The sequence below is a fragment of the Butyrivibrio sp. AD3002 genome (assembly GCF_000420905.1).
Lineage (GTDB): Bacteria > Bacillota > Clostridia > Lachnospirales > Lachnospiraceae > Butyrivibrio.
This window is the reverse complement of sequence record NZ_ATVV01000011.1, coordinates 1-57671: the sequence shown is the minus strand read 5'-3', so window position 1 is coordinate 57671 and position 57671 is coordinate 1. Positions and strand designations below refer to the sequence as shown.

Below are 57671 nucleotides of genomic sequence, written 5' to 3'. Positions count from 1 at the left end.
ATGAGTGATAATATCGAAAAGTTAAAGACAATTTCACTTGACGAACATGCGGATCAGTTGTTCGACAAAATCATAAATACTACCCAGGACTGTATCTTCTGGAAGGATACCCAGCGCAGATTTGTCGGAGTAAACCAGGCATTTCTCAATTTTTATGGTTTTAAATCAGCTGATGAAGTTATCGGTAAAACCGACGAGGATATGGGCTGGCATCCGGATCCTGAACCTTTCATGCAGGATGAGCTCCGGGTCCTTCACGGTGAGAGTACTCACAATGTTCATGGCCTGTGTATTGTTAAAGGCGAAGTAAGAGAGATCATTGCTACCAAAACACCCATCTATGATGAAGGTGTTATTATCGGATTTGTAGGCTCCTTTATGGACGTCACCGAGGAGCAGGAACGCATCAGGAAAATCGAACAGCTTAATAAATTAAACGACAAGCTTCTCGATAATGAAAAGCGTGCCAACAGACGCATGTCGGAATTCTTATCCCGCATGAGTAATGAAATCAAGAATCCCATGAACGCCATCTCCGCTCTGTCCTATCTTGGAATGAATCAGGAGGATGTCGACGTCCTTCGAAGTGATATGAGAAAAATCTACACTTCCAGTCACTATCTCTCCAGACTTATGAGCGATATTCTCGATATTGATAAAATCGACGGCGGTAACTTAAACCTCGACCCGAAAAGAGCATCCCTTGATGATATCGTGGACGGCGTTGAGAATATCACCAAAGCCTTCGCAAAAGAAAAAAATGTGACAGTTATCGTACACAGAGAATACAGAGCAAACCCGCAGGTCATCTGCGACCTCGGACGAACTCAGCAGATGGTGATAAACTTAACCAATAACGCCGTAAAGTTCAGCGAGCGGGGAGACACTGTCGAGATATATGTTTCTTCCAAAAAGCACGGTGATTTTTACAGAATAAAATTTGTAGTAAAAGATGAGGGTTGCGGCATCGGCAGTGCCTTTATGCCAAGCCTTTTCAGAACCTTCTCACAGGAAAAGAGGAATCCCAGCAAGTATGGCACAGGTACAGGCCTTGGACTTTCCGTCGCAAAGCGCCTTGCATGTCTCATGAAGGGTGATATTATCGCAGAAAGCGAAGAAGGAATCGGAAGTACCTTCACAGCCACAATAGAGCTCGACGCAGTACCACCGGAAAGCTGACAGCGGGTTAACTTAAATCCCACAATGTAAATCACGAAAAACAACGGATAGCAAGCTCTTTGCTATCCGTTTTATTATCCACATATGTTAAATTAAGATCCGGACTGAACACTTGAAAGGAACTGTCTTGTACGCTCCTCCTTCGGGTTATTGATCACTTCCTTCGCAGGTCCCTTCTCCAGGATCACTCCGCCGTCCATGAAAATAACCTCGTCCGCTACGTCTCTTGCAAATGCCATCTCATGAGTAACTATGATCATAGTGGTATTCTTGTTTGCAAGCTCTCTTATTACTCTCAAAACCTCACCGGTAAGCTCAGGATCAAGCGCCGAAGTGGGCTCATCAAAGCAGAGGATATCAGGTTTCAATGCAAGAGCACGGGCTATGGCAACTCTCTGCTGCTGCCCGCCGGAAAGCTGATGCGGGTAGTTATCCATTCTGTCAGAAAGTCCCATCTGATCCAAAAGCTCTTTACCTCTTTTTATGATCGCATCACTATCCTGACCTCCGCTCAAAAGTCCCGGTGCAAGTGTAACATTCTCAAGCGCCGTGTACTGCGGGAAGAGATTGAATTGCTGGAAAACCATACCGAAATGGAGTCTCTTTTCACGAAGAGCATCCGCGCTTTCCATGGGAAGCGATGCATCAAAAAGCTTCTCTCCTCTTACGGTTATAGTTCCTTCGTCAGCTCTCTCCAGGAAATTCAGGCAGCGAAGCAGCGTTGTCTTTCCGCTTCCCGAGGATCCGATAATGGATATCGCCTGTCCCTCTTCCATGTCGAATGAGATTCCCTTAAGAATCTCGCTATTATCAAATTTTTTCTTTATATCTTTAACTTCAAGTATTGGCATTTTCCGTGTACCTTCTCGTCCTTACCTAAAATAGCTCAGCTTCTTCTCGATGTATCTGAACAGCAGTGTCAAAAGTCCGCTAAAGAGCAGATAAAATGCGCCTGTGTAGAACAATGGCCAGATGATTCCGCTGCTCTTAATGAAGGCCTGTCCGTTCCAGATGATCTCATAAACCGCAATAACTCTCGCAAGAGAAGTATCCTTAACAAGGGTTATAACTTCGTTTGAAATCGGCGGAACGATTCGTTTGATGAGCTGCAGGAGAATGACTTTTTTGAAGGTCTGCCATCTCGTCATGCCGAGAACCTGCGCAGCCTCGTACTGTCCTACCGGAATTGACTGGATTCCGCCTCTGTATATCTCAGAAAAATAGCAGGCGTAGTTAATCACAAATGCTATAAGTGCTGCCATAAATCTTCCGGAGGTTGAAGTTCCCCACACGTTTAATCTAAGAAAAATTCCGGGTCCGTAGTATATGATAAGGAGCTGCAGCATCAGCGGTGTTCCACGTACAACCCAGATCAAAAACCTTATAGGTACCCTTATCAGAGGTAGCTTATTCATTGAGCCAAAGCAAATGAGAAGCCCCAGGGGCAGTGAAAAAACAAGTGTTAAAGCAAATAATTTAATTGTTGCCAGGAACCCCTCAAGCAGTGATAAGGTAACGGTCCAAAACATATATAGATTCCTCTTTCCGTAGTTTCAAATGCCCCGCCATTAAGCGGGGCATAGATTTCGCTATTTTTTAAAATCAGGATTATCTTGCAATTACGGCGTCCTGAACACCGTACTGCTTTGCAATCTCCATCATGCTTCCGTCAGCATACATAACCCCAAGCTGATCATCGATGTAAGCAGCAAGATCGGATCCCTTGCGGCATCCAATACCATACTCTTCTGTTGTAAGTTCTACTGTGTGTGAAAGATCGGGATAGCTTGTACCCTCACCAATCATAGCGCCTGCCATGAGAAGGTCGATAATACATGCGCCAGAAGTACCTGCCTGAACTTCCATTACAGCATCAGCCTGAGATGTAACGGATACAAAATCATAGCCGTTATCGGTAGCTGCCTGCTCACCTGCTGAACCTGCCTCAACCGCAAAGCTGTAGGAAGCAGCATCCTCTGCACTTTTCACCTCATCCGCAATATCTGACGGAACAACCACAACCTGTGCATTGTTAAGATAAGGCTTGGTGCACTCCATTGCGTTTGTAACTTCGTTTGTAAGTGTCATTCCGTTCCATACTACATCAATTGACTTGTTATCAAGCTCAAGAATCTTGTTATCCCAGTCGATCTCTACAAACTCAGCTTCAACTCCGAGGGACTCGGCAACCTTCTTTGCAAGGTCAGCATCAAAGCCGATCCAGTTGCCGCTGTCATCCTTGTAATCCATAGGAGCAAAGTCTGTGATTCCTACGATAAGCTTTCCTTTTCCTTTTATATAGTCAACATCGGAGCCCTCATCCTTTGCCTCTGTTGTCTCTTCTGTTGTATCAGTCGCTGCTGTGCCTTCGGCGCTGTCTGTCTTTGCTCCGCCGCATGCTGTAAGCGAAAATGTCATTGCTGTTATAAGTAATCCTGCTATTATCTTCTTTTTCATAAAACAATGCCCTCCTCTAAATTTTTCATTCTTTACCACTTTATCATACTAAATTGGATTATGCAAACAAGTTTAGATTTAATTGCTTGTTTAATAAAACTTTAATACCAACAGAGTTCAAAATACCTTATAGTATTTTTATAGGGATATATTCGATAAATAACTTACGAAAAAGAGGAACCTACATGGAGAACAAAGCCTCACGCGTACTTATAGTGGATGATATGCCCATAAACAGAATGATTCTCTCTTCCCTTCTGGCTTCCAACGGAGTTCAGTCAGATCAGGTTGAGAGCGGTCAGGAATGCCTTGATATGTGCAGGGAAAAAAATTACGATCTCATCCTGATGGATCATCGCATGCCTGATATGGATGGCGTCGACACCTTCCTGGCATTACAGGATATCTTTGCCAAAAAGAAGATAAAGGTTCCCGTTATCTGCCACACAACGGAAGATGCAAGATCAAACATAAATCTGTATAAGGCAGCCGGTTTTGCGGATGTCCTTATAAAGCCTGTCGACCCGAGGCAGTTGTATGAGGTCCTTATGACTTATCTGCCTGAGGAAGACAGCTTCGCCATCGAGGAAAAAGAGCGCTATGTCAATACCATGATAGACCATATTGATAGCAGCAATGTCTCCGACGATGCTGTGAAGGAAGAGCTCGACAAGCTTCCGGTATGGCTTAAATCCGTTCCCCGTATCGATCTTATTGCAGGCATATCAAACTGTGAGACCGCAGAAGATTATATTGATGCTCTCTACATTTTTTATTCCTCAATCAATTCAAAGTCTCACGAAATTCAAACCCATTTTGTATGTGAGGACTGGACCATGTTCAAACTCAGCGTCCATTCCTTAAAAAGCATGGCACGGCTGATAGGTGCCAGGTCTCTGTGCGAGGAAGCCGTAGCGCTTGAAGAGGCTGCCGAAAACGGGAATTATCGGATGATAAGAAACGACGCGCCCGCCTTTTTATCTTCATACAAAGCCTATGGAAAACTCCTTTCAAGGATTACGGAGGATGAGGATATAAAGCATCTGTCACAGGCAGCTTCGGAACAAAAGAGCCTCCGCGAAGAAGCCGAGCCACCGGAAGACTGCACCAGATCAGTTCTTTTCGTTCAAACAAACAGCGGAATTGTTCCCACCAGCCTGGAAAAGAGTCTGACCGCGGCCCGCTTTAAGGTCACTGTGATTCCGGACGAACCCGATAAGATCATCACTTACCGCTCAAAAGTAGATATTATAATTTACTATCCGGGAACCAATGATAAATCCCATATAAAACTGACCATGAACCTTCTGGCTGAGATGTGCCAGGATGATTCGAAGCTTTTATGCATTGCCGGAGATCCCCAGGACATCGATATTGCCATGTCATCAGGTGGTGCCTTCCGCGTTTCGAGAACCTACATAAGGCCTATCGATATTGATTCCTTTGTTAAGGATTTTGAATATTTCTCGAGACTTTTAGCTGAGTATCACAGGACGAAAACCCTTTTCATAGTAGATGATGACAAGGATTATCTGACCGTGGCAGATCACTGGCTTTCATCTTCCTATCATGTTTCATGCTTTGATAACGGCCAAGATCTGCTTCAGGGTCTGGCAACCACCATACCTGATCTCATAATCCTCGACTACGAGATGCCGGAGATGGATGGATACGAGCTCATGAAAATGATAAGAAACAATCCCGATACACACAGAATCCCCATCATTTTCCTCACAGGAAAAAATGACAGGGATCACGTATTTCGTATTCTCGAATATAAACCCGATGGGTATCTTCTTAAGTCATCTCAGAAGGAGACACTCCTCGATGCTCTGCAAAGATTCTTTGAGGAGGATTTGTTTAACAAATCTCAGCAATAGCAGCCAGAAGGGCAGGTTTTCCTTCCGCTTTGGATATCACGCCCGCAGGGTTGCATTTTTCCATAATCTCCTGCGAAGACAAATCATCCTTCCCGGTTCTGAAAAGGACCGGGATATTTTTATCTGGCACCGTCTCTCTTATAGCAGCAAGGGTTGCCGGTCCGTCCATATCGGGCATGCTGTAGTCAAGGAGAACGAGATCCGGTGTTCTCTCGGAAACAGCTGCGACCGCAGCCTTCCCTGAAGTAACTGAAGATACTTCATAGCCTGCTTTCTCAAGCCACCTTGCAACAATTTTCATCATATCCTCATCGTCGTCCACAAGTAATATATACTTCATAGGAACCTCCTTGTCTGTAATCAGTCAGTTATCAGTTTTTCAAGTGTCCCGAAAAGAGCATCCGGTTCGATAGGCTTGGACAGATGCGCATTCATCCCCGCATCCAGAGACAGCTGTACATCTTCGTCAAAAGCATTGGCTGTAAGTGCAATGATCGGTATTTTCGCCGCATCCTCCCTGCCCAGGGCTCTTATCGCCTTCGTTGCTTCAAGTCCGTTCATTACAGGCATCCTGATGTCCATAAGAATGGCATCATAGTGGGACACATCACTTCCTTCAAAAAGCTTTACCGCCTCTTCTCCGTTGGTTGCAACATCAGCGCTTATTTCCTTCATTTTCAGAATCTGCTTCATGATCTGGGCATTGATATTCATGTCCTCGGCAAGCAGTATCTTTCTTCCGGTAAGCGAAGCCTTGTGTGCATTCCCCCTGCTCTTTTCTCTGCTTCCCTCCACGATCTTTTTAAGTTCCTGCTGAATGCTTCCTGCAAAGAGCGGCTTGGCCATAAATGCATCGACTCCGGCATCCAGAGCTTCTTCCATGATGTCGTCCCAGTTGTAGGTCGTTAATATAACAGTAATGTCCTCATCGCCATAGCGCTTTCTGATCGCCCTCGTGAGTTCGACACCGTCCATTTGCGGCATCCTCCAATCCAACAGTACAAGTTTGTAAGGTGACTTGAGGGATTCCTTCTTTTCCATGGCAGTCAAGGCTTCCTTGCCCGACAGGACGTAGTCTGCCTCAATGCCAATCCTTGCAAGCACCATCTTTGCATGTTCACAGGCAGTAGCGTCATCATCAACTATAAGTGTGGTCAAAGTAGTCGGATCAAAGCCTGCCTCTCCTATCTCTTTTTTGCTTATTCCGAGAGGTATGGTTATGGTAAATTCAGAGCCTTTCCCCTTTTCAGACTGCACTTCGATCTGACCACACATCATATCAACTATATTCTTGGTGATGGCCATTCCCAGCCCGGTACTGCCGTACTGGTTGCTTGTTCCCTCTTTTTCCTGTGAGAAGGGCTCAAAGATCTTCGGAATATAATCAGCATCCATTCCAACGCCGGTATCCTTTATGACAAATCTGACAACAGCTCTATCATCCGTGCGCTCTGTCTCTTCAACAGTGAAAGTCACCTTTCCCGGAGCCGGTGTGTATTTCACGGCATTACCGAGGACATTTATGACCACCTGCTTCATCTTCATCTCATCGCCGACGTAAAAGTCGTCCATGTGGCCTTTTACCAGACAATCAAACACAAGACCTTTATCCTTACACTGGGACTCAGTCATGGTATTTATCTGCTCAAGCATATTTCCGAATGAAAATTCCTCATTCTTAAGTTTGGCTTTCCCCGACTCAACTCTGCTTATATCAAGGATGTCATTTATAAGTGATAGCAGGTGCTTTGCGCTGGCACCAATCTTCACCAGTATATCTCTTGTCTCGCTGTCGATATCAGGATTTTTGAGCGCGATGTTATCAAGTCCGATAATGGCATTCATAGGCGTTCTTATCTCATGACTCATATTGGATAAAAAGGCCGTCTTCGCCATATTGGCATGCTCCGCTTCCTCCAGAGCTTTAGCCAGCATTTGACTTCTTGCTTCTTCAACAACATCCAGAGGCTTTGCTGCAGTCTCATCATTTGCCTCATAATTCTGTATGATCCTGTGAATGATAGCCTTTAGCTCTTTGTATTCTTTTATAAGGAACGGAGTGTCCCTCTGAATTGTTGCAAAATCCTTATCCTTTCCAGCCATTTCCAACGCCTTCGCTTTTTCAAACATGCTCACGGCACCTATGGCAGAGGAAGTACTCTTAAGTGAATGCACATTTAGAACATATGCATCCATATCATCATCTTTCAGGCTGTTTTCTATCTGCTCCGCCTTGGCATCAACAGACATCTCATAGGTTTCAAGAGCATAGATGTAATCCTCTGCATCGCCGCAATACTCGATACCTTTCGCAGGATCAAGCTCCGGATAGTCAAAAGCGATTTTCGGAAGCTTCGACGTTTCATCATTTACCTCATCACCTATCATGAAGACAGAATCGTCAGGCAGATATTTGCACATCATGCGCTCCATCTCGTCGATGTTTACCGGCTTTGTCAGGTAATCGGTAAAACCGGCGGAGAGCATTTTTTCCTTGTCCCCCGAAACCGCGCTGGCGGTGAGAGAGATTATAGGTGTCTTCTCAAACTTCTCGGGGTATTTGTTCTTTATCTCTGTGAGGGTCTCTATCCCGTTCATATGCGGCATACGATAGTCCAAAAAGACCATGTCGTAGTGCTCGGCCCCGAATTTTTCTATGCATTCTGCGCCGCTGCTTGCCACATCTATATGCATTCTTGTGCGCTTCAAAAGCCCCGCAATAACCTGGAGATTCATCGGCGTATCATCCACGACAAGAAGCCTCATGCCCGGAGCAATAAACGAAGTCTGTCCATGCGCTTGTCCGGAGTTATCGTGAAGCAGGAATTCCTCCGTTATATCACCTATAGGTGTGTCATTTCCAATCTTCTGAGTCAGGGTGAAATAAAACTTTGAACCCTTTTCATAAGTGCTCTCCACCTTGAGTTCACTGTCCATAAGCGAAAGGAGCTGCCTGGTGATTGAAAGTCCAAGTCCTGAGCCTTCAATACTTCTCGTCTTTTTGGGTTCAAGTCTGTCAAAGGGCTCAAAGAGCTTGTCAATATCCTCTTTTTTGATTCCGATTCCCGTATCGGTTACGGATATCTCCATGGTGACGCAGTCAGAACTCTTCTCCTTCAGTTTCATTGCAAAATTGACGCTTCCCTCCTCCGTATACTTCACGGCATTAGTGAGAATGTTCGTTATTATCTGCTTTATGCGGATTTCGTCTCCTATAAGTTCTTTGGGAATTTCTGAATCGATTTCAAAATGCAGAGTCAGTCCCTTGGCCTCCGCTCTGAATCTGATAAGATTGTAAAGATCTCTGATAAGCGCATCCGGAGCATACTTTTCGCATTGCAATTCCATTTTGCCGGTCTCTATCTTGGAAAAGTCCAGAATATCACTGATGATTCCAAGAAGACTAACCCCGGCTTTCCTGATGTTTTCGGAATAATCCAGTATGGCTGAATCCTCCGCCTCTCTTTGTATCATCTCGTTCAAGCCGAGAATGGCCGTAATGGGAGTGCGGATCTCATGACTCATATTTGATAAAAATGCGCTCTTTGCTACATTCGCCTGTTCAGCTTCTTCAAGAGCAATTGCAAGGGTATTGGCTCTCTCTGTTTCTTCTTTGGCGAGCTTGGTCTCTGTGATATCACCTATGAAAACATAATAAACATCACCATAGCCCGGGAGAGTCGCAAAGTGACCGTAATCATCAACCCAGCGTATGGTTCCGTCTTTTCTGATTATTCTGTATACCACATAGTCCATGTGTCTTGAGTTTGAGTTCATGGCTATCTGGTTATCTATAGATGACTGAATGCTGTCATAGTCATCAGGGTGAACCATTCCCTTGAAGGTATTGCCGGTATATTCCCTGAATTCATCCACACTGCTGCATCCGAAGATATCACAGACCGAACTGTTTACATATAAAAGCTCAGTGGAATCATCTGCGCGGTATATGAAAAATCCTCCGGGCATCTGCTCTGCAAGCCATTCCATTGCAGACATCTTTTCCTCAGAAGGTATTATTGCAGTAAGATCATCGGTGAACAACTTGTTTTTTTGCATGAAAACCCCCTTCAATCAGCGGTTTGCAGTATTCTCCTTTTATATCTTAACTGTTTTTTATGAAAAAATATATTAAACCAAAATAAAAAAACACTAAAAGTAATGCTTTTTCGCACTACTCTTAGCGTTTTTAAGGTAGGAGTGATTTCTAATATTGGCTTAAATCGCTTATATGTTTTTTAATTACTGTCCATCAATGAATGAAGAGATAACCGCGCCCTTATAGGTCTCGTCGATGTATGCCTTAACCTCGTCGGACTGAAGTGCTTTTACAAGAGCCTGAATCTTGGCAGAATCCTCGTTGCCCTGCTTAACTACAAGGAAGTTGGTTCTCTTTACAGTTGTCTCATCGTCAAACTCCTCGATATCAAGAGCGGGATGTGAATCCGGAAGACCTGCCTCAAGAGCATAGTTTCCGTTGATCGCTGCAGCGTCAAGATCGGGAAGTGAAAGCGGAAGTGATGCTGCCTCAAGAGGTGTGATCACATAGCCGTGCGGGTTTGCCTCAGCATCCTTTGTAAGTGCATCCTCTGTGTAGTTGTCGTCTGTACCAAAGCCGCCCTTTGATGTAAGAAGGCCCTTCTGAACAAGAAGATCGATAGCACGCTCACCGTTGTCGGGATCGTTCGGGATACCGATTGAACCGCCGTCCGGAATATCAGCAAGAGCTGTGTACTTCTCGGAGTAGATACCCATGGGCTCGATGTGAACGCCTGCTACTGCTGCAAGGTGAAGACCTGCATCCTCGTTCTGCTGATTCATGTAGCCAAGTGTCTGGAAGTAGTTGGCATCAAGCTCACCCTCTTCAAGTGAAGTATTGGGAAGTACGTAGTCGTTAAATACAACTGTCTCGAGTTCCCAACCATCCTTTGCAAGAACATCCTTAAGAATGTTGTCAAGGATCTCTGCGTGAGGAACGGGTGTAGCACCAACTACAATCTTATTGTCGCCGTCTGCGGGAGCTGCTGTGGCATCAGCACTCTCTTCTGTGCTCTCTGCCTCTGTAGCCTCTTCTGTGCTCTCTGCCTCTGTAGCCTCTTCTGTGCTCTCTGCCTCTGTGGCGGTTTCTGTACTTTCTGCAGTTCCTGCTGCGTCACCGGCAGATGAGCCTGCGCAACCTGTAAGAGCGCCAAATGTAAGCACTGTAGAAAGTAAAATACTTGTCAAAAACTTCTTTTTCATAACTTTTGTCCTCCTCTTAAATCCGCCCCTATAATTAAAGCGGGTTTTTATATGTCAGATATGATTATTAACTTTAATCCCTGACCGTTATAAAATCAACCCATTTTCCGATAAGAAATAGTAATCGGAAGCTATAAAAAGGTCGGACTCCGTATAAGAAGTCCGACCCAATTTTTTTACAGTGTTCTCTCGTAATGTCCCTTTTTCTCCACGAAACCGGTTTTCCTGAGGTATGCTTTATGATGCTCATCCGAGCCGTTGTAGACCAGTTTATCAATGCCCTCGTGTATGAGATTGGACATCAAAAATTCGCCGATAGAGAAGTCGCGGTATTCCGGAATGGAATAGTCAAGCTTTATATCAAGTATGTGATCCTTGAGGTTACCCAGCAGAATTCCGGCAGGAGTTCCTTTGTGGCAAACCACAAAACCGCAGTTTACATCCTTGAAATCCATGGAAATCCCGGGGAAGCACTTCGCTATATCTTCCTTATATAGATCTATCATGTACTTTGTAAGGCCTTCATCGCCCGATACCCTGACAAGATCATAGTTTTTATCAGTGCTTCTCATCTTGGTAAGATAGTAGATATTGATTGCGACAAGCGCCAGATTCATGACAACCGTAGGATATGCATGAATCAAAAGTCCATAAATCACACATACAAGACTTCCCATCATGTTTACAATCCTAAGCTTGTAGACAGATACCATCATGAATGAAAGCAGCACCAGAGCTGATCCCACATAACCGATGATTTCAAATATTAGTGACACACTCATAAGAAAAAAAGCTCCTTTCGAAATAAGAAAAGGTAATTTTTAAATCTATAAATAGATGATATCACAGATTAGATTTTGAATGAAGATTCCAAAATCTAAAGTGTTTGCCATAACTCTCTTATAAGTTCATCCGCTATCATGTCACACACAACAAGCTTATATGCATTTCTTGTTGCTTCAGGATCAAGAGTCCTGCTAAATGACTCCGGTCCTTTTTCGCTTGCAATTGCAAAATAAACTTCTCCCGGAACACTGTCGTTGTTCTCCGGATCGGCATTTCCCATAGTACCGGTCACACCTATCCCGAAGTCAGCTCCGTAGGCTTTTCTGCATGCTGCCGCCATAGCCCTCGCTGTTTCTTCGGAGTACACTCCGTACTTTTCAATTATTTCTGCCGGCACTCCCTGCATTATCTTGGCTTCATTGCTGTAGGTGATAAACGCCCCTCTCAGCACCGCCGACGAGCCTTCTGTATCTGTTAAAAGCGACGCCACCATCCCCGCCGTACAGCTCTCCATGGTAGTAATTGTCAGGTGCTTCTCTATTAGCGTCTTTGTTATTTTTTCATATTTTTGTCTGATCTGGTTTTCTTTGGTCTGCATAATTAGTTCTTTCATCCCCGAAGCCTACAAAATTGCTATTTCAATTATAAAATGAAACACTTCCATCATCAAACAGCTTATTGTAAAATACAGTAGTGTGTTCCAACACAATAATGATTAATTAAGGATGTTTTTCAAATGATAAAAATCGAAGATGTAAAAAAGTCCTTTAAAAACACTGAAGTTCTTAAAGGAATATCAATGGAGATCGAGGATCACGAGATTTTCGGTATCATCGGTCAGAGCGGCGCTGGCAAATCGACGCTTCTTCGCTGTATCAACGGGCTCGAGTCCTATGATTCGGGTATCATAACCGTGGACGGACAGGAAGTTAATATTAGAGATAAAAAGTCTCTGCGCCTTCTTCAGAAGAGAATGGGCATGATTTTCCAGAGCTTCAATCTTCTCGAGAGACTTGATGTATATCAGAACGTGGCGCTTCCCATGAAGTTCTGGGGCATGAGCACTAATACTCCCGAGGCGAAGGAAAAGATTTTGAAGCTCATAAATCTTGTAGGACTTGAGGAGAAGGTTCATGCAAAGCCGCGTGAACTCTCTGGTGGTCAGAAGCAGCGCGTAGCTATCGCAAGAGCTCTGGTGCTTGATCCTGAATTCCTTCTCTGCGATGAGGCCACAAGTGCGCTCGATCCCGAGATCACAAAGGGCATACTTGCTCTTCTTCAGAAGATCAACCAGGAGATGGGCATCACAATTATAGTGGTAACTCACCAGATGGAAGTAGTTAAACAGATTTGTAAAAAGGTTGCATTTTTAAGTAACGGTCAGGTGCTCTCAGTAGGACAGCCCGAGAAACTCTTCGTTTGGCCAAAAGAGCGTGAGATCAGAGATTTCCTTCGTGAAGAGAGCGACAAGCTTCCTACAACGGGTCTCAACATTAAGCTCTTTTTCTATGGAGAAGGCAATCAGCGTCCCATCGTTACAATGATGTCACAGGAGCTTCACCGCGATTTCAATATCTGCTGGGCTAAGCTCGAGGATTTCAGAGAGGATGTTTACGGAAGTCTCGTCCTCAATATTCAGGAAGAAGATCTGGACGATGTCTGTGCTTTTCTTGATAAAAAAGATGTTACATGGGAGGTAATCAAATAATGTCCGGAATTTTATCAAACAGCGGAATGACCGGTATCATTTTAAATGCATTCAAGCAGACGCTTTACATGGTGTTCTGGTCAACGCTTTTTTCAGTAATAATCGGGTTCATCCCCGCAATCATCTTAACGCTTACAGCGCCGGACGGCCTTAAGCCCAACAAGATTGTTTATGAGGTTTTGAGTTTTATCGTAAATGTATTCAGAAGTTTTCCGTTCATCATTCTTCTGGTTATTCTCATTCCTTTCACCAGAATGTGTGTGGGAAAATCGATCGGAACCACAGCTTCCATCGTGCCTCTTACGGTATCCGCGATTCCTTACATTGCAAGGGTATTTGAGACAAGTCTTCGCGAAACAAATCCCGGAGTCATCGAGGCTGCAAGGTCATTCGGAGCTTCTAACTTCCAGATTCTGATGAGGGTTTATGTAAAGGAATCAATTCCGAGAATGCTCAACGGTGTGGTTCTTCTGGTAATCTCACTTATCGGTTATTCCGCAATGGCCGGCACAGTCGGCGGCGGCGGTATCGGTGACATCGCAATCCGTTACGGTTACCAGCAGTACAAGACCGACTACCTGATCGTCTGCTCGATTATTCTTATCGCATTCGTGCAGGCAATCCAGATGCTCGGCAACTACATGTATAAAAAAATGTCATAATAGGACGGCCCGTGGGATTCCCCACGGGCCTGTTTTTTACCAGTCGGTGTAGCCGTAGTCGTAGCCGCCATAGTCATCACCGCCATAGTAGTCTTCGCTGTAGTCACTGTAGCCACCATAGTCGCTATCGTAATCATCATAGCTGGAGCTGTTCCATTCGGTATACGCATCGTAGTCATCATAGTAATAAGTGGGCTCCTCATAAGCGTCATTCGATTCATAGTAGGAACCGTCATCGTCTACATAGCCGTCTGAGCCATAGCTTATAAACTGATTCTCATAGCCGTTCCAGTACCAGACATCGCCATCGGAATCGGTCCAATAATATGCGGTGCCGTAATCTCCGGGATCGCTTCCACCTGAATTTTTTGAGCTCTTACCGGAGCTCTTCTTACTACTCTTACTCGAACTCTTCTTAGTGCTTTTTGCTTTTGCCGGCTGCGGAGGGACTGCCTTGGGAGAAGTAGTCCAGTCGTTCTTATAGGTACAGCTATCAAGCATTTTCTCTGCTATCTGCGCATAATTCTCAACACGTTTCTCTGTTGCGATTGCTATGGAAGCAAGCGCATATCCTGTAGGGCCAAAATAGCGAAGTTCGATAACGCCGCGCACCGGATAGTCAAGTTCCTGCTTAAAGACAGTACCGTCAAGCCAAAGGTATCCTTTTATGCTGTAGTAATTACCGCAGTCCTTGAAATCCGAGCCTATGTATTTTACAAGCTTTTTCTCATAGTAAAGCTTGATGAAATCTTCCAGCATGTAGCCCATGACCTTTTTTCCAATGGCTGAGCCGTACTTGAGATCCCGGTCGAATTCCTCGGTAAGAGGCTGGAACATAACAACTATGCTGCTGTAATAATCCACCGTGCCTTTCCCATGTTCAGGATAAAAATTCAAGGCGTGAGATATGTCTTTTCTTGGTGATGTAAGCATGTGTTCAGGATAGTAGATATCAACGCTGTCGAATTTATCAGGGAAGCTGGTCATCTGCGTCAGCTTATCCTCGGGCGCCGGGAGCAGCACCATCTCATCTACTTTAGTGAGCTCCGATCCGCCTACATCGACAAGCTTCCCACTCTTATTAAGCGTATAGCTGTCTTTTGCTCCGTCTGAATCAAAAGTGAGGGTGATTTTGTCTCCATCAATCTCGTAGGTTCCGCCATCAACTTTCATGCGGTAGACGTTAGTTGCACTCCAGGTCTTATCTTTTTCAATGGTGATATAGACCGAAACATCGTCATACTTCCAAATGCCTATAAAATCTTCATCGGAAGCAGCCTTTGATGCTGTTGACGTTTTAGTCAGCACCGGTCTGCTCACCGTCGTCTGCTTCGGAGTCGCAGCTGCAGCACTGTCCTGCATCATGAACGACAGAAACAATACCGGTAAAAAAATCACCGTGAAGTACTTCTTTAGCTTAAACATAATCCCCCTCCTTTCGGAAAACCTACCCTTTTGGGCAATTCATCTTTTCAGACCATTCATCCTTTCACATACTTATTAAAACGTTCGTCCTTAATTACACCGCTCCAGTTAAGACCGAAGCCGAAGTCATACACATTCCCAATAGAATCCTTGTAAGGCTCATAGTCAAAAGGCTTGTCCTCACAGTGCTTCTCCACTGTCTCCATGTCCTTCGGAATCTGCACGGGAAGCATGGCTGTAGGCTCGTAGCCACCGCCGATAACAGTAAGTGCAGCCTTAGTCTCCACTCCGAAGTTTACAAGAATCGCATCAGCATACTCCTCAAACTCGGAAACCATGCAGGGATTGTTCATGCGGATGACCACGATTACGGGCTTATCACCCATCTTCTTTTTGGTTTCGATTACCGCATCAAGATCGCTCTCGTTGGCTGCCTTATTTGATTTTCCAAGGTATGAGCGATTCGGATTCTCTTTTTCCCTGAAGTCACCCTGACCGATGCTCTCTGCTCTGGAAGCAGTTGCAGTATACTCCCTGTACTGCAGTGTCACAGGTCTGTAGCCTGTCTCCTTTGTGTAGCCGTCACTGATGGGGCTCTCAATGAAGCAGATTGCAAAGTCGGCCTCTGCCGCATCCTTCGTTACTTCATAAAAAGGCTCCACATCTTCCTGCTTTGCTCCGGGGATATCAAGCGCTTTTTCCATAAAACGCATAAAGCCCTTGTGCTCGTCGATATGGCGATCCGGTATGTAAACCTTCTTCCTGGTAACACCTGCCTGAGCAGAGTCGGAAGCGGCGCCACTTTCTATAGGAAGTACCCCGTTATTTTTCACCATAACAATGCTCTGAAGCTGCGCCTTGAAGCCCTCTTCCACATACTCGTCGCAGCCGAGGATTTCCTTGCTCTTATTCGCATCAAGATAAGGATTCTCAAATAGTCCGCACCTGAAGCTGTTAACAAGAAGTCTCTGCGCACTCTCCTCAAAGCGCTTTCTCATAGCCTCCTCGCCGTGGCGCTCGCAGCCTATGCGATATGCCTCAAGGATCGGGACTATGTTGTTATTGCCGCCGAACTGATCGACGCCATTTTCAATTATCTGAAGATGTCTCTCGGCTTCGCTAAGGTCCTCTGTTCCGTAACATCTTGAACCGAAGGAATCCATCTCCGGATCGGGATCTGCGGTGATTCCCCAGTCTGTGCAGACAATTCCCTTATAGCCGTATTTATCTCGAAGGAGATCTCCGATTATATATTTGCTGTAGCTGTTTCCGACATTCTTGCCGGAGGGATCCACTCCATAGCTAACTGTGTAATAGGGCATCACGGAAGAAGCTTCCTTGGTGCCGCCGTCAAGCTTGAAGGCACCCTCAAGGAACGGTTTTAAGTGCTCCTCAAAATTGTTACCCGGATATACTGCGAATTTTCCAAAGCCATAATGGGCATCTCTTCCGGACTCGCAGGGACCACCACCCGGCCAATGCTTAACCATGGCTGCTACGCTCTTGCTGCCCCAGCCGCCTTTGGTCTTACCATCACCGCTTACAGCGTCGGGATCGGTCTGGAGTCCCTCGCAATATGCCTTCGCATAATCCGTGGCAAGCTTAGAACAAGGTCCCCAGGTATCGGGAACTCTCATCCATCTGGGCTCTGTTCCAAGATCTATCTGCGGTCCGAGTTCCGTTGTAATTCCCAGAGCGCGATACTCGTTGGCTGCGACTCTCGCAAACCTTTTTACAAGCTCCGGTGAAAAGGTTGCGGCAAGTCCAAGCCCCAACGGCCATTTGCTGGTGTCCTTCGCTTCGGTTTTAAATTCTGCGGAGGCACTTCCGGCACCGTGTCTTGGATCCGTACTTATATTAACCGGAATTGCATGTGGCATCTCCTCGCAGAGCGCCTGCATCTCGTTGTTCCAGTTAGCTGCAATCTCGCCGTTTTTCAGCATCATCGCAAGAACATATCTCACGTGATCCTCTGTCAAAAACTTCCTCTGCTGGTCTGTCAGATCAGAAGGCGCTGCGCCGCTCTCTTCAAAGGCTTTTCCGCCGTTATAGGTAGCTCCGAACCACCCTCCTGCCTCTGCAGGCACTATCTGGTGCGCGCTGTACATCATAAGGCCCGCTATCTCTTCAACTGAAAGCCTTGATGCCAGATCCTTCGCCCTCTCCTCAGGTGACAGTCTCCAATCCTCATAGGGAAGGAGCTCACCGGTGCCTTCCGAATCCTTGAAAAAAAGACCATTCTTCTCGATTACGCCGGCCTTGACGTATCCGATAGTTGGTCCGTTTTGGTTTTCCTTAATATTGTAATTAATCATATTCGCTCCCCTTTTTTGCTGTTTTCCACCTTTCTAATTATAACAACGCAGGTTTCAACATATAAAAGAATTCGCTAAAAAATATATGAATTCTACATAAAATGATTATAAAAAATCTTCTAAAGTACTCGTCGTAACCTCAGATATATCCTAATAAATTTGTAACTTAAATTTCTTTTAGGTTTGATTTAGGTTAGCGGAATATAATTGCGAAAGTGATTAAAACAGAAGGGAGAGGCACCGTGAAGTACAGACATGAATTAAAACATGAAATCACCACCGCGGATATGATCACGATTCGTCAAAGACTCCGGGCAGTCGCCAGAGCGGACGAACATGCTATAGACGGAAAGTATCTTATAAGAAGCTTGTATTTTGACACCCCGAATGACAAAGCACTGCTTGAAAAGCAGGCGGGCGTCAGCAGAAGGCAGAAATTCCGAATAAGATACTACAACGGCAACAAGTCAGTGATCCACCTTGAAAAAAAGTGCAAGGTAGGCGGTCTTGGAACAAAGATTTCCGCAAACCTCACAGAGGATCAGGCAAAATCTATTGTAAACGGCGACATCGGATGGATGGAGAAGTCGGAAGATGCCTTGATAAAAGAGCTTTACTCAAAAATGGTTTCCGAAAGACTTCAACCCAAAACAATCGTTGATTACACAAGAGAGCCCTTTATCTACGGTCCCGGAAATGTCAGGGTTACACTTGATTACGATATCCGGACAGGATTAAGGAACACCGATTTTCTTGATACCGATTGCATCACGATTCCCGCAGCAAAGGGCATCTGCATCATGGAAGTAAAATGGGACGAATTTTTACCAGAAATAATAAGGGACGTAGTCCAGCTTCCACACGCAAGAGGCGGAGCGTTCTCAAAATATGAGGCCTGCAGAATACCCATGATAGAACATGGATATGGTGAGTATTAAACAACAATCATTAAACAGTTTTTCAAAAATAAGAAAACAGACATAAAAAAGGAGAATTAAAAAAATGACTTTCAATGACATCTTTAAATCAAGCTTTCTGGAAAATGTAAGCAGCATCAGCATCCTGGATATGGCACTTGCCATGGTGCTCGCTTTTGCAATAGGACTTTTCATTTTTCTGATTTACAAAAAGACTTATCAGGGAGTAATGTACTCCTCCAGTTTTGGCGTAACACTTGTAGCACTTACGATGACCACCACACTCGTTATCCTGGCAGTGACCAGTAACGTAGTTCTTTCACTTGGTATGGTCGGTGCCCTTTCCATCGTTCGTTTCAGAGCAGCGATCAAAGAGCCCCTGGACATCGCATTCCTGTTCTGGTCAATTGCAGTAGGTATCGTCCTTGCAGCAGGTTTTATCCCGCTCGCAGTTTTCGGAAGTGTGATCATCGGTCTCATCCTTCTCGTATTCGCAAACAAAAAATCACATCTTATGCCCTACATAATCGTGCTTAACTGCACAGGTCATGAGGCAGAGCAGAGAGCCTGCGATTTTATCAAGGGAACTGTAAATCGTATGGTTGTTAAGAGTAAGAGCGCACAGAAGGGTAGCCTTGAGCTGAACCTCGAAGTAAGACTTAATGAAGATAACACAGATTTCATCAATGCACTTGCAGATTTGGAAGGCATCAACAGCGCAGTACTTGTAAGCTACAACGGCGAGTACATGGGATAAAAAGGAGCCAGCAATGTCAACACACAAGAATATAGACAGAGTCTGTATCTTTATCACTATCCTAGCGATTCTTGTGACAGTAATTTTTATGAACGGTACCTCCATCGGAATTGCCGCAGATGATTCGATTACGATGGAATATACCGACAAAATCTTTGATGACAGCTATGTTCATACAATAGATATTCAGATAGATGAAGACGACTGGGAAAGTCTGATTGCTAATGCAGCATCTGAGGAGTACTCGGCGGCCGACGTTGTGATTGACGGAGAGACCATGAAAAATGTCGGTATCAGATGTAAGGGAAATACTTCTCTTTCAACTGTTTCCCAGTTAAATAGTGAAAGATACAGTTTTAAAATAGAATTTGATGCTTATGAATCAAGCAATAACTACTACGGTCTTGATAAGCTTTGCCTGAATAATCTGATCCAGGATTACACCATGATGAAGGATTATCTGGCCTACAAACTCATGGGAGAATTCGGCGTTGATGCTCCTCTTGTAAGCTACACCTACATCACGGTAAACGGTGAAGACTGGGGACTGTACCTTGCGGTAGAGGCTGTTGAAGATTCTTTCCTTGAGAGATATAACGGTACAAGCTATGGCGAGCTTTACAAGCCCGATACCATGACCATGGGCGGCGGCCGAGGAAACGGCGGCGACTTCGATATGAAGAACATGGACTTTGACAAGATGGGAATTCCGAATCCGTTTGAGAATAAGGATTCCGATGAGTCTGGAGGTTCAAGTGAATCCGGTGAATCCTCTGATGGAGATCACAGTTTTGGTCACGGTGGTTCAGGTGGCCGCGGAGGATTTGGCGGTTTTGGCGGCTCCGGAATGGGAAGCTCTGATGCAAAGCTCCAGTACATAGACGATGATACTGACAGCTATTCCACCATTTTCAATAGTACCAAGACTACTATTAAGAAGTCCGATAAGAAGAGACTTATTAATTCACTTAAGTCTCTGAATGAAGGAATCGAGAATCAGGATGCTGAAGAAATCGCTGAAGCTGTAGATATAGACAAGGTTTTAAGATACATGGTAGTTCATAACTTTGTGGTTAACGGCGACAGCTACACAGGTTCAATGATCCACAACTACTACCTCTACGAGGAAGACGGAATTTTGTCAATGATTCCCTGGGATTATAACCTTGCCTACGGAACCTTCCAGGCTTCCGATTCAAGTGCAGCAGTGAATGATCCCATTGATACACCTCTCTCCATTACCGAAGGAAGTAATGACAGACCTATGTTCACATGGATAACCTCCTGTGATGAATATCTTGAGATGTATCATGAATACTTTGCTGATTTCATCGCGCAATTCTATACCAGCGGTTACATGACAGATCTTATTGATACAACCTATGAGATGATTCGCGACTATGTTGATAAGGATCCTACCAAGTTCTGCACTACAGAGGAATTTGACAAAGGTGTTGAAACTTTAAGAAGCTTTGTAGAGCTTCGCAGCCAGAGCATCCAGGAACAGCTTGACGGAACTATAGGTTCCACAGATTCCGAGCAGGAATCCAACCCTGATGCACTGATAGACGCATCCTCCATCACACTCTCCGACCTGGGTTCCATGGGCGGAGGCATGGGAGGCGGCCCCGGCGGTGGACCTCCGAGCGGATTTCCGGGCAGTGATAGTTCTTCTGAGTCAGAAGAACAGAACTCAACTGAAGTTTCTGATGCTCAGAGTACTGACATTACAAGCCTAAGCTCAGAAGATGCCAGCCAGAATACTGAAAATGCTGATCAGAGCTCAGATAGCAGTGACAGCAAGCAATCCTTCGGTCCTCCAAGCGGTGGTTTCTCAGGCGGGGATGACTCTTCAGGATTCCCCGGTGGAGACTCTAATGGTGGTCCCCCTGACTTCTCAGGAATGTCAGCAGCAACCATCTCACCCACTAATCTGATATATCTCGCAGCATGCGGTGTATCATTACTTGTTGCAATATTTATAGCTCTGAAATATAGGGCCAGAAGATAAATATAAAGAGTTCCAGCTGAGATTTTTATGCAGTTGGGGCTCTTTTTTATCCTCTGAATTTCTGTTTAGCCTCTTAATTTTCTTGTTTAGTCGCTTATCTGACCTTTGCGTAAATCCATTTAATATTTTTCCTCCGGTGGATTTACCTTTTTTCTTTTATTAGCTTCCATGCGTAAATCCTTCCAACAATTTCTTCGCGTTTGGATTTATCTCCAGCTCTTACAAAACTCCCACGCATAAATCCAATTGGCATTTTTCCTGTGGTGGATTTATCTTCGCTTTTTACAAATCTCACGCGCGTAAATCCTATTGGCAATTTCCTTCTGCTGGATTTACCTTCTCCTTTTTACTTGCTTCCTTCCGTAAATCCCAATAACAATTCTTCGCGTTTGGATTTATCTTAGCTCTTTACAAAGCTCCCATACATAAATCCTATTGGTGTTTTCCTTCCATTGGATTTACCTTCTCCTTTTTACTTACTTCCTTCCGTAAATCCCAATGACAATTCTTCATGTTTTGATTTATCATCAACCTATCTATGTTCCATGTCTTTGCCTTTTACTTGCTTATACGCTCTCTTATTAGTCTGAAGTAGGTTTTTCTGCTCGATTGACTTGCAACAAGCCTTAAACCTACTCCCACGAGCAAGTCAGAAGCCCATATTTGGGCTAATAGACTTATCGCGCGCCACAATCATACGTTATGCAAATTTAATACTCTTTTTATCCCCGTTTAACCCTCCCTCACTGGCAATACGATAAACTAATTGTGTATGTAGGAATTTATAATCTACCAAATTATGCCTAAATGCTATTCCGCATAGAATATTTGGTTTTCTAATGAGGGATATGAATGAAGAGAGTTAATAAGCAAAAATCACGCATTTCTACAAGAGTGGCACTGGCGATATGCATGGCCGGAGCCTTACTAACAGTGTCTTCATATTCATTATCCATTGCTGCTAAAGGCACAAACTTATTAGAAGCAGCTAAAGGCACAAATATGCTGGTTGCTTCTGCAGAAAGCGCCACCCAGTCTTCCTCCGACAGCAATACAGAAGCGCCAAAGACATCTTTGCCAAACTTCTCCTCAGACTACGCGGCAATCGGCTACGATACGGAGGATGGTCTTGAATCCGCTGAGATCAATGCCGTTGCCCAGACAAGTGACGGCTATATCTGGGCCGGTACCTATTCCGGTATGTACAGATATGATGGCTACAGATTTGAGAAAATCCAGCTTGATGAGCGCATCAACAATGTAATGCAGATGTTTGTCGACAGTAAGAATCATCTCTGGATTGGTACGAACGATAGCGGAATTGCCTGTTATGAGCCGGAAAGCGGCAATATCACCTTCTATACAACTGCTGAAGGTCTTCCTTCCAATGCAATCCGTGCCATCTGCGAAGACAAGTCGGGAAACATCTATGTCGGCACCACCAGTCAGCTCTGCATTATTTCACCTGACGGAAAAATCAAAGAATTCCTTGGTGACCAGATATACAGCGTGCGTACTCTCAGCGTTTCAGGCGATATCATCGTAGGTGTCACCAACGGCGGTGAGCTGTTTTTCATCAAAAACGGAAAGCTTCTCGCCATGAGATCCATGGAGAATGAAAATAACGTTTACTATGCTGCTGCAGCCATGAACGATAAGGGCATAGTGCTCGTGGGAACAAGTTCTGACTACGCACTGAAGTTCCTTCTCAGTGAAAATGGTTCCCTTAAAACCTTAAAGCAAATCCACACAAACGGAATTTCTTACTTTAACAAGCTTCTTTATTCCCCGGAAAATGACGGGTATTTCTTCTGCTGCGAAAATGGTCTCGGATTTATCGGCAACAACGATAAGATTACCGATATGTCTGCTGATGGTTTCAACAGCTCAGTCAGTGATGTTTTCATAGATTATCAGGACAATATGTGGTTCGCCTCCAACAAGCAGGGCGTAGAGCGCTATTCCCTTAATCCCTTTGTGAATATCTTCGCACGGGCGAAGGTTGATGAAAGCGTTGTTAACAGCCTTCTCATCAAGAATAACTTCCTCTATGTCGGCATGGATAATGGCCTTATCGCAATTGACCTTGACACCGATGAGCAGATTTCCTACATGAACGAGAGGAAATTTGAAGGAGTCAGGGTTCGTCACCTGATGCTTGATAGTGCGGGCAATATCTGGGCAAGCACCTATGGTCAGGATGGTCTCATGGTGCTTGGAAAAGACGGAAGCTTCAAAGCATATAACGAGAACACCGAAAATACAGTCGGCAGCCGCTTCCGCTCCACCCTTGAACTTGCAGACGGACAGATTCTTGCAGCCAGCAGTACAGGCCTTAACTACATTGATAATGGAAAAGTTGTGAAAACCATCTCCGAAGGCGATGGTCTCGGAACTCAGATCCTCTCCATGGTTCAGGCTGATGATGGAAAAATCATCGCGGGCTCTGACGGAAATGGTGTGTATATTATTGAAGATGGAAAAATAATCGATACCATAGACGAAGATGACGGCCTTGGCTCCCTTGTCGTTCTGAAGGTCGTTCCCTGCAAGGGCGGATACATCCTCGTAACAAGTAATTCTCTCTACTACTATACCGGAAGAGCTGTCACCAAGTTGAACGCTTTTCCTTACAGCAACAACTACGATGTATATATCTCAAAATCAGGTGAGGCATGGGTAACCTCCAGTGCCGGTATTTTCGTAGTAGATGAGGATGCGCTTCTGAAGAACGAAAACTACAGTTATACACTGCTCAACAGAAGTCGCGGTTTCTACACAACGCTTACAGCCAATGCAAAAAATGCGGTCAAAGGTGATGACCTCTACCTTTGCTGTACCGATGGCGTAAGAAAAATATCCCTGACTGACTACAATTCCTTTGATAATGATTACGAAATCCGCGTATCAAGAGTTCTCGCGGACGATGAAATTATACATGAAGAAAACGGAACCTACAGAATCCCGGCTATCCAGGGACGTATTGAATTTGATGTGGCTGTCCTCAACTTCACACTTTCCAACCCTCTTCTGAAGATCTTCTTGGAGGGTGCCAAGGATGAAGGTATTACCTGTCTGCAGAATGAGATGAGCAGTCTTGTTTACACCAACCTGCCTTACGGAAATTATAAGCTCCACGTGCAGGTTCTGGATTCAGGTGACCGAAGCATCATAAGAGATGAAGTATATGATGTAGTAAAAGATTCCCAGCTCTACGAAAGAACCTACTTTAAGGTAATCCTTTTCATTCTGGGAGTTCTGCTTGTTGCGTTTATCGGATGGGTTATCCGCAGAATTATCCAGGCTATCAAAAATGCCAGAACCTGGAAGCTTGAAGCCACAACCGATCCCATGACCGGGCTCCTCAACAAAGCAGCTTCCAAGCGAGAGCTCACCGAACTGTGTAAAACCAAACAGGGAATTCTCATGATGATCGACCTTGACAGCTTTAAGCTGGTAAATGATCTTTACGGTCATGATATGGGTGATAAGATTCTGATCAGGTTTGCAGACATCATTCGCTCCTGCATCCGAGAAACCGATATTGCAGGCAGAATGGGCGGTGATGAATTCATTGCTTATATCATGGGAACCAACGACGAGAGTGTTGTCGCATCTAAAGCTGAGCACATCAACGAAGAGATAGTAAAATCCGCCAAGGAATTCATGGGCGAAGACATGACAATTCCTCTCGGAGCCTCTATCGGTGCGGTTTGTGCCCCCGATGAAGGTACCGATTTCGAGGAGCTCTTCGGACTTGCAGACAAAGCTCTATACAATGTGAAACAAAACGGCAAACACGGCTATGCGATGTATCGCAAGTCCAATCCCAAGCTCACCACCGAGGAAGACAGCATCGCCAAGGGCATCGCCGGAACCAGGAAAATTCTGGGCGAAAGAAATGAAGGCAAGGGTGCTTTCAAGGTTGATTTCAACAAGCTACAGGCAATCTATCGCATCTTCGACCGCCTGTCCCGCCGTACGGACGCTAAGGTAACGATTGTGCAGTTCACGTTAAATGCTGAAGAAGGAAAAGAATTGTCCGATGAGATAATGGATCAGTTTTTCAGTATTCTGTCAGGGACACTTCGTTCTAACGACGTAGTTGCTCCCACAGGTAAAAACCAGGCAGTCGCCCTTTTAACAAACATCGAGGGTGAAGACCAGCTCGTTCCGATTGATCGTGTAGTCAAGACCTGGGGTGACGCACCGGGCCACGAAGGCTTCTCCGTCAGCTACGAATTAGAGGCGATGTAAAAAACATCGCCTACTATTTTACTTTAAGTCTGTATGTATGCAGATTTGAAGAACCTCCTCTGTTGGATGTCCAGTAGATATAATTGCCGCAAGTCTTGGGCGTCTCGCAGGGGTTGAGGTAGGCAGTTGCCGAAAAGAGCTTAGCCTTCTTTGCCACTTTTCCATCATTATTTATGACCATGTAATATACGCCTTTGTAACTTCCGCCAACATATTTTTCAAACAGGATCACAAAGCGTCCCTTGGCATCAGCTGTTACCTGCGGGTTACTTACGGTAAATGATCCGTTCGTAAGCCACTTAACGCCATAATCAGTTACGTCCTGTGTCCCGGCTATACCTGATTTTCCGGACCTTGTGGTCTTCATCGTAAAAGCATTTTCTGACTTAAGGCTCTGAGTAGGATCAAATATCTGTATGAAAAGACATTCTTTCTGCTTTGCCGCCTTCTTATCCAGGTTTTTCACCGAAGTTCCGACGAGTGCGACATGATTGTTATCAGCTACGGCTACGCCTCCCATATGGGCATAATTGTTGTTGACAACATACATGTTGTAAGCAGAATTCTTTTTTATCCAGAAATGGAATATATCGTAATTTCTCACACTGGAATATCCCGATGTAGTATATTCACGGGCTGCTTTATCTGCGTCCTTATAAGCGGGAGCATATGCATCATAATTTGACCAGGCACTTTCTTCTGCCGCTTTTTCATCAGGAGGAAGCACTGTCTCAGAGGGTGTTGTGAATCCAACCGAAAATGATCTGTTGTAGGCATCTCCCTCGCTTGCAAGGATAAAGCCATCCTGATACGGAATCGCCCTTTGCGCAAAAGAATGCGAATTATAGTACCTGTCAAGCTGCACCAGCTGCATGGTATTTCTGTTGATTATCAGCGCGGTGTTACTCTGATGTCCGTTATACATTCCTCTTCCGTAATTGACCGCAAGATAATTTCCGTTTATCGCCACATCACAGTTTCCGGCTTCAAACGGGATCTTCGTATTGGAATCTGTATCTCTGGTGGAACTACTATAGCCATACCTTTCAGAGTATTTCTGAAAACAGCCGCTACCATTATCACCGACAGCTGCAAGGAACTGCCCGTTTTTAGAATACTTTGTGATGAAAACCGTATTCTTTGTCTGATCGGATGAGTTATTCTTCCTGCCGCTGACAACGTAGAGATTCCCTTCCTGATCGCAGGAAACAGCACCGAAAATCGGGTACTGCATCTTAATTTTTTTCTTCGATTTTACTTTTCCGTTTTTATTCCTTACTACAGTTACGGTCTTCCCTTTACAATATGCGAAGCAGTAATCCCCGTTTTCATCCGTAAATTCTGATACGTTGGATACCCCTTCCCAGTTGATGTAGCTACCGCTCGCATACACCTTATGGTTTATGTTTGTGTTGAACTCTTTTGCATTTTTTGCAGCATATACCCCGGAAGGTGACGACAGCATGAGACATCCGGCCATTACCGCTGCAACTATTCTGGTAATCTTCTTCATAAGCTTATTCCCCCTCGACTATTTTTTCAGATTACATGATTTTATTTTAGCAGTTATTTTTCTCATACGCATATTTTATAAGCCGGTTATCCGGACTATCAATTTCGATAAAGCAAATGCAAAGATAAATATCGCTTCAATTCATCCCAGTAAATGAGAGCGCGTTTTAAGCATTTTGGTACCCATTTAGGGCGAATTTTTAGCTATTATGGAAGGCATTTGTAAATGAGAGGGCATTTTCTTAACTTTAGTACCCATGATTTGAATAATAATGGATACCAAATTGCTGAAAACAGCTTCTCATTTACAAATGCTTGCCGAAAGTCACTGAAAAGTGCCAAAAGGTATACCAAAATGCCAAAAAGCCGCAATTATTTACTTTTTGCCGGCCTCCACCTACAAAAAGGTCTTGGAGCGTAGCTCTCAAGACCTTTCAATTTACAATCCATATATTTAGACAAGTGTCCACTTCACGCCTTCGCGTGTATCCTTAATCTCAACGCCCTTGGCAAGGAGTTCGTCGCGTATAGCATCAGCTGTTGCGAAGTCCTTAGCCTTCTTGGCTGCTGCTCTGCGCTCAATTGCATCCTTGATGTAAGCTTCAAGCTCGGGATCGATGTCTGCAGAATCATCTGCAAGTGCATGTCCGATAAGATCAAGTGAGAGAACCTTATCGAAGCTGTCGATGATAGCAAGCTTGGTTGCTGCATTGGTATCAGCCTTAAACACATCATAGAGAAGTGTTACTGCCATGGAAGTGTTGAGATCGTTTGAAATCGCATCAGCAAACTTGTCCTCAAATTCCTTAAGTACAGCCTTATCAACGTCAGCACTGTTTCTTACAGTATTAAGGAAGCTCTCCAAATTCTTATCTGCTGCCTTAAGAGCATCATCTGAAGCAATCAGTGCCTCAACCTTTTTAACCAGGTTGTTATAAGCTGTCACTGTGTTATCAAGAACATCAAATGAAAACTCAAGGGGCTTTCTGTAGTGTGACTGCAGGCAGAAGAATCTGTAAACAAGCGGATCGTAACCCTTCTCCTGAAGTACGGAAACGGTGAGAACCGCGCCCTTTGACTTACTCATTTTTCCTGCTCTGTCATTAAGGTGATTGGAGTGGAACCAGTATTTGCACCACTCATGTCCAAGATAACTCTCAGACTGCGCAATCTCATTAGTGTGGTGAGGGAAAATGTTATCAACACCGCCGCAGTGGATGTCGATATACTCACCGAGGTGCTTCATGGAAATGCATGAGCACTCGATGTGCCAGCCGGGATAACCAACGCCCCACGGGCTGTCCCACTTAAGTGCCTGATCCTCAAACTTGGACTTTGTGAACCAAAGCACGAAATCTGTCTTATTCTTCTTAGCGGTATCCTCTTCAACATCGTCGCGGACACCGACCTGAAGCTCCTCTTTCTCTATAGCAGATGAGAACACGTAGTAGTCCTCAAGCTTGCTGGTATCAAAATATACATTACCGCCTGCGACATAGGCATAGCCCTTCTCGAGAAGAGTCTCAACCATGTGTATGAACTCAGGAATGCAGTTTGTAGCCGGCTCGATCACGTCAGGTCTCTTGTTGCCCACAGCATCGAAATCCTTGAAGAAAGCCTTGGTATAAAAATCAGCGATTTCCATAACTGTCTTGTGCTCGCGCTTTGCGCCTGCAAGCATCTTATCCTCACCTGTATCGGCATCTGATGAAAGGTGGCCGACGTCAGTGATATTCATTACTCTTTTCACATCGTAGCCGCAATATTCAAGCGCCTTGATGAGCGCATCCTGCATTATATATGTACGGATATTTCCGATATGTGCGAAATGGTAAACGGTGGGGCCGCAGGTATACATTGAAACCTTGCCCTCTTCCCTCGGCACAAAATCATCGATTTTTCTTGAAAGCGTATTGTAAAAACTAAAACTGTGTGGCATTTTTCTTACTCCTCAAATTGCTCTTTTCACTACTCTTCCCATATATTTGGAAAAAACTACTTACGATTTTAGCACAATTAGGGCTCTAATTAAACAATTATAAAACAGAGCTCCTTTATAAAATTTTAATATCATTTTCCCATCTGCAAAATCTTTATTCACCCACTTGAATGGTATAATTATTAAGTAAACATCAACCTTCGGGCAGGCGTAAATTACTATGTTTAAGAAAATTCTATCAGCTTTTCTTACAACTTCATTAGTAGCGCTATCTCTTGCCGGATGCGTCCCGACCAAGGCGGTTTCAGGTGACATCGCACAAGAGGAGACGGAACCTGAAATCATCGACACCCACTCGGATGACGGACGCACGGTAGTTGGTATTTCTATGCCCGATAATCTCCTTGAGAGATGGAATCGCGACGGACTTTTCCTGAAAAAGGAGTTTGAGAAAACCGGCTGCAAGGTTGAACTAAAATATGCGAACAACCTCATTGACACTCAGATAAATGACATCAGAGGGATGATTGACGATGGCGCAGACCTTCTCGTCATCACTGCGGTTGACGGCGCAGCACTTACTTCAATTCTTGATGAAGCACAGAAGGCGAATGTCAAAATAATCGCCTACGACAGACTTCTTATGGACACGGATTCGGTTGATTACTATGTATCCTTTGATAATTATAAAGTCGGGGTACTTCAAGCCGATTTCCTTATAGACAAGCTTGCTCTTGATAAGGAAGGCACTGAGAAAAATATTGAGTTCGTAACGGGTGATCCCGTAGATAATAATGCCCGATTTTTCTATCAGGGAGCAATGGATAACCTTAAGCCCTACATCGATTCCGGGAAGCTTAAGGTGCTGTCCACCCAGACCGGTTTCTATGAGACCTCCACGGCTCAGTGGTCTACGGATATAGCACAGCAGCGACTCCAGATCATTCTAAACTCCTACTACCCGAAAGGAACCAGACTTGACGCCGTTCTTTGTGCCAACGACTCCACAGCCCTCGGCGCGGTTCGAGCTCTCGAATCCGACTATACCGGCAAAAATACTGTCCTCGTGACAGGGCAGGATGGCGATATAGCAAATATTTACAATATTTTTGAGGGTACACAGAGCATGACAGTATACAAGGCACTTCAGCAGGAATCAATTGTGGCCGTATCGCTCGGATCAGCCCTTCTATCCGGTGAAACTCCGGCCTACGATCTTATAGATAATTCCTCATGGGATTTTGAATGTGCCTATAATACAAAGGACTACAACAATGGCATAAAGGTAGTAAATTCCTATCTCCTTCAGCCATTCACAATAACAATTGATAATATAGAAAAAGAACTCTTTGACAGCGGCTACTATAAGCGCAACTCAGCCGGACTTATCTATGCTGTCAAATAGAGTATAACCGTTTCGCCCATTTTCCTTGGTCACATAAAGTGCGCTGTCTGCGCTTTCCATGACCTTGTTTGGATCTTCAACATCAAGAGGGTACATCGCGCATCCGATACTGACGGTGAGCTTTAGCTCCCCAGCAGAAGTCTTGAACGGAGCTTTTGTACTCTTTATTATGCTCTCGCATATCTTCTTTGCCTTCTCATTTGAAGGTGATGTGAAAAGTCCGGAAAATTCGTCGCCTCCGAGCCTTGCAAACTGCAGCTGATTTTTCGAAAGCTTTTTCAGCCTCTCACCTACCCCGGCAATAATCTCATCCCCGACCTTATGCCCGTAGGTATCATTTATGTTCTTAAAATGGTCGACGTCAAGCATAATAAGACCATAGGGCATCTGCAGTAAAATCGTCTGGTTCATATCTTCGATGAGCTTCATTCTGTTTGGCATCTGTGTAAGGAAATCCGTGCGCATCAGCCTTTTTCTCTTGGCATTGGTTATATTCAGAATGAAAATGATGGCGATCATCAACAGAACAATGACTATAACAAGGTTACTGAGCATCGTATTTTCTCGGTAAAACTTCGCAAGATTTTTGTGTTCATTCAAAACCTGCGAACCATCGGGCAGCATTGAATACTTTATTCCAAAATGGTCCATGCTTCCCTGTTCAAAGAAAGGGATGGTAACCGTGGAGGTCATCAGCGGCATATCATCCGCATTTTCACCGAGAATGATTCTCTTTGCGGCATCTCCCGCAATCCTTCCTGCATCAAAGAACGAATAAGAAATACCTCCTAAAACGCCATGTTCTATGTCAGAAGAAGCAAGCCTCATTATGGGCACATCCGGCGCATAGGTAGACATAAAGTCAGACGCATTCGCAAGTGAGTATGAATTTCCGTCTCCGTCCCTTGCAAAATCAAGAAATAAGATGATGTCGTCGCTGCCAAGATCTCCAAAAAGCTCTTTTAATCCTTCAGCCGTATAATACGAGGTGTTAATTACCGTACTTTTTATATCCGGATTGGCATCCTTGAACTTCATGTACTCGACATAATCGCCCTGCCCCGCTATTGTCGCATCCACCACAACATTAAGGTGATTCCTATCAGGAAACAGTTCCTTCATAAGGGCATAGTTCCCCTCAAAATCCGGAATTTCCGTGATGCCCGTCGCATTTTTCATCGCAGCTGCGGTCATAGCTTCCGTCTTATTGCTCACTCCCATGAAAACAAGCGGAGTATCCGGAAACAACTCGTTTCTGTTGTTGATAACATATCTCAGTGCGGAATCATCCGAAGCCACAATCAGATCATAGGACCTCACCGAATAAATCTTATATTTCAGGTATTTATCGAAGTTCTGGATATCCATTCCGCCGTAATATTTATCGGCATCCATGAATTCGTAGCAGATATCCACATTTATCCCGTCTATCCCGGTTTCAAACCCTCTCATCTGCTCGGGAACAGTTGCATTGGAAAAGCCGTAGGATGAAATAAAAAGAACACGATATTGGCGCTCTAAACTATCCTTCGCACTGACCTTTTGTGCGAAAGAAAAGAGCGCCATAAAAATACAATATGCTATTAATAAGCATGATCTTATCCGTTTCATGCTTTAATTTTACCGCTATACAAAACGGTCAACAATTTCTCAATCCTTAAATTTTTATAACGTATTTCGGAAGCGATAAATACGCACCTCATAAGGCCTGTACATGCCATGGTGAACCGCGTAAGTGCTGAGCTCTTTTCGCATCATATCACCTACTACATCCGGATCCCCGGCTGATTCCTTCAGATTCCTGAACTCTTCTTTCAGTTTCTCTCCCATGCTTTCACTGCCCAGGTACTGCTTTCTGTCAGGGTAATTGCAGAGCATCAGTTGTCCCTTCTTGCCTATGAATTTTTCAGGAATGCTGACCTTCACAGGTAGTCTTGAAAAAGAGCAGATTATCAGATAACTCACTGACCCGAGGCTTCGCTCATACATATAGATGTTGCCATCCTTCGGATAATATTCCTTATAATCGCCGTAGAGAAGCGCCTTGGAACTCTTTCTGAGAGACAGGCATTTTCTGTAAAAATTCAGAATGCTGAATTCATCCTTCTCCTGCGCTTTCACGTTGATCTTTTTGTAATTCGGATTCACATAAAACCACGGTTTTGCGCTAGAAAAGCCTGCGTACTTTGAGTCATCCCACTGTACGGGAGTTCTCGCGGAATCCCTGCTGGAGATGTGAATCCTTCGCATGCGCTTTTTCTCATCATCCTTGGTGTGGTAGGTGTGATAGTTGGTCTTGCTGGAGATGTCCACATACTGGTCGATCGAGTGAAGGCGTATGTTGGTCATTCCAATCTCCTGCCCCTGATAGATAAAAGGCGTCCCTTGCAAAAACAGGTAGCATGCGGCAAGCATCGTCCCGCTCTCCCTGTGATAGTGTTCACTTCCGTAGCGACTGACAATCCTTGGGTGATCGTGATTTTCGAGGTACAGGCTGTTCCAGGCTTTTCCCGCAAGCGCCGTCTGCCACTTGGTAAATGCTTTCTTTAGTTTTACCAGTGAAAACGGTCTGTGGATGTACTCCGTATAGACGCAGTCTGCCATCATATGATCAAAGGATATCATCATGTCGAGGGATTTGTTCTCCCCCGTCAGATATTTAAGGGCAGAATTTACCGTAGTCATAGGCCCTTCGCCTATCTGGAAGCAGTCATACTCCTGGCATACCTTGCGAAATTCTCCAAGATATTCATGGATATGCGGTCCGTCCTTGTAGTAGGGCATTCCGTTTACAGCCGGCAAAAACGGCAATCCGTTCGGAAGTCCCTCCTTCTTGGAGATGAAATTGATGACATCCTCCCTGAAGCCGTCTACGCCCATATCAAGCCAGAAGCGCATGATGGACTTCACTTCTTCCCTTACCTTGGGGTTATCCATGTTTAGGTCGGGCTGCTTCTTTGCAAAAATGTGTAGATAGTACTGGCCTCTTTCTTCGTCGTACTCCCACGCTTTTCCCTCAAATAGAGAGTCCCAGTTGTTTGGCTTATCACGCCAGATATAATAGTCGCTGTAGGGGTTGTCCTTTCCCTTTCTGCTCTCCTTGAACCAGGGATGCTCGTCGGAAGTGTGATTGACCACAAGGTCCATGATTATCTTAAGTCCCAGTTTGTGAGCCTTATCCAGCACTTTCTTGAACTGTTCCAGCGTTCCGTAATCAGGATGAATGTCCTTATAATCCGAGATATCGTAGCCAAAGTCCGCATTAGGAGATGGATACAGCGGTGAAAACCAGATACCATCTACTCCCAGCGACTTTACATATTCGAGCTTATCATAGACGCCGTAGAGATCGCCTATTCCGTCTCCGTTTCCGTCCGCAAAGCTCCTAACCCATATCTGGTAAAACGCCATCCGCTTGTACCAGTCTTTTTCTCTTGTATTTGTGTCTGACATAATGCACCTCGGTGAATTTTTAACAGGTTTTTCCACAGTAACACCTTTTCATTTATTAGTGCCATAATCCTATAAATATAGTATATTCCCTTGGAAGTTCCCATTCAATTGGAGCTGAATCAAATTGAGAATTGCTGTCTATTATTCGCCATTATTACTTCTGAACAATAAATGCAGCTTCAAAATCAGTTTTTGTTGTAATCCAAATACTTCTATACAATAAATACAGCGCTAAAATAAGATTTTGTTGTAACCCCAAAAAGGCAAAACAACAAATTTTCATATCGAGCCATTTTTGTTGTAATATGAGGGTCCTATGTACAACAATTTTGTGATATAAACTGAATTTGTTGTTTCCAAGCAAAAGCCATACAACAAATCTTCTGTCAGCTCATTATTTTGTTGCATCTTAGCTGATACCTATACAACAAATGACATGATAATAGAGTTATTTGTTGCAACAAGAAAAATCTCCAACAAATCTAAAATCTCCAATACAAATCTCCAATAAAATAGAGTATTTATCAGTCTTACCTGGATTCACCAACATCTGTCTCCTTACAAGTTTATGAAAAAATAATAATTCTCTGGTTTCACGAAGATTCTAACTTGCTATAATATACGTGTCACAACATTTCGTTATATTTTGTTTCTTATGTGTTTCTTATCGGAAGGGGGATTATATGAAGAATAAATCCGTAAAAAGACGCATCTTTAGTCGATTTTTGTCAATTGCTCTTGTCTTTGCGATGAGCGTATGTCTGCTGCTTCCCATCAATGTTAAGGCTGCAAAGAAAATTACTCTTACTCAAAATCTATTTTCCGATCAGTTAGAGGATATTGAGCCTACCGTGTCTACTATAACTAAGACTGGCAAGTACAGCATCATTACCACTAAAAATGAAGCCGGAAACTTTTGTGGCTTTCTCAAGTTCGTTGCTCCAAAGACCAAGACCTATACAATAACTGCAGGTCCTATTAAGGGCAAGAAGAAAGACTTCATTTTCGGGTCGGTTGAATTCTTTGTACCGGGAGATGCCACCAGACTTGCCGGAACGACAGTGAAGCTAAAAAAGAGTACCAAGAACCATTTTATGATGATAGCAACCAAGAAATATTCCAACAGCGAAAAGAAGCGTGTCGGCACAATTAAGCTTAGAAAGGGAACTCAGCTTTATATGTATTTCCAGTTCCACCAAGGCAATAAGAGCAGCGCCTGCACTACAACGCTCAAAATAAAGTAACAGCAAAACCTCTGAAGTGCCTTAAACAAGCATTTCAGAGGTTTTTCTTATTCTAATCATTCCCCAACTTAATTTGTTTTCCTTATTCTTCTCATATTCTAACTTAATTTATCGAAAAAATGTACACAAACACTTGCAATGCTATATATGTCATTGCTAGAATATCAGATTAGAGGGGAACTATTATTTGGGATGAAAATTTAAAAAGGGGAAATCAAAAATGAAAAGTAGGTTGGGGAATCTATTATTTGCCATCACAGCTTTGCTGTGTTTTTTTGTGTTGTCAGGACATTCGTCCATTATTTCCAAAGCAGCTGACAATAAACAAACCAAGGTAACAGGAACACTGTTAAACGGATCGTATTTTTGTAGTGCTATAAAAAGCCTCGCTAATGGTGATCCAAAGATGGACTACGAAAAGTATGATGAGAAAATCAAAAAGATTGTATTTCTACCAAAGGCTAAAGCAAAAGAGCCCAAGAAGCAGAAAAGTGTGTCCGTAGGTGAAGGTGTTACTGCATACTATGACGGGAAGGGAACCATCTCAATATACAGCGCAGCCGATAAGATAATTTTTGGGGAAAGTACCGGCTATATGTTTTATGGCTTTAAAGAGCTTGAGGAGATTGATTTTGGAAAAGGCAGAGTGGATACTTCAAATGTCACATTCATGCAAGGCATGTTCAAATATGCCAGAAAATTGAAAAGCCTTGACCTGAAGGACTTTGATACCTCTCATGTATACTCTATGAAGCAGATGTTTGAGGATTGCTATAGTCTTGAGGAAATTAACCTTAGCAATATGAATACGAAGTGTGTCGGTGACATGGAGTATATGTTTGATTCTTGTTATAAACTAAAAGAACTTGACCTTAGCAGCTTTGACACCGGAAATGTTTGCTCTACCCGTGCGATGTTCCAGCATTGTGACAGTCTTGAGAAACTGAATATTTCAAGTTTTAATATGAAGAACGCTGCAGATATATCGTGGATGTTTAGCTGCTGTTATGCACTGGAATCACTGGATTTAAGTGTTTTCGATGCCTGTGATGCAACCGATATTGGTTATATGTTTCAGGCTTGTGAATCCTTAAAGAGCATCGATCTAAGAAATTTCTCGTCATCGCATGTACGTAAAGCAGAAAGTTTGTTCCGCTCATGCAAAAATCTTGAGTATCTCGATATAAGAAATCTTGATCTGTCGGCAGTCTATAATACAGATGAAATACTCTACAACTGCCTGAACCTTAAGACAGTCATGGTTCCTAAGGCAACGCGCGGATTTATGGATTTTCCCATGCTGATGGTTATTGATAATAATTCGGATGGACAGCCTGACACAGCTGAGACTTTTCATAAAAATCCCATCTCTGACAATGTGAACAGGATGATTCCGTTTGATGACGACAGTATGGTCTATTCACCACCGGCTGATGCGCCGGCAGTTGATACGCCAGCAGCAGAGACAAAGAACGCGGAGGCGATAATAACTGACAAGGGAATAACCTACAAGCTGGGAAGTGACGGAAATGCTGCGGTCATTAAAATCGAAGCATCCGGAAAAGTCTCCATAAATACCGTTTCCTACGAGGGAAAAACATATACTGTAAAAGAAATCGAATCTTCTGCATGTAAAGGGAATAAGAAAATCAAATCACTTTCAATCGGAAACAATGTGACTTCAATTGGCAAGAATGCTTTCAAGGGCTGTAAGAAACTTAAGAAGGTCACTATAAATGCCAATAAATCATTAAAAATCGGAGCAGGTGCTTTTAAAAAGATATCAAGGGAAGCATCCATAAAAGTTAAAGGAATTAAAGGCAAGAGTAAACAAAAACTTATTAAGGCCATAAAGAAACAGACAAATGCAAAAGTAAAATGAGTGAAATCAGGGGAATAAGTATGAAAACAGGAATAATAAAACGGGTAAAGGGGATTGCTGTACTTGCAGGTGCTGTGATTATGATTGGTACGTCATCAATAATCGGCAGCGCAAGAGAGTATTCAAGTGAAGATGGTGTTATTACCCATCTGGGAACAGTTAACAGCCTTACAGGAAGTGTGAGTAATGGAATATTTGGTGAAAATAATGAAAACGTAGTTGTTAAGAAAATGATTTTTATCGCCAAAGCGGATTTAACATCTTACAGTAATCTTCCATATGAATATGCGGGTTATGGGGTATATGTTTTTTACGATAAAAATATCGAAACAGTGTATGTATGCACAAGAGCAAACAACATAATTTTTGATGATCCCCGCGGAGATTTTGCAAATTTCACCGGTCTGGAAGAGATTGATTTTTCAAAGGGTAATGTAAAATTTTCGCAGTATGTGGATTCAACAAATAAAATGTTTAAGAACTGCAAGAGTCTAAAATACGTGGATCTTAGCTGCTTTGATACTTCTAATGTAACTGATATGTCCTCTATGTTTGAAGGGTGTGCATCACTGAAAAGTATAAAGCTTGGGAACTTTAAAACCGCAAAGGCAGAAGATTTCAGGAGGATGTTCTATGGCTGTGAGTGCCTTCAGAACCTATCCCTTAGAAGTTTTGATACATCTCATGCAGACTTCATGACGGAGATGTTCTCAAAATGCAGGAGCCTTACAAAATTGGATGTATCAAGCTTTGATACCTCAGGCGTGAGAAACATGAGTCAAATGTTTGAGCAGTGCAATAAACTGACTTCTTTGGATCTTAGCAATTTTGATACTGCTGCCGCAACCTGGATGAGTCAGATGTTTGCAGGGTGTGAGAGCCTTCAGGACCTTAATTTATCTTCATTTGATACTGAGAGCACAAATACTATACACGGCATGTTTTATGGCTGCAGGAGTCTTAAAACTTTAAATATCAGCAGCTTTAATCTATCAAATAATAGTGATACTGAAAATATGCTAACGGGCTGCAAGGCGCTTGAAACAATTGACACGCCACGCAAGACCATCACTGAAATAGATCTTCCCAGAGAGTTCTATCTCGACAACAACCGTGATGATAAACCGGACTCAGAAAGTAAATATTCCAAGATTCCGATTTCTGATTCATCCTATCATTTCATTTTTAATATAAAGAAAGATGAAGTTAAAGTTGAAGAGCCTGAACCGCCAAAACCGACAGCAAAGGACGGAGCGGCAAATGTGTCCGGGATTGAATACAATACTTATTCCGATGGAAGCGCCGTTGCAACGAAGATAAATGCATCAGGGGATGTCATCATTGACAAGATTGAAGTTGACGGTTTTACATATTCTGTTACAAAAATTGCCGGGGGAGCCTGCAAGGGCAATAAAAAAATAAAATCGCTAAGCATTGGTACAGACGTAAAGAAGATAGGGAAAAAAGCATTTTCGGGATGTAAAAACCTTAAAAAGATAACCATAAACGCCAATAAAGATCTGAAAATAGAGAGCGGTGCTTTTAAGAAGATAAATAAGAAAGCGGTTATCAAAGTTAACGGCATTAAGGGTAAAGCAAAGAAAAAGCTTATAAAGGCTTTAAAGAAGAATGCTGATGTAAAGGTTAAGTAAGAGGGAATACAGGTATGAAAAAAGTTTTAAAACATATAATGCTTGCACTGGTAATTACCTTTGCAGTTGCATTTTTAGCAGAGAATTCATTTGTATCAAAAGCAGCATCAAAAGCTAAATCTAACCCAACTCTATATGAAGGCAGAACCTTTAACGGAAACATAAAAAAGCTTGTTAAAGGTAAGGATGACAACTACACCGATTCCATTTCATTTTGCGACGAGCCTAAAAAAATGGTTTTTACTGTTAGCAGCAAAACTTTTGCAAAAATAAAAGGTTTTCCCAATACTCCTGTTGGAAATAATGTAACTGCCTATTACGACAAAGAAAACCGCGTTATTTACATTTATGCTGCTTCAACGATTTTTTTCAATTCTAATTGCGAAGATATGTTCAAACGCTTTAGATCTTTGGAATCTATCACTGATGAAGGTGCAAAAAGCATTAGTGCAAAAAATGTATCTAATGCGAGATATATGCTCCAAGAATGCTGCAGTCTTACTACATTTGATTCGAATATAATTAAAGATGCGGCTCCAAAAGATGTATTCCGCATGTTTATAGATTGTCACAGCTTAAAAAAGGCCGACCTTAGCAATATCGATCTGTCAGGGGTATCGGATATGAACGAGATGTTTCGCACCTGTTCCAAACTTGAAGAGATTACCTGGAAAAAGTTCGATACATCCAAAATAACAGATATGTCATTAATGTTTTTTGACTGCAAAGGGCTTAAAAATTTTTCATTTCCAAGCTGGTTTGAGGCTAAGAACGTGAAAGATTTAAAAAGTATGTTTAATGGTTGTACAAGTCTTGAAACTGTAAATTTTGGAGGACTTAACACATCAAATGTTACAAGTTTATCCAATGTCTTTATAGACTGTAGTTCGCTAAAATCAGTTAATCTTTCACAGCTGAAAACAAAAAATGTAACGGAAATGAATGGGCTGTTTCGCGGATGCACAAGCCTTGAGAGTGTCAGTCTGAAATCTCTTGATACCTCTAACCTTGAATACATATCTTCTATGTTTAAAAACTGCACATCCTTAAAAAATGTGGATTTGACCGGTTTTAAGCCGTCAAAGCTGCGGGGAGTTACGAGTATGTTTCAAGGCTGTACTTCAATCGAGACAATTAACCTAAAGGAGCTCGATTTTACTAACGTATGCAGTAACGGAAGTTATTATAATTTCGTAACAGATTGCGATAAGCTTAAAGTGATCATCTCTCCTAAAAATGTGACAAGGGCTGTTCCGCTTAAGGCAACTTTTGCTCTTGATGATAACGGTGACGGAAAGCCGGATAATGGAAAGAAATATAAGTCTTTTCCGATATCGGCAAAAAGCCACAAATTTATCAGACTGGCCGATGAAAAGAATGTTGGCGATTACAGCGGATCTGAAGAATGCCAAGGATCCGAAGAATACAGAGGATCTGAAGCAAACAAAGTTCCTGCTGTGGAAACAGCTACTGCAGGCAAGGAATTTTCAGTAGGGAACAATACATACATCCTTAATGCAGATGGCAGTGCTACTGTTACTAAGATCGGAGCATCCGGTAAGGTTTCTATTGATACTGTTGAAACTTCCGGTAAAACTTACCCTGTCACAGCAATTGCGGATAACGCCGCTAAAGGCAATAAAAAGATCAAGTCACTATCTATCGGGTCAAACGTAACCACGGTAGGAAAGAATGCCTTCAAGGGCTGCAAGAAGCTTAAATCCATAACCATCAGGGCAAATAAAAAACTTGTCATCGGAAAAGGCGCATTTAAAAAACTACCCAAGAATGCGACTATTAAGATTAAAGGGCTAAAGGGTAATGCGAAGAAGAAGCTTGTTAAGGCTGTCGCAAAGCAGACAAATGCCACTGTAAAATAGAAAGATACGTGCGCCGCAAGGAGCACACAAGAAAGAATGTCGCTTGCGACATTCTCGCGCCGAGCGCGGTTGCTGAAGGCAACATATTCCTATCGCGCGAGTGCGCATCCATAGCGGAGCGCTTTTTATGATATAGGAATTTCGGAGAAATTTCCTATATCATAAAAAACAGCCCCTATCGTGCCTCGCACGATAAGGGCTGTTTTTCGTTTTTCCTGAATTATCTAACCTTTACACGTTTTGTGTTTGACCAGTCGGAATAATAGTAGTTGCCTGATCTTCCTTCTTCAAAGGTTCTAATCTGGAAGTAATAGGTTTTATTCTTCTTAAGTTTCTTGATTGTTGCATACAGGTTATTGGTACTGCTGTAGCCTTGCGCAAAGGACTTGGTTTTAACCTTGCCCTTGAAGTTCTTGTTTGTTGAATATCGAATCTGATATCCGGTTACATCATCTACCTTCTTGAAGGTAACCTTGGCAGATTTCTTACCTGCCTTCACTTTCTTAATTGCTGTAGGTGTTACGCCTGTTCTCGCAATAGTGAACTTATATTTTGCCTTTCGACCGCCAACAATCTTGATGTAGTAAGTACCTTTAAGGAAATAGCAGTTAGCGGTTTTAAGCTCATTCCCTTTTACACTGATATCATACCAATAACTATTCAGATCATTATCTAATATATTGAAGTCGTAATAACCGGTGTTAGCTATGTAACTGATCTTATACTTATCGTTTTCCGGAATCTCGAACTTATACCAGTCATACTCATCCGTATATCCGACCGCCCCGTTTGCCTCTGTTCCAAGACTGTACATCTTGGGATTTTCATAGACATCGTCGAACTCATCTTTAAAGCCAAAGCCGGAGAACTCGGTTTTAATCTTGAAATTTTTGCCGGCTCCGTAGAAATACAAATAATATCTTCCGGCTGTTGCAGTAAAGTGCGCAACATAAGGCTTATTCGTACTTATATTCTCATACGCATCTATAAAATTGTATGAGTCGGTGTAAAATTTTTCCAAATAAGCATAATCACTGAGAATAGTAATCTTAAGATCTCCATCCTCAGGCAGATCTATTGCATAATAAGTATCGCGATACTGAGTCGTATAACTTGCATAATCGCCTGTGTTGTACGGAATAATTATAGGATCAAGGCCATTCTCCCCTGCAGCCTTAACACTACTTACAGAAGCATCCGTCATCTGAAAAGCTGAGGCCGTTAAAATTACAGCCAGTAATAAAGAAAGATATTTAGTTACTTTTTTCATACGTCTCGTGATCCCCTTTCCCTCATCCGGCGCTGCGCGCCACCTTCCCCCACACATGTGGGGGAAGGCAGGATTCTTTTTTATCAATGCTTTACAAATTTATACTTTGACTTCTTCATGCCGGCCTTTTTTAAGCGCTTAACAGCCTTATTGAAAGTCTTTTTATCCTTGGCATGAACATAAACCTTAGCATTTTTAACGCCTGTGAAAGCTTTTGCTCCCACTTTTGAAAGGGTGTCACCATTAATTCTTACGGTCTTAAGATTGCTGCATCCATAGAATGCCCTCTTATCAATCTTGCTTATCGGAGCATTGGCAAAATCGACTTCGCGGAGATTCTTTGCCTTATAGAAAGCTTTCTCACCTATGCTTCCGAGGTTATGTCCGCCGTCCACTTTTCGAATAGAAGTATTCTTGTAAAATGCCTTCTTGAAAATACCGATAACAGCATATTGCTGATGATACATTTCGATGGTATCGGGAATTGTCAGCGTTGTTATATAGCTCTTGCAGGTCTTCACATCTGATGTTCCGTTTGCATAAGTGTAGTAAGTAGTCTCACCACTTTCAAATACAGCGTCTTCTCTGTAGTCAGGAGTGTATTCAAACTCTGCTGCATTACTTATGCGCATGCTCCAGATTCCGTTATCTGTGGATCCGATAATTGTACCCGTTGCAGGATCGATGAAGCCTGTCAGTTCTACGAATGACCAATTTGAAACGCCGTCTTCACTTGCAGGATACTCAATCCATTCATATCCCTGAATGTTGAAGGTTGCCAGTGCCTCATCGTAAGTTCCCTTGAAGTAGTATTTTGCTGTTGCACCATACTGTGAATCTGCCTTTGATGAAGGGAGCATTCTGTTGACACCCTGGATTTTACCGCCGGCAAGATGTGTTATATGTGTCTTAAGGTTTCTTCTTACAACAGTTGATCCGCTGGATCCGTCATATTCACCTGTCCAGTACTCAGCAACCTTTGTGGCCGGAACTGCCGTTTCAACATAGTTAGCGGAAGTGTGGCTGATAGTGAAAGGTCTGTCTGTTGCGCCATCCATCGTACCACTGATTGTTTTCTTTGAATCACCGAAAGTGCCGACGAAAGTGCCAAACCCAAAATTACTGGGATTGTGACGCCATTTTTCACCTTCGAATCTTATCTCACCTTCTGAATCGATAGAGCCTTCGAAGTAGTAGTTTCCATTTCTGTTATCATCGATTGATGCTGTTCCGGAAAACTTACCATTCTTTGAATACCTGTTAACATTTAGCGTGATTTTTCTGTCGATTTTAGTACCCGAGTTGGTCCCGGTATAAGTCCCGGTCCAGGTGCCAAGCATATCTTTGTCTGTTACTGAGATTGTTGAATTCGCCGCGTTTACACTGCCTTTAGAGAACACAAGAAAAAGGCACACGACTGTTAGAAGTAGTGCTTTGAGTGATTTCTTCATAGATTCTTTCCCCTTAGAATTATATTTTTTACCGCAGAAAGCGGCGTCCCCTCAAGGAAAGATTATAACAAAAAAAAGATATGTTTGCATGGGAAGTTTCGTCACATTGAGCCTATTTTTCTTTTTTTAACAGCCTCATCTTAAACGCTCTGATCCTTGCTCCGTACCTGCTGGACATCAGAAGTCCCGCAAACATCATACCAACTGCCATACCCTGCATCAGAGAAGTAATGATTCTTACCAGATGATATTCATTATAAATCGCAGAATCCACAAGTATCATATATGCCATAATAAGAAGCATTCCTATGGCATTACATATACGTATGCGCTTGTTGTACTTCTCATTCTCTGTATTTGTGTAATCTACTGCCTGTAAAACCGTGTCCTTTACTTCTTTATCCATATTCTCGCTTTTCCTTTCTCCATTGAGGATTTCCCGAAGATCAACTTCGTAATAGTCGGAAAGTTCTATTAGAAGATCAATATCCGGCATATTATTTCCGTTTTCCCAACGAGATACTGTTCTGCTTGAGACTCCAAACTGTTCTGCAAGCTGTTCCTGGGTAAGACTCTTACCCTTTCGAAGCTCTTTTAAAAAGCTTCCGATCTTTTGCTGATCCATATTATTTTGTTTCCTCCTTCTGAAAAAATCCTATCAATTATGCCTTGGTGCGAACACGACATAAAGCGAGAAAAATGTCATTTTCGCTACCCGACATACCTTGTCTACCTCAGTATTTATCTACGTTTTCCGGTTTATTACTATTTTCTGTGATTGTGTTCTTTATTGGCCAATAATAACGGAATTAGTGTCATCAGCAAAATGACAACTCCCGCCAGAAACAGTGTATTAGTGGGGAGATACTCCGTGAAACCGTATTCGTCCACAAATTCTCCGCTGGTCTTGATAATTGGATTGGAAATAAGCGGTGCAACAACCATTGGAATCAGAACGTAGAAAATAATGCGGATTCCTTCGAACTGTCCTCTGGCATCTTCCGGGTACAGACGCTTGGACCATACTGTAATGGTCTGCAGGAAAAGGATATAACCGATGCCCACAAACAGTACCCCCGCCAGAAGATGCGGATTCCAGATTGTGGCGGGATTTACATTTGAAGGTGATACGAATAGTCCGATGATAAAAAGTCCTACTGCATTAAGGATTACTGCCACTAATATCAGAAGTGAGGATCTGTCGTCGCGGATAAGCCTGATGGCAGGGATTGCGGAAAACATCGCAATAAGAAGTCCAACACCCTCGATAAGTCCCATCATATCTGCAGTAAAGCCCAGATAATAGATCATGAAATTACCAAGATGAGAAAAGTAAACATTGAAGGAAATGAAGTAAACTGCCAGCATCAGGTTTACAAATACCAGCTCTCTGTGCTGCAGGTATTCTTTGACATTAAATATTGAAAAGAACTGTTTTGAAAAAGAACCTTTCTTTGAGGGCTTAAGACTTTCCGCATCCTTCATGCCAAAAAGGGATACGATTCCCAGCAGGATTACCAGAAGGCCAATAACAACGAAGAGTCTCATATAATTATCATCAGCGCCTACCAAAAGTCCGCCCATGACGGTTCCTGCTATGGTTCCGATAACAGGCTGGACAGCCAGGGCCGCACCGACAGAGCCTGAATTTTTTTCATTCATGTGGTCGTTAATCCAGGCATTGAAGCCTATGTCATTACCCATGGATCCAAAGAAGCTCATGATGGCATCCGCAGCGATAACTGCAAAGGCAACACCTACAAATGCCATTTCATCCCCGTTTCCATGCTTCATGAACTGTGTGGTTCCAAAGAGTATGGTGAACACGCCCCAGAGGATATAGCCTAAAGCAACCAGTTTTTTTCTGTTTCCAATTCTGTCTGAAATACAGCCAAAAAGGAATGTAGATATAGTTGTGGCGGTGGCAGATATGGCCAGCATCCATGAGATTATGGTGGGATCCTTGGCTATTTTGGCGTATACGAAGGTGTTAAACCACTGATTTTCCATGTTCCAACACAGCTGTCCTGCAAGCCCCAGAAGCCATACCAATAGCCAGAAACCAAGCGTGCTGTTTTTTGCATCCTTACTCATACCGTTCTCCCCCTACCATATTTTTCTATATCTATGATACCCTAATTTAGGGTAAAAAGTTGCCACTTCTTAGTTCTCGTAAATATTTGTAGCTTTTTTGCACTTTGGTATACATTTTAGACGGATTTATACACTTTACCAAGGGTATTATTTACTTTTCCGTTGATATTATCCCTGGTATTCCAATGGCTTAATCAAAAAGAGCGGCACACTAAATATTAGTGCACCGCCTCGTTTTTCGCATTCAGCTCATAATTCTTATTTTATTTTCACACTCTTGGAGAGCCCTTTTTTAGCAAAGATCTTTCCATAGCTCTTCTTCATTTTTGCAGGAACCTTGATTGTAGCGTTACTGCTGATTCCTGAAAATGCCTTGCCGGCAACTGACTTCTTCGTTAGCTTTGAGGACTGAATCTTTATAGTCTTAAGGCTGGAGCAGCCCTTGAAGACATTTGCTCCGATGGATTCAATGTTGGATCCAAGAGTTACCGTTTTAAGCTTGCTGCAACCCTTGAAGGCCTTGGAGCTGACAGCTGTTACTGTGTAGGTAACATCGTCAACGGTTACGGTCTTCGGAACTGTGACTCTTGTAGCCTTCTTATCTGTGAGTCTCTCGAAGGTTACTGTAGGATTAGCCTTATCATCGGAAGTTACTCTGAATCTCTGTCCACGTCCAAATGCAAATGCGCTTCCGCGTCCCTTTGCTTCCTTACCGCTTAATATCTTGTCAGTTTCAGGTCTGTGAATCTTGTCAGGATCTATCTGTGATTTATCTTCTACCCATTCTGCATAAAGAGTAAAGCTGTTATGTACCGGTTTTGAAAAATCGTAGCCTTGTGTGCATGCTTTATCAGTGTACCATCCACCAAAGCCATATCCTCTGGGGTAATTGCTTATACTGATTTGATGCGCACATCTTCCGTCAGCAATCTGCTGAGGCTTGGGAGCAGTTACATTCTGGCCATTCATATCAAAGGTAACCGTGTAAACCGGACGGGATGCATCAAATCTAACCGTCTTCGCATCCTTGGAATCACCACCCATAATTGTGTAGAATGGATCACCGCTTTGACTCTTGCCGAAGCTGTAGCTTTCTGGTTCGAGAATAGCCACAGTATCTGCGACATTAACGCTCCTTTGCTTACCACCGTAAATAGCACACTGACCAGCTTTTATCGTTGTTAATCCGCCCTGAATATCAATAAGTCCTGCGCTTGTTTTGAGGCCATAGGCTTTCGCATCAATATCAACTATTCCATTGTTTATCGTAACTCCGGATCCTCCGAAAATACCTATATCTGTATCTTTAATGGTAAGCTTTGTATTCTTGCCATCAACCTTTACGCCCATTGCTGAGAAAATACTTGTGTTTGCACCACTAATACGAATATCACCGTCAATGGTTACATTCCCCAAATAACTGTAAATCGGGTATGCATTGGCGTCTCTGGCAACAATATCAGCATCTCCTACAATCCTGATTGGCATACCTGTATAAATAAATGATTTAACACTATTTACAGTCTCGCTGTCCTGATAAATTCCAAACCATCCGTCAAGGTTAAGGGTATTATTTGCCGGATCAAATGATACCTTGCCATTAGCATTTACCGGAATATTATCCATATTAAGAGTTGTTACTCTGGTACCGTCAACCCAAAGGTTATACTGCTTACCCTTGTTCCACTTTGCATAGAGAGTTATACTTCTTTCTACTTTAGTATTAAAATCATATTCTTCACCATCTCTGCAGTCTCTTGAGGTATACCACCCGCCAAAGAAATATCCTTCCCTCGTAGGATCTTCGGGACGATCAAATGTGCTTCCTTTGGGCCTACCATTCCAAGATGTTTGTTTTGAATTAAAGCCCAATTGTTCATTAGTGTCAAATGTTACATAGCATATGCTATCTTGACCCATAACAAGATCAAGATCATAGGCATAAAGGCGATCCAGCTCACCTTCTTCATGCTTCAGCTTTACTATTGTCGAATAATCTCCATAGGTACCAACTCTTCCCTGTATAGGCTTATTCAGAGTATACCCATAAGCTAAGAAAAGACCGCCTTTTCTAGCCTTTACTGCCATACCTCCATTGCAGGCCATCTTATATGTACCTCCAAATAAGCAGACATCCCCCCAAGATGAATAAATGCCGTCTGAATAGCCCTCAATATTAATTGAGCCATTATTGACACATACTCCAAACAATCCATAAATGGCTGCCGAATCTTGTGGTGTTTTCGTAATTGTGATTTTTGTATTTTCTCCGTCAATAGTAATCTTTTGTCCTGCAAATAGTGCGCCATTACCGCCTTCAAAAGAAAAATTACCTTGAATATCAAGATATGATTCTGTTGATATCGCTGTAACATCATCTTCATTTTTGAGGTTTAATTCAGCGTTTCCTCTGATTTTCAGCGGTAATTTGGAATAAATCTTGGAACGTGTTCCATTATGCACAGTGTTCCCGTCAATTCTATAAACCTCATCCAAATACAGAGTATTTGTGTCGGGATCAAAATATGAATGTGTTTTGCGAGTAAATGGACCCACCACAATATCACTAAGGTCATTGCAATTCTCACTGGTTATCCTGGTTGCGCCAATCCACAAATCATATTCGGTTACTGCGTGTACCTTTGTCTTCACACCCGCGAGTACAAGCAGCGTCATGCACAGCATGAACAGCCATTTTGACAGTCCTGTTAATAGTTTCCTTTTCTCCATTCTCTTTTCCCCCTTGTGGAATTTTATTTCATAGAACACGCTTTAAATTGTAATAAAATCACAAAAATTCCACTACCGCCATTTGGGGGTATTTTCAATATGAGTACTCTTTATCTTACCAATCATCTATGGCCATTTCTTTTTTACATTCTTTTTATTTGGGTGCTCAAAAAATACGGACGATAATGCCTTTTAATAACATACCGTCCGCAAGTACAACAATTTTTCCTACTTCCTATAGATTTATTGTATCCATTTTCCGCCAGTACAATAAATCCAACAAATTCTTATATATTTGTTGTCAATAGTTTTTGTAAATACAATAAATCCGAATGATTCTTCTTGATTTGTTGTTGCGCCATTTTTTATAAACAACAAATCAGGCGGATTTTCTTGATTTGTTGTTACTCCAATTTTTATATACAACAAATCTGACGGATTCCTCTTGATTTGTTGTTACTCCATTTTTTATGTACAACAAACCACATACAATTTCGCTGATTTATTGTCTGGGCCGGCAGAATCTTCATCGTAGAATCTTCTTCGCAGAATCGTCTTCTAAAAATCTTCTTCGTAGAATCATCATCCTTGCAGCCCTCTTTGCTCTTATAGTCTGCATTCCCACTTCAAGAATAATAGATATACGAGTGCCTTCACATCACATTTATATTGATCCGGCACTTACCGATTTCTTCCTTGATTCGGTGCTTCATCTGTTCCGAGACAGTTCTGACCTCGTCATAGGTCATATCCGGGCGAAACTGCAGGCCGATATCTATATGCTTGTATTTGCCGTTAACTCTGCTGTTTACGTCGCCGAGAAGTTCATAGGAATCGTAGAATTCGTTCAGCACCTTCACTATCTTGAGCTGGCTCTCCTCGTCTATAGTGAGGTCCGCCAGTTCCATGAAGGCTTCACGAATATGGCCGTAGATTATTATTGAAAACGGGATGGCCATGATTATGCAGACGATCGGGGGAAAATAGTATATCCAGGATTTCTTGCTGAAAACAAGGCTTATGGCAAGCGTCAGAATTGATACGAGATCAAATCCAAACTCCTTCTGGGCACCAATGTATGCGGTGTGCAGCATCCTGCTGTGCTCCTCCTTGGAGAGTTCTTTTTCCCTGAAAAACACAAAGATATCGATAAGAACGCCGATAATGCTGACTATGAGCGCAAATACCAGAAATTCCTCCTCCTGTTCCCGCTCTATTAGTTTTCTTACTGAAAAAAACACCACACAGAAAAGACCTGCCATGTCGAACATCTCACAGCTAAGTGCGGAAATTGCCTCAACCTTACCGGTGCCGTAATTGAATCTGAACTTCAGATTTTTTTGAAGTTTTTTGGAAATAATAAAGAGTATAAGGCTCGGTAGGAGCACACTCAGGTTCTCAATGAATTCCATCCACAGGACCATGTAATCACTGGCCATAGCTGCAATGAAAGAAGCTATTGTGCCGGGAATTCTGTAAAGAGTGAGCATGAGTGCAATTTTTTCCTGCCGTACCAGTACTTCATTTTTCATGTTTTCCCCTCATCCGTCAGCAGCGCTGACACCTTCTCCAAAAGGAGAAGGTATTATCAATCGTCGAGTTTCATGCCGTTGATGCTAAGGTCGAAGCCCTCGCGGACGCTCTTCTCGGCGTATTTGATACCCTGTCTGACGCCCTTCTTGGCGCTCTCTCCAAGTTCCTTAGCGTTCTCGGAAAACTCCTTTACTCCCTCGGGAAGGCTCTCCTTGAACTCCTCAAGGTTCTCTTTGAAGTCTTCCTTGAAGTCATCGAAGTTCTCCTTCATTCCGCCGTAGATGTTGCGCGGGATGTCGAAGATGTGCTCGGTACCCTTGACTATCATTGATGCCGACTCGAGGAAGTAGTCCGAGCTCTGCTTCTTTCTTCGAGGAAGTGTTCCGTCCGCGACCATATCCCTGATCACGCCGTATCTCTCATAAGCTGCGTGCACGGCATCCTCCCAGGAGATATAAATCTCATCCATCGCATGCTGTCCGGCGTCTCTCATCGTGTCAAGTTTGTCGGCCAGTTCCTCCAGGAGTCCGGCCATAGATTCGGCAGTCTCCTCGATCAGGTATCCGTTTCTCGCATGAGTGATTCCCTCTGCTGCGCAGGAGCCCTTTATAAGCACGCTGGCAAGTCCGCAGGCTGCTGCCTCTCTGACAACGATTCCATTGGTGTCGTATACGGAAGGAAACAGGAACAGGTCTGCTCTGGTATTCCAGGCACGAAGCATCTCTCTGTCGTGGATAGGACCTGTAAAAATAACCTTGTCAGTTATTCCACACTCCTTCACCTTCGCCTGCATCTCTTCAAGGTCCGCACCGCCGCCGACAAATACCATGCGGTAATCCACATTCTTCTCACTCAGGATTTTGAGTGCATCTATGATGAGCGGCAGTCCCTTGTACTTCATCATTCTTCCGACAAAAAGAAATATCGGAAGTCCCTCTGGAAGGTCGTACCCGGACGTTACTTCTTTTACCTTATCCTCTGAGACTCTCCCCTTAGGAAAATCGACGCCGTTATTCATAACGCGAAGTTCGCCCTCGTATCCCAGCGAACGAAGATTATCTCCCGCACCTTCGGATACCACCCAGACTTCGTCACAAGCGGATATATTTTTAACCATAGCCTTCACGGTCTCATTTTTAAGAAAGCCCTCTCCGACTGCTCTTGCAATATCGACATCAAACTTGGTGTGATAGGTAAAGATGATCGGCGCGCCGGTCTCGTTCTGCAGTATCCTCGCCATAATTGTGGAAGCTGCAGGACAGTGCGTGTGAATGATGTCCGGCCCGAACTCAGCCATCTTCATGATCTCGCGCATCGCCAGAGGATTCCCCGTGCGGTAGCCCGCCACAAGATCTGTGGTATCAAGGCTGCTGTAGGGAATGACCTCGTAAGGATATCCCTCATAGCTCGCGTCAGGGTATCTGGGAGTCCCGACAACAACTTTTGCCCCTATATCATTCGTAAATATTCTTCCGTAGTTCATGACCACGTTAGCCACGCCGTCAATAACTGGCGGAAACGAGTCATTAAGTAAACAAATATTCATACACCCCTCCTGTTTTATATTGAAAATCCCGGAATTGCCGACATATTCATCAAAATAATTCTCATCGTAATTTATGTGATATAATGTAGTAGTCAAAACCACCTGCATACAAATCTGTATGCATTTTCAGCCTTTTGACAATATATATTGTATTACTTTTTGGGAGGATTATATAGTGAGTTTTAAAATAGTTACGGATACATCCTGCAACCTTCCTTTGCGGATCCTTGAGCCTGAGGATATCAAGCAGGTTCCTTTTTCATACTATCCGAAGGACAATGAGGATGACATCCGTCAGTGCTTTGATATAGAGAATTTTGATGGTAAGGGCTACTACGAGAGCATTAAAAACGGCCTTCTCTGCAACACTACCCAGCCCTCACCGCAGTACTACTACGATATAATGTCTGAATATGCCAAGGAAGGCTACGACTGTCTCTACGTCGCAATGTCATCAGGAATAAGCGGCGCTTACAACACTTCGCTTATCGCAAAGGATATGCTGGAGGAGGAATTCCCGGACAGAAAATTCTACATGCTTGACACCAGGGCCGCATCTCTCGCCGAGGGCATCATTGTCATGAAGGCTATAGAGTACAGAAAGCAGGGCCTTTCAATAGATGAAGCTTATGAAAAGCTGACCTACGATTCAAAATGCGTATATCAGATTTTCACGGTGGATTCCCTTCGTCATCTCCAGAGAACAGGTCGTCTCTCCAACGCAGCGATGATCATAGGAACCGTACTTAATATAAAGCCCATCCTTCGCGGCAATGAATTCGGTAAGATCATCAATTTTGATAAGGTTCGCGGAAACAAGAAAGCAATTCAGGCAATGGCGGAAGTCTACGATAGAATTGTCAAGGATGCCGGCTCCCAGACAGTGTGCATAGCCCACGCCGACAACGACGCCGACACTGCTTACCTGATAGAGCTTCTTAACAAAAACAATCCTCCGAAGGAGATTCTCTCCGTCATGTACGAGCCCGTAACCGGCACCCACGTCGGTCCCGGAACCGTAGCACTCTTCTTCATGGGTGACGAGGACTGTCGGTTTAAACAATAAAAAATAGCGCCGTGGTGGCGCTATTTTTTTACATATTCTCACTCAAGTATATCTGAACTCTGTTCTGAATGACATCTGCAACTTCCTCTGCGGTTTTCTGACCTTCGTAGAAGGCTCCTGCCTCCTCAGAGATAATGTTGTTTACGGTATCCTCGTAGATCATCGTCCTTGTTACCGATTTGATGAAGTCCACCAGCTCCTGTGTCTCTTCCTTTGAAAGCTCGGTAATCTCTACCTCTGTATCGCCCACACTCCAAAAATGCGATGTCTCCTGCTTTTTGCCCTGTGCGTCGATGTAGTATGGCTTCTCCTGAGCCTTGGCTGCAAGAGCCTCGAGAGCATCTTCCCTTGAAGGGAATCCCCACTCAATCTTCTTCTGATATTCATCCGATAAAAATGACTTCATGAACTCCCAAGCTACATCCTTGTGTTTGCAGTCGCTGTTCATAGCGATCTGAAGATTTGTGGAGATGAAGGATTCTCCTCCGTCGGTTGTAGGAAAACCGTTAAATACAATATCTTCCCCAAAGTATCCCTTTTTCAGAACCTGATAGTCATCAAAAGAGCTTATGTAGTATTCAAAAAGAAGTGACTTATTCTCTCTGTAGAATGAGTCAAAGTCCTCGTAGTCGTAGCCCGTCCCCTCCATATCTTCGGGAAGCTGCTTTACAAGATTAAGAAGATCTATGAATTCGGGCGTGTCGAAATTGCAGGTGCCGTTTTCATAATCAACAAAGGTACTGCCGACTGTGGAATAGAGCTCAGCAGCTGATGCTCTGTTCATAGAGCCCATTCCGAGCTGGGGATCAATCCCATTATTCTTACATACATCTGTGTAGTTCTTAAGCGTTACTCCGTCATTCCCCGCTTTCTTTTTTGAAGCAACGCATGTATCAACGTAAAATGAAGGAATTACACTGTACATCTTACCGTTTATCCTGGTTGCATCAAGAATGTTCTGCAGAAAATCGGAAGTGTTAACATCCTGATCAGCCTCAAAATAAGGATCGAGCGGTTCAAATACGCCTTTCTCCGCATAGCTCTCGATCGGCATGTTGTAATCTAATACCAGCATATCAGGTCCCTGACCCTGAGTGAGTGCCAGACCGATTTTCTTTACGGTGTCACTGTAAGCCTCTGCATCGTCCTCTGTATCGTCCTCTGTGTAATCAACAATTTTTATCTTATACTTGTCGTTAGACTTGTTGAACTGTACAACCTGTTTTCTGACTGCTTCCGGCACAAAGGTTGTTCCGATCGTAAGAATCTCTTTGTCAGTAACTTCGGACGGCTCCACCTTGTTCATACAGGCGAGTTTGCCATATCCGTAATCAGTACTATTTATCACAAAGAGCTTTCCCTCGCCGGCTTCAGCAATATAACTGATGTATTCTGTCATTATATCCGAGGCAGTAAAATCGCAAATGAGCGTTGTCTTCTCATCCCCAAGATTGAATGCCTCGATGTTACCACGATCTGATGTATAAAAATCATAAGAATTGCCGGCATACAGACTGGATGCATAAATGTTGTCGGGAAGCGATACATCCTTATCAAAAGTCCCTGTCTGCGGATTATATTTATTCAGGATGCTTCTGCTGTTATCATCCCATTCATCCTCTGAGAGATAGACAGTGCCATCTTTTGATGCAAAGAGACTGCCGTAATAATAGTCGTCGTTCTTATCTCTTGTTGTGATATGCTTTCCCTCACCGGTTTTCATATCATAGAGCGAAATATTACCGTTGCAGCAGGTCATGACGCCCTCGCCCTTAACAAAGACTAAGGACTGAACGTATTCCTTTAAGTCTTCCTCCAGAAGCTGTACATCAAAAAGCACCTCGCCTGCAGGTGACAGCTTAACAAGATGGTAGTCGGAAGAGGTCTCTTCATCCTGTGAATCCTCTGATGACTCCTCCTCTTCTTCATCATTCCAGATGCTCTTTATAATATAGATGTTCCCATCTTCATCACAGGTCATGTTGTCGAAGTAAGAATTGTCATCATCACCGATCTCGATTTCTTCAGCCTCACCGGTCTCGAAGGACACCTTGAAAAGTTTGTTTGTCTCCGATTCTTCTCCGTATGTGGTTGCAAGCACATATAAACCATCTTTTGTGGTGCAGCATTTGCTTACGCCGTAGTCACCCTCCATCGGAAGTTCCATATCATCCATGGTAAAAATATGGTCCTTGTCAATCTGTGCCTTAGTCTGCACAGTATCCTTAGGAGCATCCTCCTTCTTTTTGCCGCAAGCACATAAAAAAGCCATAGAGCATACCATGCCTATGGCGATACCCCTTCGTATAGCATACTTATTCATACCGTTTCCTCCAAAGTTAGTAATTCATATGTTGTAATATATTGAAGTGGCGGTCCCCTCATCCGGCACTTCGTGCCACCTGTCTACGCTCCGCTCCGGTCCGCGCTGGACCGACGTCCCCTGGACGTCGAGCGCCCCCAAGGGGAAGGCTTTAATATTTCCATTCCCCCAAGAGGAAGGCTTTAAATGCTTCTTATACTATATCAAAAAATGCCTCCCCTGTCAGAGATTTCCGTCGCACTCCTCAAGTGCTTTGATATATATGTTCTCGTCCGTGACGCCCTCATCGCTTCTAAGAGCCATACCCACATTGACCATAACGGTGACGTTATTGCCGTCGACAGCATTGATTCCCTCAACGTTTTTCTTCACCTCACCGGCTAAATATTCCAGCGCTTCCCTGGTCTTGACGTAAGTAAGTATCGCGAAGTAGCTCTCCTTCGTCCTTGCAACAGCGCAGGTCTGTCCGGTAACTTTAACGATCTTCCGGCCTATCTCAAAGAGAAGCTTATTGGATACATCCTGACCATAGGTTGACAGTATTCGCTGATACTTTGTATTACGAAGAAGGATAAGTCCGTAGTTTTTACCCTTATCCGCATGTTGAACGGCATACTCCGTCGTACTTATGAAAATACCTTTTGCATTCATAAGTCCGGTTACGCTGTCCACATTTGAAGGAATGGCAATCTTTTCAAGCCTGTAGAGCTCCTCATCCCTATCCTGGAAAAAGCCCACCAGACCAACTATCTTACCATTTCTGTAAATCGGCATCTTTTGACAGGTGATCTCATGCACAACTCCTGAGACAATGCACTGTCCCTGAACGTCAATCACCTTCGCACCGTTTTCCAGAACGTCAAACTCATCGTTCATATAAGGGTCTTCATCAACATGCCACTGCATGTCCTCGTCGGTTTTTCCGACTATTTCTTCAACAGATCTAAGACCGTAAAAATCGAGGAATGACTGGCTCGCACCAAGAAATCTGCGATTTTTGTCCTTCCAGAAAAACTTGATGGAAGAATCCCATATCATATTTTCCCAGAGCTCAGAGTATGTTATTGCTCCGCTGTCAGCAAGATACTTATCGACAAGTGAGCGCGCAGAAGCTGTGAGACCATCCAGTATCTTGGATATCTCATCGGGTACTGTCTTATAACAAATAAGAAACTCATTTCCTCCGGCTCCCGGAACCATCATGACGATCACGTTTTTCCTCTTGAAGGTTCCATCAGGCTGTTTAATTCTGAATATTTTCTCAATGTATCCCTTTTTGCTGCTCTCCACCCTCTCCCTTAAAGTCTCAATATCCATGAATTTTAAGAAATCCTGTCTCTCGGGAGCGTAAATGACCGACTCTACGAAAAGGATGATAGCCTTCTTCATATCAGAATAAACATAGGTGGCACTATCAAGATACTTAAATCTCCCCAGCAGAGGTGCTATGATATTGGTCTCAATATTTACCAAATCAACCACCTCAAACAGACGATTCAGTTCCCTGATCTTGCTGTCGAGTCTGTCTCTCTCGCTGGTATTCTGGTCGAGTGTTATGTTTATAATCGAGCCCCTAATTATATGATGTCCGTTATGCGATGCGAGGCACTTAGCCCTGAAACGCAGATAGTATCCGTTATCTGTGTAATAAAAAGTCTCAATATTTGAGCTTTTCTCTATGGTATTTGCGAACTCCCTGTATTTTCCAAGAAGCGGTGTGCCCGGTGAATATAGTTTTCTGTCAATTTCCTCGGGAGTCGTTTCGCCCTCAAAGTCATGAAATACCTGTTCCAAATAAGCCTTATTCACAAATAAAGTATGGAAAGTCTCGCCGTCATCCTCGATTATTTCAAGCGGAATATCCGTATCCTTTACATGAATGCCGGCAATTTCATAAAAATGTCTCCACTCACGCCTTTCAATCTTAACGCTCTTTTCTCCAAGGAGTGTCAATGTATCCTCTATGGGACTTGGCTTTCCGAAATAGTAGCCCTGGATCTGCTCACAGCCGATGTTTCTGAGAAATTCGAACTGTTCCTTTGTCTCAACGCCCTCTGCCAGCGTTTTAATTCCTATGTCTTTGGCCATAGCCACGGTCGAGCGCAGAATCGCCTTGGATTTCTCGGTAAAAGATGTAAGGAAGTTCATATCGATTTTCAGCATGTCAAAATCGTAGTCCTTCAGGAGGTTAAGCGAAGAGTATCCACTTCCGAAGTCATCCATCCAGATTTCGTAGCCCGCTTTTCTGAACTTATCTATGACATCATGAAGAGAGCCCTCATCCGATACGAAGACGCTCTCTGTTATCTCAATATGAATATAATCTCTGGGAATGTCATAATCCTTAATCGCATTTTCCACAGACTCGAACATGTCACACATCACAAAATCCAGGCGTGAAAAGTTGATGGAAACAGGAACCACCGGCAACTTGTTTGCAATGCGTTCGCTCAATATCCTACAGACTTCCCTCACCACATAGGCGTCCAGCTTGTAGATGAGTTTATTGTCCTCCAATGGCTTTATAAACCTGAAGGGAGCAAGCATTCCCCACTGTGGATCATTCCATCTCGCCAGAGCCTCCATACCACAGAGCCTTCCCGTGAGCGCACGAATAACAGGCTGGAAGTATACTTCTACCCAGCCCTGCTCCAAAGCGGTATCAAATTTGCTTATGACATGCTCTGTGATTTGTTTTTCCATGATAATATTTTAGCTGATTTATTGCTAAAAATTATCGACTTTAGATATTCTTACCGAATTTTAGAGATATTTAAGAGATTCCCCTCATCCGGCACTTCGTGCCACCTGTCTTCGCTCCGCTTCGGTCCGCGCTGAACCGACGGTCTACGTTCCACTCCGGTCGTTGCTAAGCACTCGTCCCCCGGACGAGTAGCAACCCCGGACGTCGAGCGCCCCCAGAGGGGGAAGGCTTTGTCAGGGATTCACCCGTACATTCGTAATTGCGCAGATATCTCCCGTAATAGCTGCGTAGAGCTTGTCGCAGTCCTCCTTGAGGGTGGTCTTGTTCTTGATGAACAGTCCCAGGACCTCGGTGGTCGAGATAACCGTATTGCCGTCGCGCTTGAAGGTAAT

38 protein-coding genes are annotated in these 57671 nt (G+C 43.4%); 14 read left to right on the top strand and 24 right to left on the bottom strand.

Features of this window, described 5'->3' with window-relative positions:
- Positions 1-1179, top strand: coding sequence for a PAS domain-containing sensor histidine kinase (locus tag G596_RS0109215; RefSeq protein WP_022761554.1), 1179 nt, complete (start codon positions 1-3; stop codon positions 1177-1179).
- 92 nt (positions 1180-1271) lie between these two features.
- On the opposite strand, the gene G596_RS0109210 is transcribed toward G596_RS0109215, so the two are convergent.
- From G596_RS0109210 to G596_RS0109200, 3 genes are all read right to left on the bottom strand, one after another.
- Positions 1272-2030: an amino acid ABC transporter ATP-binding protein gene (locus G596_RS0109210; RefSeq protein ID WP_022761553.1), complete on the bottom strand. Its 759-nt coding sequence runs from the start codon at positions 2028-2030 to the stop codon at positions 1272-1274.
- A 21-nt stretch (positions 2031-2051) separates the two neighbouring features.
- On the bottom strand, positions 2052-2708 hold the full coding sequence (locus tag G596_RS0109205) for an amino acid ABC transporter permease (protein WP_022761552.1): 657 nt from the start codon (positions 2706-2708) through the stop codon (positions 2052-2054).
- A 79-nt stretch (positions 2709-2787) separates the two neighbouring features.
- Positions 2788-3636, bottom strand: coding sequence for a transporter substrate-binding domain-containing protein (locus G596_RS0109200; RefSeq protein ID WP_026671270.1), 849 nt, complete (start codon positions 3634-3636; stop codon positions 2788-2790).
- 185 nt (positions 3637-3821) lie between these two features.
- Here G596_RS0109200 and G596_RS0109195 point away from each other — a divergent pair, with 185 nt between their 5' ends.
- On the top strand, positions 3822-5516 hold the full coding sequence (locus tag G596_RS0109195) for a response regulator (RefSeq protein ID WP_022761551.1): 1695 nt from the start codon (positions 3822-3824) through the stop codon (positions 5514-5516).
- On the opposite strand, the gene G596_RS21585 is transcribed toward G596_RS0109195, so the two are convergent.
- The 5 genes from G596_RS21585 to G596_RS0109170 all read right to left on the bottom strand — a co-directional run bounded on the left by G596_RS21585 (position 5497) and on the right by G596_RS0109170 (position 12156).
- A complete protein-coding gene (locus G596_RS21585; protein ID WP_022761550.1) occupies positions 5497-5856 on the bottom strand; it encodes a response regulator in 360 nt (119 codons plus the stop codon). The genes G596_RS0109195 and G596_RS21585 overlap by 20 nt on opposite strands.
- Positions 5857-5876: 20 nt before the next feature.
- Positions 5877-9575 (bottom strand): response regulator, encoded by a 3699-nt coding sequence (locus tag G596_RS23720; RefSeq protein WP_022761549.1) that lies wholly within the window; start codon positions 9573-9575, stop codon positions 5877-5879.
- A 183-nt stretch (positions 9576-9758) separates the two neighbouring features.
- Positions 9759-10757, bottom strand: coding sequence for a MetQ/NlpA family ABC transporter substrate-binding protein (locus tag G596_RS0109180; protein WP_022761548.1), 999 nt, complete (start codon positions 10755-10757; stop codon positions 9759-9761).
- Between the two features lie 176 nt (positions 10758-10933).
- Positions 10934-11539, bottom strand: coding sequence for a hypothetical protein (locus tag G596_RS0109175; protein ID WP_022761547.1), 606 nt, complete (start codon positions 11537-11539; stop codon positions 10934-10936).
- A gap of 95 nt (positions 11540-11634) precedes the next feature.
- A complete protein-coding gene (locus G596_RS0109170) occupies positions 11635-12156 on the bottom strand; it encodes a CinA family protein (protein ID WP_026671269.1) in 522 nt (173 codons plus the stop codon).
- 123 nt (positions 12157-12279) lie between these two features.
- On the opposite strand from G596_RS0109170, the gene G596_RS0109165 reads away from it, so the two are divergent.
- Both G596_RS0109165 and G596_RS0109160 read left to right on the top strand, forming a co-directional pair.
- Positions 12280-13251, top strand: coding sequence for a methionine ABC transporter ATP-binding protein (locus tag G596_RS0109165; RefSeq protein WP_022761545.1), 972 nt, complete (start codon positions 12280-12282; stop codon positions 13249-13251).
- Positions 13251-13913, top strand: coding sequence for a methionine ABC transporter permease (locus G596_RS0109160; RefSeq protein ID WP_022761544.1), 663 nt, complete (start codon positions 13251-13253; stop codon positions 13911-13913). The genes G596_RS0109165 and G596_RS0109160 overlap by 1 nt, the downstream gene beginning before the upstream one ends.
- A 36-nt stretch (positions 13914-13949) precedes the next feature.
- On the opposite strand, the gene G596_RS0109155 is transcribed toward G596_RS0109160, so the two are convergent.
- Complete coding sequence (locus G596_RS0109155; protein ID WP_022761543.1) at positions 13950-15338, bottom strand: hypothetical protein; 1389 nt, start codon at positions 15336-15338, stop codon at positions 13950-13952.
- Between the two features lie 56 nt (positions 15339-15394).
- The gene (locus G596_RS0109150) at positions 15395-17653 is read right to left on the bottom strand and encodes a glycoside hydrolase family 3 protein (protein WP_022761542.1); all 2259 of its coding nucleotides are present in this window, start codon (positions 17651-17653) and stop codon (positions 15395-15397) included.
- A gap of 242 nt (positions 17654-17895) precedes the next feature.
- On the opposite strand from G596_RS0109150, the gene G596_RS0109145 reads away from it, so the two are divergent.
- The 3 genes from G596_RS0109145 to G596_RS0109135 all read left to right on the top strand — a co-directional run bounded on the left by G596_RS0109145 (position 17896) and on the right by G596_RS0109135 (position 21338).
- Complete coding sequence (locus G596_RS0109145) at positions 17896-18591, top strand: polyphosphate polymerase domain-containing protein (RefSeq protein WP_022761541.1); 696 nt, start codon at positions 17896-17898, stop codon at positions 18589-18591.
- A gap of 64 nt (positions 18592-18655) precedes the next feature.
- The gene (locus tag G596_RS0109140) at positions 18656-19327 is read left to right on the top strand and encodes a DUF4956 domain-containing protein (RefSeq protein WP_022761540.1); all 672 of its coding nucleotides are present in this window, start codon (positions 18656-18658) and stop codon (positions 19325-19327) included.
- Positions 19328-19340: 13 nt separating this feature from the next.
- Positions 19341-21338 carry a CotH kinase family protein gene (locus G596_RS0109135; protein WP_022761539.1) on the top strand — a complete coding sequence of 666 codons (1998 nt, stop codon included), beginning with the start codon at positions 19341-19343 and terminating at the stop codon, positions 21336-21338.
- A 142-nt stretch (positions 21339-21480) separates the two neighbouring features.
- Here the strand turns inward: G596_RS0109135 and G596_RS24760 are convergent, their stop codons facing one another.
- A complete protein-coding gene (locus tag G596_RS24760) occupies positions 21481-21654 on the bottom strand; it encodes a hypothetical protein (RefSeq protein WP_022761538.1) in 174 nt (57 codons plus the stop codon).
- 536 nt (positions 21655-22190) lie between these two features.
- On the opposite strand from G596_RS24760, the gene G596_RS0109125 reads away from it, so the two are divergent.
- Positions 22191-25595: a ligand-binding sensor domain-containing protein gene (locus G596_RS0109125; protein ID WP_022761537.1), complete on the top strand. Its 3405-nt coding sequence runs from the start codon at positions 22191-22193 to the stop codon at positions 25593-25595.
- A gap of 13 nt (positions 25596-25608) precedes the next feature.
- On the opposite strand, the gene G596_RS0109120 is transcribed toward G596_RS0109125, so the two are convergent.
- Entirely contained in the window at positions 25609-27108 is a 1500-nt protein-coding gene (locus G596_RS0109120; protein ID WP_022761536.1) for a hypothetical protein, read from the bottom strand.
- A gap of 453 nt (positions 27109-27561) precedes the next feature.
- Positions 27562-29046: a cysteine--tRNA ligase gene (gene cysS / locus G596_RS0109110; protein ID WP_022761534.1), complete on the bottom strand. Its 1485-nt coding sequence runs from the start codon at positions 29044-29046 to the stop codon at positions 27562-27564.
- Positions 29047-29266: 220 nt separating this feature from the next.
- Between cysS and G596_RS0109105 the strand changes: the two genes are divergently transcribed.
- Complete coding sequence (locus G596_RS0109105) at positions 29267-30451, top strand: substrate-binding domain-containing protein (RefSeq protein ID WP_022761533.1); 1185 nt, start codon at positions 29267-29269, stop codon at positions 30449-30451.
- On the opposite strand, the gene G596_RS0109100 is transcribed toward G596_RS0109105, so the two are convergent.
- Positions 30422-32017 carry a diguanylate cyclase domain-containing protein gene (locus G596_RS0109100; RefSeq protein ID WP_022761532.1) on the bottom strand — a complete coding sequence of 532 codons (1596 nt, stop codon included), beginning with the start codon at positions 32015-32017 and terminating at the stop codon, positions 30422-30424. The two genes, G596_RS0109105 and G596_RS0109100, sit on opposite strands and share 30 nt — an antisense overlap.
- A 99-nt stretch (positions 32018-32116) precedes the next feature.
- A complete protein-coding gene (locus tag G596_RS21575; RefSeq protein WP_022761531.1) occupies positions 32117-33904 on the bottom strand; it encodes an alpha-glucosidase in 1788 nt (595 codons plus the stop codon).
- A 683-nt stretch (positions 33905-34587) separates the two neighbouring features.
- Between G596_RS21575 and G596_RS0109090 the strand changes: the two genes are divergently transcribed.
- From G596_RS0109090 to G596_RS23705, 4 genes are all read left to right on the top strand, one after another.
- Positions 34588-35148, top strand: coding sequence for a hypothetical protein (locus G596_RS0109090; RefSeq protein ID WP_022761530.1), 561 nt, complete (start codon positions 34588-34590; stop codon positions 35146-35148).
- A 220-nt stretch (positions 35149-35368) separates the two neighbouring features.
- Positions 35369-37030 carry a BspA family leucine-rich repeat surface protein gene (locus G596_RS23715; RefSeq protein WP_081646707.1) on the top strand — a complete coding sequence of 554 codons (1662 nt, stop codon included), beginning with the start codon at positions 35369-35371 and terminating at the stop codon, positions 37028-37030.
- A gap of 20 nt (positions 37031-37050) precedes the next feature.
- Positions 37051-38682: a BspA family leucine-rich repeat surface protein gene (locus G596_RS23710; protein ID WP_022761528.1), complete on the top strand. Its 1632-nt coding sequence runs from the start codon at positions 37051-37053 to the stop codon at positions 38680-38682.
- A 14-nt stretch (positions 38683-38696) separates the two neighbouring features.
- Positions 38697-40562, top strand: coding sequence for a BspA family leucine-rich repeat surface protein (locus G596_RS23705; protein WP_022761527.1), 1866 nt, complete (start codon positions 38697-38699; stop codon positions 40560-40562).
- A gap of 220 nt (positions 40563-40782) precedes the next feature.
- Here G596_RS23705 and G596_RS0109070 read toward each other — a convergent pair whose 3' ends face one another.
- The 7 genes from G596_RS0109070 to G596_RS21555 all read right to left on the bottom strand — a co-directional run bounded on the left by G596_RS0109070 (position 40783) and on the right by G596_RS21555 (position 51186).
- On the bottom strand, positions 40783-41832 hold the full coding sequence (locus tag G596_RS0109070) for a fibronectin type III domain-containing protein (RefSeq protein WP_022761526.1): 1050 nt from the start codon (positions 41830-41832) through the stop codon (positions 40783-40785).
- Between the two features lie 83 nt (positions 41833-41915).
- Complete coding sequence (locus G596_RS0109065) at positions 41916-43283, bottom strand: leucine-rich repeat protein (RefSeq protein WP_022761525.1); 1368 nt, start codon at positions 43281-43283, stop codon at positions 41916-41918.
- Positions 43284-43395: 112 nt separating this feature from the next.
- A complete protein-coding gene (locus G596_RS0109060; protein ID WP_022761524.1) occupies positions 43396-43908 on the bottom strand; it encodes a helix-turn-helix domain-containing protein in 513 nt (170 codons plus the stop codon).
- Between the two features lie 140 nt (positions 43909-44048).
- The gene (locus G596_RS0109055; protein WP_026671268.1) at positions 44049-45377 is read right to left on the bottom strand and encodes an MFS transporter; all 1329 of its coding nucleotides are present in this window, start codon (positions 45375-45377) and stop codon (positions 44049-44051) included.
- Between the two features lie 258 nt (positions 45378-45635).
- Positions 45636-48107, bottom strand: coding sequence for an InlB B-repeat-containing protein (locus G596_RS0109050; protein ID WP_022761523.1), 2472 nt, complete (start codon positions 48105-48107; stop codon positions 45636-45638).
- Positions 48108-48760: 653 nt separating this feature from the next.
- Entirely contained in the window at positions 48761-49639 is an 879-nt protein-coding gene (locus G596_RS0109045) for a cation diffusion facilitator family transporter (protein WP_022761522.1), read from the bottom strand.
- Positions 49640-49695: 56 nt separating this feature from the next.
- Positions 49696-51186 (bottom strand): glycosyltransferase, encoded by a 1491-nt coding sequence (locus G596_RS21555; protein ID WP_022761521.1) that lies wholly within the window; start codon positions 51184-51186, stop codon positions 49696-49698.
- Positions 51187-51361: 175 nt separating this feature from the next.
- On the opposite strand from G596_RS21555, the gene G596_RS0109035 reads away from it, so the two are divergent.
- Positions 51362-52252, top strand: a complete 891-nt coding sequence (locus G596_RS0109035; protein ID WP_022761520.1) for a DegV family protein — start codon at positions 51362-51364, stop codon at positions 52250-52252.
- Between the two features lie 28 nt (positions 52253-52280).
- Here G596_RS0109035 and G596_RS0109030 read toward each other — a convergent pair whose 3' ends face one another.
- Together G596_RS0109030 and G596_RS23700 are read right to left on the bottom strand one after the other, a co-directional pair.
- A complete protein-coding gene (locus G596_RS0109030) occupies positions 52281-54575 on the bottom strand; it encodes an ABC transporter substrate-binding protein (protein ID WP_022761519.1) in 2295 nt (764 codons plus the stop codon).
- Positions 54576-54797: 222 nt separating this feature from the next.
- Positions 54798-57278, bottom strand: coding sequence for an EAL domain-containing protein (locus tag G596_RS23700; protein WP_022761518.1), 2481 nt, complete (start codon positions 57276-57278; stop codon positions 54798-54800).
- Positions 57279-57671 lie beyond the last annotated feature (393 nt).

Coding starts and splice junctions, on each gene's coding strand:
- cysS (WP_022761534.1), bottom strand. CDS start 29,046: ATGCCACACAGTTTTAGTTTTTACAATACGCTTTCAAGAAAAATCGAT.
- G596_RS0109155 (WP_022761543.1), bottom strand. CDS start 15,338: ATGTTTAAGCTAAAGAAGTACTTCACGGTGATTTTTTTACCGGTATTG.
- G596_RS0109210 (WP_022761553.1), bottom strand. CDS start 2,030: ATGCCAATACTTGAAGTTAAAGATATAAAGAAAAAATTTGATAATAGC.
- G596_RS23720 (WP_022761549.1), bottom strand. CDS start 9,575: ATGCAAAAAAACAAGTTGTTCACCGATGATCTTACTGCAATAATACCT.
- G596_RS0109175 (WP_022761547.1), bottom strand. CDS start 11,539: ATGAGTGTGTCACTAATATTTGAAATCATCGGTTATGTGGGATCAGCT.
- G596_RS0109090 (WP_022761530.1), top strand. CDS start 34,588: ATGAAGAATAAATCCGTAAAAAGACGCATCTTTAGTCGATTTTTGTCA.
- G596_RS0109200 (WP_026671270.1), bottom strand. CDS start 3,636: ATGAAAAAGAAGATAATAGCAGGATTACTTATAACAGCAATGACATTT.
- G596_RS0109140 (WP_022761540.1), top strand. CDS start 18,656: ATGACTTTCAATGACATCTTTAAATCAAGCTTTCTGGAAAATGTAAGC.
- G596_RS0109105 (WP_022761533.1), top strand. CDS start 29,267: ATGTTTAAGAAAATTCTATCAGCTTTTCTTACAACTTCATTAGTAGCG.
- G596_RS0109070 (WP_022761526.1), bottom strand. CDS start 41,832: ATGAAAAAAGTAACTAAATATCTTTCTTTATTACTGGCTGTAATTTTA.
- G596_RS23710 (WP_022761528.1), top strand. CDS start 37,051: ATGAAAACAGGAATAATAAAACGGGTAAAGGGGATTGCTGTACTTGCA.
- G596_RS23715 (WP_081646707.1), top strand. CDS start 35,369: ATGAAAAGTAGGTTGGGGAATCTATTATTTGCCATCACAGCTTTGCTG.
- G596_RS0109215 (WP_022761554.1), top strand. CDS start 1: ATGAGTGATAATATCGAAAAGTTAAAGACAATTTCACTTGACGAACAT.
- G596_RS21585 (WP_022761550.1), bottom strand. CDS start 5,856: ATGAAGTATATATTACTTGTGGACGACGATGAGGATATGATGAAAATT.
- G596_RS0109170 (WP_026671269.1), bottom strand. CDS start 12,156: ATGAAAGAACTAATTATGCAGACCAAAGAAAACCAGATCAGACAAAAA.
- G596_RS0109120 (WP_022761536.1), bottom strand. CDS start 27,108: ATGAAGAAGATTACCAGAATAGTTGCAGCGGTAATGGCCGGATGTCTC.
- G596_RS0109150 (WP_022761542.1), bottom strand. CDS start 17,653: ATGATTAATTACAATATTAAGGAAAACCAAAACGGACCAACTATCGGA.
- G596_RS0109065 (WP_022761525.1), bottom strand. CDS start 43,283: ATGAAGAAATCACTCAAAGCACTACTTCTAACAGTCGTGTGCCTTTTT.
- G596_RS0109100 (WP_022761532.1), bottom strand. CDS start 32,017: ATGGCGCTCTTTTCTTTCGCACAAAAGGTCAGTGCGAAGGATAGTTTA.
- G596_RS0109165 (WP_022761545.1), top strand. CDS start 12,280: ATGATAAAAATCGAAGATGTAAAAAAGTCCTTTAAAAACACTGAAGTT.
- G596_RS0109030 (WP_022761519.1), bottom strand. CDS start 54,575: ATGAATAAGTATGCTATACGAAGGGGTATCGCCATAGGCATGGTATGC.
- G596_RS21555 (WP_022761521.1), bottom strand. CDS start 51,186: ATGAATATTTGTTTACTTAATGACTCGTTTCCGCCAGTTATTGACGGC.
- G596_RS21575 (WP_022761531.1), bottom strand. CDS start 33,904: ATGTCAGACACAAATACAAGAGAAAAAGACTGGTACAAGCGGATGGCG.
- G596_RS0109060 (WP_022761524.1), bottom strand. CDS start 43,908: ATGGATCAGCAAAAGATCGGAAGCTTTTTAAAAGAGCTTCGAAAGGGT.
- G596_RS0109160 (WP_022761544.1), top strand. CDS start 13,251: ATGTCCGGAATTTTATCAAACAGCGGAATGACCGGTATCATTTTAAAT.
- G596_RS0109050 (WP_022761523.1), bottom strand. CDS start 48,107: ATGGAGAAAAGGAAACTATTAACAGGACTGTCAAAATGGCTGTTCATG.
- G596_RS23700 (WP_022761518.1), bottom strand. CDS start 57,278: ATGGAAAAACAAATCACAGAGCATGTCATAAGCAAATTTGATACCGCT.
- G596_RS0109195 (WP_022761551.1), top strand. CDS start 3,822: ATGGAGAACAAAGCCTCACGCGTACTTATAGTGGATGATATGCCCATA.
- G596_RS0109180 (WP_022761548.1), bottom strand. CDS start 10,757: ATGAAAAAGAAGTTTTTGACAAGTATTTTACTTTCTACAGTGCTTACA.
- G596_RS0109205 (WP_022761552.1), bottom strand. CDS start 2,708: ATGTTTTGGACCGTTACCTTATCACTGCTTGAGGGGTTCCTGGCAACA.
- G596_RS0109135 (WP_022761539.1), top strand. CDS start 19,341: ATGTCAACACACAAGAATATAGACAGAGTCTGTATCTTTATCACTATC.
- G596_RS23705 (WP_022761527.1), top strand. CDS start 38,697: ATGAAAAAAGTTTTAAAACATATAATGCTTGCACTGGTAATTACCTTT.
- G596_RS0109045 (WP_022761522.1), bottom strand. CDS start 49,639: ATGAAAAATGAAGTACTGGTACGGCAGGAAAAAATTGCACTCATGCTC.
- G596_RS0109125 (WP_022761537.1), top strand. CDS start 22,191: ATGAAGAGAGTTAATAAGCAAAAATCACGCATTTCTACAAGAGTGGCA.
- G596_RS0109055 (WP_026671268.1), bottom strand. CDS start 45,377: ATGAGTAAGGATGCAAAAAACAGCACGCTTGGTTTCTGGCTATTGGTA.